We start from the raw sequence: 57671 nt of genomic DNA on the forward strand, positions 1-57671 counted from the left end.
TTAACGATTCTATCTTCGAGAGAATGAAACGAAATTACTTGTATTACACCTCCAAAACTTAAAAGATCCAAAAGTAGCTTGAGTCCCTTTTCGATATGAGCCAACTCTTGATTGACTTCAATCCGAAGCGCTTGAAAGATTCGAGTCGCTGGATGTCTTCCGGGCGGCCAAAATTTTCGAGGAATTATTTTAGAAATCAAATTTGCAAGTTCAGAAGTAGTTGAAATCGAATTTTGTTTTCTAGTTTCTACAATCACTTCTGCAATTTTTTTGGACCATCTCTCTTCTCCATACGTGTAAAATAAATTCATCAATCTGTCTTTAGGATATGTATTCAGAATTTCTTCCGCACTCTTTCCACTGTTTGGATTGAGTCTCATATCTAAAAGTTCTGATTCTCGAAAACTAAAACCTCTTCCCGAATGAAAAAGATGAAATGTGGAAATTCCAAGATCCAATAAAATTCCCTGTGGAGTTTGATCGATTCCATAGGAGTTTAAAAGATTTTGATCGATCTCGGAAAAGTTTGTCTGAATCGAAACAATTCTTTCTGAAAAATCGGAAAGTCTTGCAAGCGCCCTCGAAAGCATGACCGGATCTCTGTCACAAAGTATAATTCTGGACTTGGGAAATTCTTTTAAAAATAAAAAACTATGCCCGCCTTCTCCTGCGGTTCCATCTAAAAATAATACTGGATCTTCTTTTTGAAAATTCTCCCTAAAAATTTGAAGAATTTCCTTTCCTTGAACTGAATAATGAACCGGTTCCAAACTAGTTCCATTCTTTTCTAAAGTGATGACCCTGCAAGGAGATTCCTCTATGACTCTGGTTCATGAAAATTGTAGTCAGATTCAAATTTTGGGAATCTGTACAAATTCTCAAAAATTGAATCTGACAGTTTACTTTGTATGAGTTCCTACATTCTCAGAGTTCTACTTCAATCTTTTCGTTTTTGAAAGTTAAAAAGTATGAGTTCCCACATTTTCAGAGTTCTACTTCAATTTTTTCGTTTTTGAAAGTTAAAAAGTATGAGTTCCTACATTCTCAGAGTCCTATTTCAATCTTTTCGTTTTTGAAAGTTAAAAAGTATGAGTTCCTACATTCTCAGAGTCCTATTTCAATCTTTTCGTTTTTGAAAGTTAAAAAGTATGAGTTCCTACATTCTCAGAGTCCTATTTCAATTTTCTCGTTTTTGAAAGTTAAAAAGTATGAGTTCCTACATTCTCAGAGTTCTACTTCAATCTTTTCGTTTTTGAAAGTTAAAAAGTATGAGTTCCCACATTTTCAGAGTTCTACTTCAATCTTTTCGTTTTTGAAAGTTAAAAAGTATGAGTTCCTACATTTTTATTTTTTTCCGGAAAAGTAAACTTACACGTCAAATTTACAACGAAAACACTTGAATAGGTTTTAAAAACCTATTCAAGTTTTACGAACGTTCGCTAATCTTTTGACACAAAAGAAGATTCAAATAATTTAGTGTGTATGGAAGATTCAAATTCTACACAATGGGACGAACCAAGGAAAAATCTTTTTTCCATTCACAAACTAGATTATGCGAGAGGAAAAAGACCGGATGTAGATTGTATTCTTTGTGGAATCTGTAGAAAGGATCCGGAAGTTCCTAATCTAATCGTTGCAGAAACCGATTTTACGATCGTTTCGGTGAATCTTTATCCTTATAATCCCGGACATCTAATCGTTTTTCCAAAACGTCATATACTTTCCTACGAAGAACTAACCAGGGAAGAAGCAATCGAAATTCACGAAGGAACTGTAAAAGCAATTTCGATTTTAAAAAAACTTTGGAACGTTCAGGGTTTTAACTTAGGTTATAATCTAGGTAAAAATTCGGGAGGTTCGATTCCCCATATTCACGAACACATCGTTCCTAGATTCCCAAACGAAGCCGGATTTTTAGACGTATTAGCAAATTCAAGAATTGTAATTTACGAACCTTATGAAATGCAAAAGGAATGGATCCGAATCTGGAAAGAATTTTCATAGAAATTTTTTGCAAACGTTTCAATCATCGATAAGCTGAATTGTATAAAAAGAAATAAAAACGGGATGTGGATTGTTTTCTTCTTTTACTTAAAATATTGGATACGATGTTATAGATCTGAATAACACAAATCTAATTTTATAATAGAACTTTTAAAAGATCAGATTTTCGAACAAAAAGATCAAGTCCTCTTCATTTTAAAATCAGACCACAGGTTTTTTCTGATAAACCGTATGACCTAAAAATTTATAACTCTCCGAAATTCCAAATAAGGTCTCCGAATGCCCAATTATAAGTAGTCCTCGATCCTTTAAAACGGTTTCAAAATTTTCGAATATCTTTTTTTGAGTCGGTTTATCGAAGTAAATGATCACATTTCTACAAAACACACAATCCATCTTTTCAGGAATTGGATAAGGAGTTTCCAAAAGATTCACCTTTCTAAAATCGATCAGATTTTTAAGCTGTGGTTTTGCGTGATATGTCAATTCTCCTCTTTCTGGGTCTTTATGTTTGACAAAGTACTTATTTTTGAGTTTATCGTCCACAGGTTGGAGACGATCCTCTTTATAAATTCCTTCCTTGGCGGTATTGATCACATTCGTATCTATATCGGATGCATAAATTTTAATGTCCCATCCCGGTTTAAATGCAAAATATTCTAAACATGTAATTGCAATCGTATAGGGTTCTTCTCCCGTTGAACACGCGCTAGACCAAATTCTGAGAATTTTCTTTCCATTTTTTGCCGCCTTCTCTTCTATAGAAGGAAAAAAAGTATCTCTTAAAAACTCGAAATGATGATTCTCCCGAAAAAAATCCGTTTTGTTAGTAGTAATTCGATTGATGAGTTCAGTAAGTTCACTGTTAAAAAATCCGTGATCTGCCCTGAGTTTTCCTATATATTCAGAAACGTTTTTTAAACCGAAATGTTTTGCTCTTCCGTTGAGTCTGGATTGAACCATGATCTTTTTATGATCTGCAAGAAAGATCCCGGTTTCTTTGTACATGAGGGATTTGACGAATTGAAATTCCTCGTCCGAAATCGTAGTTATTCCGAATTGGCTTTCTGTCATATTCTGAAATGGTTTATAAAAAACCGAGTCCTCTGTCAAGAGTTAGAAATTTAGATTTTCAAGATATGAATTAAAAAATCGTTTTGTAACTTTTCTCAATTTTAACCCTATCATTTCGAATCGATAAAAACTTTCTAGTTGAAAACCGTTGATAAAATGAGACGGTATAAAAAATGGAATTCAAACGTTGCGTTTTTTGAAACTTTTTATGGAACCTTTTGAAAAAAACCAACAAGAAAATGAAGACGATTTTTCGGCTCGCTGGGAAACAGCAGACCCAATGTTACTTTCCATCGTAAAATCGTTTTTAGATTCGAGAGAAATTCATTATTTTGTAATCGGAGAAGAATTGTTTTTTTTAGAAGGAGCCGCTGTTCCAGCAGCCAATCACTGTGCAATTCTGTATTTGGCAAACTCAGATTATCCGATTTTATTGGAGTTTTTAGAAAGAGAAAACCGTTGAAGATTGGAATCGTTAAACATCTAAACGCAAGACCATTAACCTGGGGATTCGAAAAAAATAAGAAACACGAAATTGTTCCGGAAAATCCCGCTATTTTAAAAGATTATCTATTAAACGGAACCATTGATTTAGGATTGATTTCTTCGATCGAATGTATTCGAAACGATCGAGTCCTAAACACGTATTATGGCACCGGAGTCTGCGCTCGAGAAAAGGTAAGATCCATTCTTTTTTTTAAAAATAAAAGAGAAAACTTTCCTCCTAAACAAATTCTAACGGACAACGGATCTAAAACGAGCGTAGCCCTTATCCGAGTTTTAATTTATGAAGAAAGTGGTTTGATTCCCTACGTAGAACCTACCGATTCAAAACTGATTCAGAAAAAAATTTCAAATGGAATCGGTTCACACATGTTATTTGGAGACAATGCTCTTTTGGCAAAATGGAATCCAGAATTTTACGAGGTCAAAGACCTAGCTCAGTGGTGGAACGAACTCACAGGACTCGGTTTTATATTTGCTCTTTGGGCGAGTAAAAAATCCTTAAAATTAGACGATTCTATCTTCATTCAATCTTTAGAATATGGAATTTCTCAAATAGAAGAAATCATTTCTCATGAATCCAGACTTTCTTCGAGTTTAGTCCGGGAATATCTTACAAAAGAACTTCATTATAAAATTACGGAAGAAGATCAAAAAGGATTTTTACTTTTTAGAGAAAAATGCAGCCGATTAAATCTTTTATAAAAACTTGATTTAGAATTTTTTGAAGAATCAATTTCGAGACTCAGAGGAATCGATTTTGCAGAAACTTGTTTTAAATAACGTGAGCAGGACGTAAAAAAGCCAGGCATCCGGCTTGCCACAGGCAACCGAACCGCGTTCAATTGTATGCAAGAAACTCTATATAATGTATCGCTTCTAGTTTCAATTTGTTATAGAACGTGATTCGTCAAACGACCTAAAACGCGACCCGTAGGAAAGCGTTTTACTGAGTTTCAAACGCGATCCATAGAGAGCCATAACAAACCCCACAAGTATTTGGATCTCAATATAAATTTACGACAAATCCTCTGTAAAACTTACACCTACAAGTGATTTATAGAGAGCAATGCATGAGTTTTTCATAATTTTGGGAAGAAGAAAAAGGCTTGGGGACTTGTCTCTATTAGAAAAACATACTTTTTGCAAGTAAAAAATCTCATACTTGTCGGAACACTTGAAAAACGTGCGTTTTTGATCCCACAACGCGATCCGTAGAGAGCGTTGTGTTGAGTTATTTTGATTCTAAAATCCTATTCAACTTGTGGGGTTAGTTATGGTAGAGAGCGTTTTGCTGAGTTTCAAACGCGATCTGCAGAAGCGATGCATTGATTATTATTATGTTGAATTACTAAAAACTTGTCTTAAAACCTCAAAGAATTTTACGCGATAATTTTTAATAAAATGCAGTAGTTCCTACAAATTAGGTTTTATTTGGTAATTTGCGAACTTTCGAGCAATTCTAATGTAGTTAAATTTTCGTATGAGTTCCTACATTTCCAAAACTCATTTGTAAAATCACAATTGTAATAGTTCCCACATTTTTGTGAAACCACGACCCTATAGAATAGAATGTTACGAATTTTTAGATAAATCCGTTCAGAAGCAGGGTTATTGAAAAATGAATTCTCAATCAGCTTCCGTTACATTGAAGCAGTTTCACTAAACTCTACATGAAATTTTTCAACAAAACTCTATTCTATAACACGAGCTCGAAGTAAAAAATAAGGAGAATTTTTCCAAAAGTATGAGTTCCTACAATTTTAGAATTGATTCGTAAAATTGTGATTTGTGGTAGTTCCCACATTTAAGAATCGATCTGCAACTTCCAACTTTTTCAGAAAAATGAATCAAAAATTTCTTACATTGAACTCGTGCTAAATAAATATAATATAAAAATATACTTAATTATATGATCTCACAAAAAATCAATAAATTACAGTAATCCTATAATCCCAGGAATTATTTCCGGTTTTTTCGATCGTCTCTGTAAGAGGTAAACGATAACTGAGTTTTCCCAAATTTACGTCGCCTCTATTGGATCTACAGATAGAAGCTATCGGAAAATTTACCTTAAATAAAATAGAACTTGTACGCAATAAACGAAGGGTTTCCGAATAAATCTTTTTTTCTCCATCTTTTTTGAGAGTTTCAGGTGAACGACTAATCATAGGAATTTCCCTTTTAACATAAAGAGTATTTCCTTTTTTACGAACCTGAACCTTTCCAAGCATCGCGTCTTCAATTTGAGAAAGATCTTGAAATTCCACCTTATAATAAACTTTCGCCTTTTCTCGAAATAAACTCGGGTCCGTTTCCGGAATTACGATTTTTTGATACGTATAATCCTTTAACGAAACATTTCTAGAGAAAAAACCTTTATTCAATCTTCCTAAAATTTCATCCTTCTGAGTGGGAAGAAACTTGATGAGAGATTCATCCGAATTTCTACGAGTAGGAACTACATAAGCAACTTCTAATGTTCCAGAAAAATCATGATTGATGGTGAGTGTTTCCTCATAGTCGAAACAATTAGAAAGTAATAAAATCGTTACAAAAACAAAGAGCTTAAGAATTCGGCCTGCAAAATGGCTCATACATCTAATTTGTGACCGAAATGGAATCCGTCAACGTAAATCCCGAAATAGAATTTACTTCTCGACACTTTTGCCAACGCTTCCAAAATCAATAGAAGGATCAAATCCATGTAATATCAATCTTCGAACATGGAACGAAATTTGCAAATAGATCGTAATCATGAAGAAAATTTGTGGACTAGGTTTATTAAATTTGTTGGAGACAAGTCTGGTCTTCAATGAGTCGACTAGCAAAAAATTCTTAGAACGTTCGAAATTCAATTTATCGATCATTATTATCTGTACTCTAAAATTTCTCTGAAACAGATTCTTAAATACCCTGCATCTTATTTGGATCGCAAGATCAATTTATCAGAATTACGGCCGTACAACAAAACAACCTAAAAACCCAGTAAATTGCTCCTACAGTCAAAATTCAAAGAGTATTAAACTCAGTCGAAGAAAAGCTCCGGACTTTAGTCATTTCTATCAAATTGAGTATCTAGATATGTCGTTTCACGTAAGTTCAATAGAACCCAATACGAAAGCGATTGAAGCGTAGAAAAACTCAGCAGAACACTCTCCACGAATCGCGTTCTATAACAAATTGTAACTTAAGACTAAACACCGTATTACGTTTTTTTCATACAATTTATTGACTGAAGCTAAAAAGTGTGGTCCGACTACGCCAGATTCACCCTATTTTCTTTCTATAAATTAAAACGTAAATTATTAGATTAGAATTTTATTATATAGATCCGAGTAGTATAACATCTTTTCAAGGTATTTTTTGAAATAAAGAGTGAATTCAAGTAGTAATAAAACAGTTAGATTTCCTAAATCTTTTTTATCAAATTTCCATTTTTAGAACAGACAAAAATCTTATTAAAGTTATATGCAGTTCTTAAGTGAAGATCTAATTGCGAAACCTAAACAAAGCGGAAAGAATTCCCTCTTTGATCTTGATTCCGATCCCCGGTTGATCTCTGAGTCCGTGTTTTTTCAAAAAAGATTCCACGTATTGAAATACGTCGTCTTCCGCACGATCACCCATTACAAGACAAGCGTGACCGTAATCGTCGGAAGCTCCGTTTATCTTTGAAATCACCCTAAATTCTTTTTTCTTAGAACTTGAATTTTCATACACAGAACGAACGGATTCGGGAGTTGCAATCACGTCCTTTTCTCCGGCAATAAACAAAGAAGGTACGGAAATTTTTTTTTGAAGTTGAACGTAATCATAAAACCCATTGAGAGAATGCATCTGTTTCGTTTCTATCCAACGCATAAACTGTTCCGTAACTCCGTCCGAAACGTTTTCAATTGCGTTTTTCATAATTTTCTTAACTGTTTTGGAGGAAGTTGTCTTAGGGTTATATAAAATTTCGTCAATCGGCGTATAAAGTTCCCCGGCCAATGGTGCTAGAATGGAAGCCCCGAATTTAAGATCCAACATTTTTCTCGCACGCGGAAATCTGGAAAGTATTCCTATTAGAGTAATTCCAATATGATTTAGGTTTCCTGGTCCACCTAACGATACAAAGGCGGCAATGTCTTCTACGTCTTTTTTATGTTCGGATATGCAAAAATGCGAATATAAAATCATCGCCCCCATAGAATGGCCTACATACGAAATCCTATCGGAACCGGTAATTTTTTTCACCTTTTCAATCATAGCCGGAACATCGTATTTTACGATGTCATCGAACGTGAAATCCTCATAACGCGTAGGACTTTCATGATAAGACCTTCCACAACCTCGAAGAGAAACCGCAAATACGTCGTATCCCCTAAGTTTCAAATAATAAGGCAGGGAATGTCTTCGATCTAGATCTATCACGAACTTATTAGTAGCAATCCCATGAACCACCAACACAGGCGCTAATTGAGGATTCGGTTGAATCGGAACATGTCTGTGAAGAGCCAAATTCCATCCGTCCTTGGTTTTAGCAAAATGAACTTCGTCGGCGATGTCTTCTTGTCCGTATAATTTTCCGATCCAATTTAAAAGTAGAGGATGGATCAAAAGGATCAAGATCAAAACGCCCGTAAAAATAAAAGCGAGCGTAGAAGCAAACAATGCAAACAATAATAGAATTAAGAACGTAGTCGCCAAGTAGAACGGACTTCTACGATTCTTGAGTATTGCAATCACAGAATTAAAAATATTGGAAATTCTGAAATGTCAAGAAATAGAAGCTGCTTGCTTGAAAAATCCTGGAAAAGATTCTGGTAAAGGATTCTTCATGTCTAAAGCGCCAGAATACAAACTCTATAACTCACCCAACGGATGGTATTCTATGATAATCCCAGCGCATTGGGTTCATATGGTCATCGAAGGAATTCCAGCATTTTTCGAGGAAAACGGAACTGGTGCTCTTCAAGTTTACGCATTTGAAAACAAATCGGGAAATTACGATCTCAGAGAAGAACTAGAAAGATATTTAAAAACTCACGAAATCGATTTTGACGAAGATAAAGTCGCTTCGTTTGATAACGAAGAAGGCAGCAAGATCATGGCATGCGAATTTATGAAAGAAGATCGGTTCTGGATGGTATATATGATTGCAAATCGCAAAAGAATGATTCTTCTTACATATAACAGTGATGAAACGCCTCACAATTACTTAGTCAACGAGCTAACAACAATAATCAGCTCTATTCGATTTTCTTAATATTTATTTATATTTTCACTTATTACTATATACAAAACAAATTTTTAATATCCAATTCATCTCATTAAAAACTCAAGAAGAAATGGATCTATTCAAATATATAAGAAACGGCTGTAGTATTTTATAAGACTGAATCGAATTTTTGATAAAAGACTTTGAAAGTAATTCTTCGTCTTTTAGTTTTTTTTCAACAATATAACTCGTATATTGAATCCATTCTAGATCGGGATGATCCTTTGCAAATCCTTTCGGGTAAGTTTTTAACTTCATATCCGAAAGTCCGCCAAACTCTTTTAAGAATTCTTTGTCTTGAACGACCTTTTTTAAAAAATTAGAATTTTTTAATATATATTCTCGAACCTTTTTTAACGTAGGAGAATCGGGCATGTAGAGACCACCCGCTAGAAAAGATTCTCCTCTCGGTTGAACATGAAGGTAAAAAAGAGGTTTTCCTAAATCCTTTCCGACCTCTCCTATACTTGCGCCAAAATTAATTTTATAAGGTTCTTTGTTTTTGGAAAAACGAACGTCTCTGTAAATTCTAAAAATGCATTTTTTAGGATCCACTCCCGTAAGCAACGGATTTATTTTAGCAAGTCCTACGATCAATTCCGTAATTAAATTTTCAAAATCCTCTTTAGCTTTGACAAAAGATTCCTTATTTTTCTCCAGCCAAACCTTATTGTTATTCTTCGCTAACTTTTTAAGAAAATCAAGAGTGGTCAAGTGTAACATCAAAAAACCTTTCGCATAAGAATGATCATAGACATTTTTGCGATCAAGCTAAAAACGAATCAAAAGATTTTTCAGAGGCCAAATCTAATCGGATCCGAATGCACGTTTTATAGCAGTTTGATAACGTTCCATATATAAATTTTCAGGTGTGGCCTTTGGGTTTCCGATCGAATTCAGTCTTTTACGATTTTCTCCGATTCTTTCATCGTTCAATGGATGTGTGGACAAGAATTGAATCATTCGTTTATCTACGGTTCCACCTTCTTCTTTCTCCTTTTTTTCAATTAAAACAAAAAAGGATTCCAAAGCGCCCGGATAGTATTTTGTATTTTTCAAATATTCAAAACTCATAAAGTCTGCTTCCGCTTCCGCAGAACGACTGTTCGCCAAAGTAAGAATTTCCCCTCCCACTCTAGAACCTAAATTGATCAAACTCGCCGCGTCTGATCCTAAAAAAATAGTAAGCCCTATATAGATCGTAAAATAAATTCCTAAAGAACTAATGATCTGTTTTATGGAATGCCTTTTTTCTGCGTGTGCAATTTCATGCGCCAATATTGCGGCTAACGTTGCCTCATCTTGAATAAGTTTTAAAAGCCCAGTATATACAAAAATATAACCTCCCGGCGTACAAACCGCGTTGATCGTATCATCGTCGTCTAAAATCGTAATTTTATAAGGAAAATCTTTTTTATATCGGATTTGATCCGATTTGAGAATTTTATCTGCAACCGACTTTACATATTTTTCCAAAGCGGCATTTTTTAAGACGTGCATTCCCTCTTTGCCGTTTTTTGCATTTTCTAAAAACGACTTTCCAATCTGGATGTCCAATTCGATCGGGACCACGGAATCTATAACGGCTCCACATGTGGAAAACATTAAAAAAAACAAAACGATACTAAAACGTCTAAAAACTTTTTTCATCGGATGTATTTTTTTCAAGAGACCTAAGATTGATAGCAGATTTTTACGTTATTTCTTTTTAAAGGATCCGTTCCCGCATTCTTTTAAACAAATCCAATCGATAAGTTATAATTGACATCGATATAAATTCTCAAACGAGAATGTGTCAATGTTTAATTGAACCGTTTCAAGTTTCATCAATAGAAGAATAAAAATTTAAGATTCCAATTCGAAGAAAAAGTTATAACTTCATTTTTTTTCTGTAAACAATTTTAAAAAACTTTAGATTCACATTTTAGCAATAGAAAAGTTTTCGAAATTTCAGATTGTGAGTTCCCTCAAGATTGTGCGCCTTAGTTAATTTCAATGGGTTTTCAAGTCGTCTTCTCATTGTTAGTTGATAGAATTCCCAAATTTCAAACAACAAGAAATTGAATGTTCTGATTTTAGGAAAATAGCTACCTATTCAGAACTCAAAATAGATTCATAACCACCATACGCGCGTATGTTGATGACCCCGGATGAAAATAAAAGATATTGTCCTTTGATCCCAGTAAGAACGTCTTCGATCACAGGATGTTTTTCAGGAGCCAGAGATTGTATTTTTTTTGGATAAGACTGAATCGGATAACGAATGTAAGTTGGATTCTCTTGATCGGAAATTACATAATCCAGATCTAAATCCAGTTCTTCGATCGTTTTCAAAAATTCTTTCTTTTTAAAAACGAGATCTACCGGCTCTGGATCCCCCGATACCATCTTTTGCCAAGTGGTTCGATCCGACAAAATCTTAGAAAGTTCTTTTTCTATAATTCCCGCATCTCTTCTAGAAATAACTTCCACAAGTGGAATCCCTTGTACAGCTCCTTGATCCACCCAACGATTTGATACCGGATTTTCTTTTGTAATTCCCACTTTAATCGCGGAACTATTTGCAAGATAAACCGTATGAGAAATAAAACAATGTGTTTCTCCCCAATCTGGTTCCCTACAAGTTCCTAAATGAAAATGACAAGTATCCGGCCTTAAAATACATAGATCATTCTCAGCCAATGTCTGAAAACAAGTGAAACAATTTCCCTGATTGAAACTTTTTTTAGTGATCCTTCCGCAAGATACACAACGAATTTTTCCGGTAAATTCTAACCTTATTTTTTTACCTAAGTAGTTTAGAATATTAGGATTTTCTTGAATATTTGGTTTTTGTTTTTCAGAAGAATCGGAATCGTAGGTCGCAGTGACCCAAATATAAGAAACAGGATCGATTCCTTGATGATCCATCATTCGTAGGAAACCGGAAGCGATCGGTTTCATGGAAGTATGATTTCTCTTCCGGAAAGTGGCCTAAACATAGAATCCACTTTTATATCCAAAATGGCCTTTAATTTAGAACCGGACCAATCAAATACTATAATCCGGTCTCTAAACTCGTAGTGACTCAGTCGTCCATTATTTAGATAAAACGCACGAAGAGATTCGCCCGAATCTTCCTCAGAACTGATTTTTACTACATTTTTTCCGGAAATTGTAGTTCCTGAGTACAATTGAATATTCTTATATACCTTTATATTAGGGTTCAGTGCAAGCACCGGACTCACAGAACGTTTTTCCAGAGGCACCATTTCCGGAACGGAAACTTCCGGTTCTAATTCAGACGGAAACTGTTGTTTTAAAAGCCCACAAAAAAAAGGTCCAGGAAGCTCTGGAATAGGAACCACACAATCCCAATCTTCCCACATTTGTTCCTGATCGGTGAGATATTCTTTTCTCAGACTCTGAGCGACCTTTGCATACGTATAATACTTCAATCTTCCGATCAGTTCTCTCAGAGAATACTCTTTCCAATTTTGCGCCGATACGGAAACATTCAAAAATAAGAATACAATAAAATAGAAAAAGGTTCGCAGTAAAACGTTAAATCGAACTCTAATTTTAATAGAGGTAATACTTTTTAATTTTTTCATTGTATTCTTTCTCAATAGAACTTAAATATTCCGCATACTGATCGTATTTTTTTCCGGAGTCGATCGCTTTTCGAAACGATTCCGTTCCCCATAGAAAATCGATATTGTAGGTTCCATCCGGATACGATCTCCATTTAAATTCTTTATAATTCGATTTTAGAACGGAAATCAACTGGAACGCCATTTTCAAAGGATCGTATTTTCGATTTACCACCGTTAGTCGCAATCCTCTACAGATTTCATTTTTATAAGGACCAAACACCGGTTTAAAAAACACGGTCTGATAATAATACTCTCCACCAGAATTTTGATTCAATTCCTCCGCTAACTTTTCCGGTTCCATCATCCAAGGCGCTCCGAAATACACAAAAGGTGCGGTAGTACCTCTTCCTACAGAAACGTTCACTCCTTCTAACAAAACAAGCCCCAAATAATTGACCGCAGAATCCACAGTTGGTAAATTAGGAGAAGGTGTAGTCCAAGGAATTCCTTCTCTGTCCCAATCAAAAGATCGTTTTGCGTTTTTAGGAGATATTACTTCTAAACGAACCTTTTTATCTAAATATTCAGAGTTATAATAAACCGCCGATTCTCCCAAGGTCAAACCTCCGAAAAAAAGAGAAGGAAATTCTCCCGCAAAATTTAAAAAACGTTTATCGATCATTTCCCCTCTTCCTTTTAAATAAAGAGCGGGATTTACGTGATCCAATACGATCAGTCTCGTATTTGCAGGATCCGGAATTCCGTCCATAATTCTTTTTAAGACGGTTAGATAAGTATAACATCTCATCCCCATATCTTGCACATCAAAAAGAATCGCGTCGGCTCCTTTCAAAATCGTCGGAAGTTCTGCATTCTTGACTCGATAGATATGATAGATCGGAAGATTAAAAAATTCATCCACGGTAACCGGAGATTTACTGAAGTCCTCCTCGAGTCCTAAAAATCCGTGTTCCAATCCGATCAGATGTTTGATTTTTACATCGTGTTTTTTAAATTCTCTTAAAATCCTTTCGGGACTTCTTCCGATTCCGGATGGATTTGTAATTAGAATTACATTTTTTCCGGAAAGTCCAGGAAGAACGTTAGAATAAAATTCGATTTCGGAAGGAATGAGTTTTGAGTCCGCGATATGTTTACGAAAACTTTTTTCCGCACAAGCAATCGATGGTAGAAATAGAAAAAAAATAACTGAGAGAAAGAATTTCTTCTTTATTTTTGTGTTGAACATCCGAGAATTCCTATTTTGTTTAAAAAAATCCCTCAAACCTATTCTTCAAGGAGAAAAACGACACAATGAATCGTTTCCCTACCACCAGGCTCATCGCGGCCTTAGCAGTTATTTCCTTCGCAATCAGTTGCGGTTCTTCCGGTTCCACTCGTGGTAAAAAGAAAGAATTCTACGAAAAAGAAGGTAATAAAGTTACCGTAATCGGAGAAGCTCCTATTTATAACGGGGACAAACAAATCGCTAAACAAAGAGCATTAAAAGATGCAAAAATCAACGCGGTTCGCAAAGTAATCGGAGAAGAAATCAGCAATAAAAGTAAGGCTTCCGATGGGGAAAGTTTAGGTTCCAGTCTACTTTCTAAAACGGACGCATTTGTCAAAAGTTATGATATTATAGACGAAGCAGAAGGTAAGATCGATACCCAACCTATGTTGAAACTTACCGTTCGTTGTGAAGTAGAAGAATCTAAAATCTCAACTGCAGTAGACAACCTTCTTGCAGATGTTGGAAATCCTAGAGTGGCCGTTTTAGTTCTCGGTAAAGTGGGAGGCGCTCCCGTTTTTCCTGCAACTCCTGGAAATTTCGGTGAAGCTGAAATTATCAAGGCTCTGAAAAAGAACGGAAACAAAGTCATCGACCCTTCTCTCACCGCTAAAAAAGTAAATAAAACTCAAGTAGATTCTGAAAATGTAGAAGGTTCTCCTTTGATTAAAATTCTGGCAGAGGCTCTACAGGCGGAAGTTTTAGTTTTAGCTAACGTAGAAACGGAAGATCAACAACCTTTAGATTCTGTAAATGGAAAAGCTTTAGAAAGAACCATCTATAACACAGCAGCTACAGGAACTTATAAAGTAGTTCTTCTTTGGGGAGACGGAAAGATCGTAGATAGTGGAACCGCAGATGGTAGAGGCGCAGATATTACTCAAAAAGTTTCTAGAGAAAAAGCGATTTCGGAATGGGCGGCTTCTGTATCTAAAAAAGTAAACAATCAATTGAAAGAAGAATGGTTTAATTTAACTGAAAACAATCCTATCGTTCTGAAGTTTACTGGCCTAAACGCAGACGAAGCGACTAAGTTCAAAGACGATCTAACCGAGTTTACTGCGACAAAAGAAGTAAACGTAAGAACTTCCGATACGAATGGTTCCGAGTGGGAAGTAATTTATCCAGGTAAGGATTCTTTATTTCAAGAAGAACTGGTCTACAAAAAAGACAGAGGATTCTCTTTCTTAGCGACTAAATCCTTGGAAGTTAAATCCGCAACCCGAGGAGTGGTTACTCTGGAATTTAAACCTTTAAAATAAAGTTTTAGCTTAAACTTTACACTTTCCAAAAAAATACCCGGCAAAGTAAAACCCGCCGGGTATTTTTTTATATTCATTTCATAGAATCTGATTTTTAGAAAAAGTATAATTAGCATATAGAGAGTGTAAAGGTGGCTGCCTATTTTGTTTCAAAATGAGAAATCTATTTTTATAAATGAGAACTCTTACGTTTAAATTTTTGAGCTAAATCACTATTTTATAACTGCCATTTCCGTGAAAAATTGATTTTATAGAGATTTCTTTAAACTAAAATGTTTTGTAGGAACTATTACGAATTTAGATTTTACAGTGAAATCTTAAAATGTAGGAACTAAAACAAATTGATGTTTTTTGTTAGAAAACGATGCGGCTTTGCCTTTATAAAAGTAAGATTAACGTTTTGAAATCTTAATTTATAAATCGAATCGAATCATTCCGCTATTCACCATAACTTGAAGTTTCTAAATTTCCATTTTTAGATAGATTTCTTTTTTAGATCCTTCAACCTGCCCTTTACGATAAAGAGACGGTTCCATTTAGAAGTATCGATTCTTTATAAAATTCAATTGGGAAAATGTATGAAAAAAATTCATTCTTCAATTTTAATTCTGCTCTTTGCGATTCTAACTTTCATAAACTGTTCGAATCAAAATAACAAGTCAAATAGTTCTCGCATTGAACGAGGTAAAAAATTGGTAATGGTCGCCGGATGTACAGATTGTCATACCGCAAAAATAATGACTCCACAAGGCCCGGTGCCAGACGCTTCTAAATTTTTAGCTGGATATTTAGAAACAAATCAATTACCGGATTATAAGAACTATAAAAATTCTCCTTGGCTTTTGTTTACCGGAGATCTTACTGCCGTGGTTGGTCCTTGGGGAGTTAGTTTTGCAAAAAATATTACCCCCGATCCTGAAACCGGTATCGGCGGTTGGACCGAAGATATGTTTATCCAAACGGTTCGGACTCAAAAAAGATTAGGGGTAGGTAGACCAATTCTTCCTCCAATGAACGGTGTTTTTATCGGAAACATGAATCCTCTAAGTGATGATGAACTAAAAGATATTTTTGCTTATCTTAAATCTTTAAAGCCAGTCAGAAACAGAGTTCCTGAACCGATTTTAAATTAAAAGTGAATGAACGGATTGAAACGTATCAATCCGTTCTCGCAAAGTATATTCTAAGAAAAACATTTTTCAATTCAAAGGAATCATTTGTGTTAAAAAAAACATTACTTATCGCTTTAACAACGATCTTTTTTTTAAACTGCAATCGAGATTTAGATCAATTTAATCAGTTTCAGAAAGCAGAAATATCTACTCTCACTCAAAACATTCAAGAAATTCTAACTTCCATGAAATATGAAAAATATAAGATTCTTATCATCCCTCATGTAAATTTTTCAAAATCTCGAATCAGTGAAAAAAAAGTACTAGAAAATTTCAATGGCAAAGCTATAGAATCTGAAAACCCTCCCGAATATGGAAACACGAAAAATGATCGAAATGAATATTATAAAAGAGATTTAACGATAAATTATGATACTGCTAGTAAAGAATATATATACAACATTGATTATTTCTCTGTACTAATTATTTTTGATAAGATCGATGATAAAAAAAAGAATCAAGTAACAAAACTTATCGAGAAAGTCGTGTTGAATATGGATAAAGGAGATACCGTAGAGATAATTTCGCTGGAATGATTTTTAAAATTACTTTCAATAGATTCTCGTTTCGTTTATGTCAAATTCTTATCTTAGGAAAAGCACTAAACGCAAACGGGATTGAAAACAAATCCCATTTGCGTTTCTGTAAATTAAGAGTTCCTAATACTTCCTAGAAATTCTGTCTAATATTCAGTTGAACTACCATAACCAATAAGCTTCTAGAAAATCCGCATTCAATCCCAATGCAGAAGATTGTGGAATGACACATCTTCTATAAGGAGCAAACTCCCATTTATTGTAAGGTTTTCTATAGAAAAGCCCTACTATATCTGAAAAAGTTCGATCTTCTATACAATGATAATTGTAAAGTGGAAATCCACTTTTATCTTTTACGTGTATTTTGTTAGGATCCTGAAAGAAAAATATATCCATCGATTCCGCCAATTCGTGCCCCTGATCCTTGACCGCAGCGATTAAATTTTTCAATCCGGTTTGCAAAGGATAACCCATATGTACTAAAACGCCCACTCCTTTGAGAAGCATATAGTGATTAAAAAAGTTGGCATCCTCCGATTGAACGATCACTCCTACAAAAATAGAACCAAGTGTAATTAAATTTTGCCACTGCCCCAAAGGAGTTATCTGATTACGAGCAATGTATTTTAAGATTACCTCGTTGATCTTAGCCACAGGGTTGACATCAGCAGTATGATTCCCATATCTAAGATTCACATTATTAAAATCTTGAACTTGGTAATTTCGAGCTTCATAATATCTCAAAAGATCAGCACAAATTTTTACAACATCCTCTCTAAACTCTTCTACGTGTACAAAAGTCCAATAGAGTCCCACTAGAGAATGGATCGTTGCGTCTAAAGAAAAATCATATCTAAACTTATACTGTTGATCCTCAAACGAATAATCTGTATATCTCATAGTACCACAAGGTTTGTTATCTGGAGGAACACCTACGGTTCCATTTTGATTACAAGGCGGGAATTGATTGTATGCTTCTATATTGACAAAATCTCTACCAAACCCACCTCGATTGAGAGATTGCATTAATTTATAATATTCTAAATATCTTTTTATAAGAGCCAGGGTATCCGGGTCACGAGTATTTTTATATTTCCATGCCATCGCACCCAAAGTTACTCCTACGTTAAAAGTAGCATCTCCCGCTTCTTGCCAATTGTATCTTCCGACTCCATTTAAAGCTTGATTTTCAAAATGATCTAAACCTCTATATTCTACTTGTCCTAAAGGACCAGTTAAATATTTAACATTTGAGTAAACTTGCTTTTCCTTAAAAGAATTCATTTCCCCGACTAACCATGCAATAAGCATAATTTCTTTGTTAGAAGTCTTTTTTCCTGGAATACAAAACATCAAAGATGAAAAAATTAAAATGAGCGCAAAAGATCTCATTCCAACTTGAATCATTTTCAATAAACCTAATCTTAAAAAACCTACTTCTGGATCCTTTTGTTTCTCTTTCACTCTAACACTCCCTGTTAAATACAATCTCCGATACGTCATTCGCTTTCATTTCATAAAAAACCAACCAGAGACGATAAGCATCTTATAAAATTAAATTCCTTTTTCCCTAAACTCAATACGCCTAAAACAATGATACAAATTAATATTAAAGTTGTTTAAAAATGGGTTCTCCATCCGTTTACGTTGTATTGAAATGAACAATTGAAGCAGTTTTGCCAATCTCCACTATAAAATTTTTCAACAACCCTATTTTTTTAAAAAACATTAAATTTATTTTATATATAAAAAAACTAATGCAAAAATAAACTCATTTACCAAACTATACACAATGCGCCAACACTTAACCGAAATAAATCTTTTCAAGAAAGGCCCAAGGTATTTAATTCGCATAACGTATAACTTAAGGAAGTCACAAAAATATTAATCATTTTTCCAAAAACAGACTTCTTATATTAAATACCAAACAAACTGTCAAATAAAAAATATAAATACATTCAATTTTAATTATATTATAAAAATATTAATATATTACTAAAAGGTAGCATAACTTAAAATGATATAAATTCATATAACGCAAGTTATAGCATCTCTAGAGCAATGAAATTAAAAACAAAATCACGAAAAACGCAATAAAAGTGACATCGGAAGAGATTTAAGAATCAGTTCGTCAGAGTGATTGTTTAGAAATAAACTTTGCCTGATAGGCGGGAAAAAATTTGAGAAAATTGTAAAGGTATTACTCAGAAAAAAGAGAGTCAAATATTACTTTTAGTAAAACTTTATTACTTGAGATATGCGCCTAACGTATCAGATAAAAAAATCCACCGGGAAAAAATCTCCCGGTGGAACTTTTTTTTATCTACCTTCCCTCCTGGAAGGCTTCCTCTTAGATCTGCTGCAGAAGCTTGAGAACTGAATTCGGTTTCATGTTTGCCTGCGCCAACATTGCCGTACCACTCTGCACAAGTATTTGTTTTGTGGTCAGCGAGACAACTTCCTCCGCCATATCGGCGTCTCGAATTCTAGATTCAGATGCCTGCATATTTTCATACGCACCCATCAGACCTTTTGCGGTATATTCAAGCCTATTATAATAAGCTCCCATATCCGCTCTCTGCTTCATGATCTTCGTAAGAGCAGCATCTGCCAGCCCGATCACGTCATTAGCCTCTCCCGGAGAAGAGATTGCGATCGGCCTCCCATCCGCCTTTACAAGCTTCAGGGCTTTCGAAGTCATCGTACCGATGTAAAATCTTTCACGCTGATTTTGGTTTGGACCCATATGAAACCACATGGATGCAACCCTAGAACCTCTCGCGAATTGACCCTCAAACAGTTTGAACTTATTAAATTCAGCCTGAGAAGCAATTCGATCGACTTCATCCACCAGCGCAGATACTTCCACCTGCACGAGCTGCCTATCTTCGTTACTGTAGATACCATTCGAAGTCTGGATGGCGAGCACCCGGATTCTTTGAATGATGTTAGACGTCTGCTCCAGAAATCCCTCGGCAGTTTGAATGAAACTCATTCCGTCTTCGGTATTTCTTTCCGCCTGACGCAAACCATTTACTTGCGTTCTTAGCTTTTCGGAAACAGCAAGTCCGGAAGCGTCGTCCGCAGCGGAATTGATCCGCATACCGGAAGACAGAGCTTTCATCGTCTTGTCCACAGCAAGTTCGTTGAACTTTAGAGAACGGTGAGCATTCACCGCGCTCAGGTTGTGATTGATAATCATTCTACACTCCTTTGTAGAGATGAACCGGCAAATCTCCCTATCTGCCGGCCGGACATGGTCTGTCCGGTGCTCCGGGATGGACAGTATTCAGACCACCTGACAGACCAGGCGTCCTACCACGGAGTTATATTCGATTATCAATCGCTATCAATTCAACAAACCTCTTTGATCCCAAAAGGACCATGGAAAGCGAATATTTGAATTTTAGAATATTCTTTAGATGAACCTTCCATCGTTCTTCAGGGATTCTCAAACACGAATAGCCGCGTAGAGCGGCTTTCTTAAAAAGGTCGGAAAACGGACCGGATGGAATTTAGGAATCAATTCCGGAAGGAAACGCATCCTAGGGATGCGCTCCTCTTCCGGTCAGTTATTCTCCTGCCCTTACGGTCGCCGAAATATTTCGGCGACCGTAAGATCTTAACCGTTCAGGTTAAAATCTTATCTAAGAAGCTGCAGAACCGACTGAGGTCTTACGTTAGCCTGAGCAAGCATTGCTGTTCCCGACTGAACCAGAATCTGGTTTTTAGTGAACGCAACTGTTTCCTCCGCCATATCTGTATCCCTGATTCTCGACTCTGAAGCCTGGATGTTTTCGTAAGCAACCATCAGACCTTTGGAAGCGTGTTCCAATCTGTTAAAGTATGCTCCAAGATTCGCTCTTTGTTTGTTGATTTTCATCAGAGCGTCGTCCAGTACCCCGATAGAGTCATTAGCAAATTCAGCAGTAGACAACGTCAGGAGAGAACCATCCGCCTTGATCAAATTGAGAGATTTCGCCGTCATAGTTGCGATATACACTCTTTCTCTTTGGTGTTGGTTCGGTCCGATATGGAACCACATAGAAGAAGTTCTAGAACCTCTTGCAAAGTCCCCCTGAAGGAGAGCCATCTTGTTGAATTCTGCCTGAGAAGCGATACGATCAATCTCGTCTACAAGCTGAGAAACCTCTACCTGAATCATCTGGCGATCTTCTGCGCTGTAGATTCCGTTAGAAGACTGAATAGCAAGAACCCTGATTCTTTGGATGATATCATTAGTTTCCTGTAAATATCCTTCCGTAGTCTGGATCAAAGACATGCCGTCTTCAGTGTTTCTCTCAGCTTGTCTGAGACCTTTCACTTGCGTTCTCATTTTTTCAGAAACGGCAAGACCGGAAGCATCGTCTCCAGCGCGGTTGATACGCATACCGGAAGAAAGAGTTTCCATATTCTTCGCTACTTCGTTATTCTGAAACTTCAGAACGCGATGGGAATTGATCGCGGCTAAGTTGTGATTAATGATCATGGGTTTCCTCCTTGAAACTGATCATGACTCCGGCATCCGTGCCCGAGCCCCTTGTGAGTTTGGTTTTGGCCAAATATTTTTATTTATATCGAAAGGATTCAAAGAATCGAATTTGCATTCGAATCCATTTCCTTCCTTCACTATCTTCGGTGATTCGGTCTTCTGGATTAAGTTTAGGATAAGTGGGGATTTTCTTTAAAAATCGTCGTTTTTCGATAATTTAAATAGAAAACGGCAGTTTTTTAGGAATTCAAATTTTATACTTTTTTTTTGAAAAAATTGATTCTTTTTTGAGCTAATCTTAAATTCGATCGATTTCAAAATTTCCGTAAGTATTTTTTATTTTCGAATCGACTTTTTCTAAAAAGAGCAAGCTTTTAAGGAATCTATTTGTGAAATATTACTTCAAATTTAGACTTTACAGCTAAACTTTGAAACGATGGGAGTTCCCACATTTTAAAGGACATAATAAGCAAGAATTTTACGCAGACTGTGGTGACAAAAGTAGTAGTTAAGAAGTTCAAGATATGTTTTCTTTCGAGTGACAAATATTGTTGCAGAGAAAGTTCAATTGCAGTTTAATTCGACCTCAAAGCAGCAAATCTCTTTTTGATACAAAGAATAGAATGAAAGCATATTCCCGTTGTCGAATTTGTGGGTTTGACCCTGGGTATTTTCCTTGGGGTGCGGATGGGAAATCTCCGGATTTCACATTTTGTCCTTGCTGTGGATGCGAGTTTGGATATCAAGACAGCTCACTTGCAGGAATAAAGAACTGGCGAAAGAAATGGGAACAGCGGGGATACGCCTGGGATGAACCTGGCCAAAGGCCGGAGAATTGGGATCTCGAGCAACAACTAGCATCAATCGCAAATGAATTTCTCTGAATCGATCCCGCAAATTTAATCCTTAATAGAATGAGACAATGCAGGAACGATCGCCTTTCCGGCCTGAAAGTGCATTTTATATTGCTCCTCCTCGATCATAGCCTTCATCCAAATAGTTTTTCACCCAGCAGGGCTTGTCCAGAAACTTGAAAATGTAGGAACTCTTATGCTTTTAAACGATCAGAAAAAGCATATCAAAAGCCTAAAGAATCGCCAAAGAGACAAAATCTGTGGGAACTTCTGCAAATTTTCTTTCAGCTTTTGGAACAAACACTCAGCAAAAATTCTCGACTCGGATTGCCTCGAATCCTTCGGATGGATTCATGATTATAGACTATTCTCCTAGGAAAGTTAGGCCTTGGTTGTTATCGACGGCGTCTTTTACTACGGAATAAAATTCCTTCAAAATAAACATTCTACTTTCGTCTTTTTCGGAAGTCATCGCCTCCTTTATGAATCCACAAGAGGAATGAGTACACTGGCGAGTGGTTGTCTGTTTCGGTCGAGCAGTACAAAACTGCGCTTCACAATGGCCGTAGCGGCGACTGGTAGATCGTCCTCAATATAGAGTGGTCCTGGTTTGTGAGCTACAATGATTTCACCAATTTGCTTGCCTTCATAAGAAAATCGAGTCATAACGCTCGTTGATTTATAAACGGCGACTAACCACACATCACAAACAATGCCTGTTTTTCTGTCAATTTTTCTGAGCTTGTCGAACAGGTGCGCACATGGCGGACTCTGCGTACCGATATGTCCCAGTACGTCCCGCAACTCGACGTTATCCCATCCAGTCTCCAATCGTATATGCTCAAGAGCTTCCAATACCAAGTTTGAAACCCAAAGGTAGTCGTGAACTTTTAAACGAACTAGACTAATGTCGCAAGCTTCAGTGACCTCGCAGACGTTGAGCGCTACCGAGACGTCACCATGCCATTCTTGCGCTATGGAATGGTCAGCAATAGACACGGCTATCTTCCTAAAAGGTGCAGACACATTCCTTTCTCGAAGCCAGAGACGAATTGCTTCGAATACAGGAAAGAGAGCTTCATTGCAAGATTTTTGTTCAATTTGAGCCAGCCCCGCAGGTCGTACATATATTTGGAAGTCTATGAGGCGCATGCTCTGTAAATTTATTTCTAATTGATTGCAAAAGTCGGATTAGACAATCATAAAAAATAGTTTCTTGATCCAGTTTTTATCTCTTTTTTAGAACCTTGAAAACTTCAGAGATTCAAATCCAATAGAAAAAAGCCCTACTCTTTCGAGTTAGGGCTACAAACAAAAAACATAAAATTAATCTTACTTTTCTAATTTCATTTTTAAGAAGATTTGATCTCCCCCTGAGATCCAAAAGAATACCAATTGATCTTTCGGGTAAAATGCATTAAAAGCGCTAAAAACACAAATACCACAACGGAACCTATGAGCAAGGCGTAGTCTTCGGAAGATAAAATTATATACAAGAAAGAATATAAACCGAAATAAAATCCTCCAGCAATAAATCCCCTCTTTTTACTTTGTAAAATGGAAGTCGCATAATAAAATATGAGACCGGAAACCGCAAGAGATGCAATCGCGTAAGATATTATAAAACCTAAATGTTCCGACAAAGATAAGTTTAAAATGTAAAATACAACCATCACAAACCCAATCATCAGATATTGAAATGGATGAAGAATCTTTCCTCCAAAAATTTCTAATAAAAAGAAAAGAGCAAAACTAGCCGCAATCAATAAAATCGCGTATTTAATAGATCTTTCTAATTTTAGATAATGGTCCACAGGAACGATCAACCGAACTCCAAGCCCAGAAGATAAAATAGTACCCAAAGTTGAATGTTCCTCGGAAGAAATTACTTGTGGATAATTTCTAGAAAAATAAGAAGATTCCCAAGTTGCTTGAAATCCATTTTCAGAAATACTTCTTTCTTTTGGTAAAAAACTTCCCTCAAAGGACGGATCTTTCCAATTCGAAGAAATTTGAATCTTAGTTTCTTTACCCAGAGGAATTAAACCCATAGAATCAGAACCTTGAGTTGGAATTTGAATTTGAAACGTAAGTGGAAACTTAAAATCCAAAAGATTCATTTTAGAATGTAATCCAGATGTAAAATGTTCGGAAGAAGAACCCGGTTGAAACGTTTTTTCTTTTTCAGCTAAAAACAATTTAACGTCATTTCCAATTCCTTTTGCGTCATTGACAACAACGATCATTTTTGATTCCGCCCAGAAAATTTTTTTTGTATTCATTGGAAAATCAGAAACAGACGGTTGTTTAAAATTTCCTTGGAACTTTACATTTCCATGATATAAAACCGCTTCATAAATTCCTCTCTTTCTCTTTTCTGCTTTTAAATCCGTTTCTAAGTTGAGTTTTTCCGGAAGAAAATACATTTCTTCAACTACTTCTACTTGAGTACGAATTTGCTTTCTATTTCGATCTTGATTTACTCCTTCCCAAATTGCTGGATCTTCCTTTACTTCTTCTCGGATTATTTGATAAGGAATTACTAAAAAAGGGCCGGCCATCTCCTGCTTACCACCCCATTTGGAACTCATTTCTCCTACCGCTTCTCCAGCTCTTTCCTGTCTTTCAAAAACTAACGAACCGACCAAGTTGATCGGAATTAATAACAAACCAAGCATTATTCCTAAAATTAAAATCCTAAGACTTACGGACGATTGAATTTTAAACATATTATTTTCTCCAATAATTAATCCGCGCATCCGTCTTCGTGCGTTCGGTATAATTGTTCCCACCATTTCATCTTTTCTTCCTTGTTCAAAATATTACTCTTACTCAAACGCACTTTTTCTACTAAGACTCTTTCTCGACCTTCCCAGGCCATATAAGTCGGGATTAAAAGTCCGATCAAAAGTATGAAAAAGAACAACACTTTAGCACTTACAAAAGATTGAATATTCAACATATACTACATACTCCTTGTTCTAAGAGTATGTAACATAAAAGTGAGAAACTTATGTGCGAATTGTGAGGATTGTGTGAGGATTTTAGAACTTATACTTACTGATCTTTATGATAAAATGGTCTGGATTTTAAGAGAAATCCAATGTTTAGACAAAAAATTTGCCGTAAAATCCGTAGTTAAAGTAAATTCGGTATAACGCGAAAGGGATCGATGCGAGGGAACTTTAACAAAACGCTTTCCTGAATGCTGATCCTTAGAGAGGCATTCGCTGAGTTTCTAAGAATCGCATTTTATATTGAAATTTAAGACAAAAAATCGTATTACGTTTTCTTTATACAATTTATTGACCAGAACTAAAGAGCCCAGTTCGGCTTGTCTGTGGCAAGTCGGATTCGCCCCCGGTTTTCTTCGCCCTCACGTTAGTTAAAACCTGTTTTATTATTGTAAAATTGTTTTGAAACAAATCCGAGCGACTACACCTATTGAAGTTCCGTTTTTTACTTCCAAGTCTGCATCGTGTAATTTTGCAATCTCTCTTACAAATGCCAAACCCAATCCAGAACTTTTACGACCAGTATCAGGACGAGGCAAAGAATAGAACTTCTCAAAAATTCTTTCTAAAGCATAGGACGGAATTCCTGGACCGGAATCTTCTACTTCTAAAAAAGGAAATCCGTTTTCTCTACCACAACGAACCGTAATTTCAGAATCTGAGTTTGAAAAATCCAATGCGTTCTGAATTAAATTTCTAAGAGCCATTCCTAAAAAGAAAAAATTCCCTTCCACATATACAGTTTCGGTTAACTCTTTCAGTTTTATTTTTTTCCGAACTGCTTCCGAAATAAAAGAAACAATCGTTTCTCGAACCACGTCTTGTAAATTGAGATTCGGAGTTTTTTCTAACTGAGATTGATTTTCCAAAGAACTGAGTTCTAAAAGTTTTTCTAAAATGATTTGGATCCTTTTTCCTTCTAATTGAATATTAGAAATTAAAGATTCTAAACGATTCGGATTTTCGATAATCAACTCGGAAGAAGCGAGCAAAGAAGAAAGTGGACTTTTAATTTCATGTGTCATAGATTGTACATAATTTTCCACGTATTCTTTTCCCGCAAGTTCCCGAAACAATCGGTCCATTTCTTCTCCCAATCCTCTAATTTCGGGCACACTAATTTTTGGAAAAGGGACCCGTTTTTGCAATCTTAGAGCCGAAACATATTCGGATAGTTTTCGAATTGGTGAAAACAAAAAATATAAAATGCTAATAAACAAAATGATTATAGAAAGTGCTACATACAAACTTAAATTCCAAAATTTTTTTCGAGTGGATTCTATAAAAGGGATCAAACTTTTTTTGGGTTTGATCACAGTAAGTACACCGATTATTTTTCCAGAATTTCGAATTGGTGCGGCTATAAATAATCCTTTTTCGGAACCAAATAACAAACTCGATCTGGCTCCGTATTTTCCTTGTAAGGTGAGATATACGTCGTTCTTTTTAGAATAGTCCTGTCCTTTTTTTAGTTTTTCCGAATCATAGATCACAATTCCACGTTCATCTGTGACATACAGTTGCAAATCCATTTTCTTTTTAGTAATTTCAAAAATTTTAGAATTCAAATCCCTCTTCGTTGCAGTTTGCATCATAGTAGAAAGAATCCGTTCGCTTACTTTTTCTAAAGATTCATTTTTTTGGGAAAGTTCCCTTTCTAATAAAGAAGCCAAAAGATGAGCAATATCGTTCAAAGATTCTTCCACTGCTTCCATATAACGCGGTCGAATCGAATCTTCGATTTTATCTACAAAATAATAATAACCGAGTAAGAAGGCAAAAAAAAACCGATTACAATTCTAACCCAAAGACTCATAACGTTTCCTTCAATCCGTATCCTTGACCCCGTTTCGTTTCAATCGGATCTAAGTCAGGTCGAATTTCCTTTAATCGAAAACGAATGTTTTTAATCACCGTGTCTACGGCACGGTCGAAACTTTCTTCCGGTTCCGTCCAAACTCGATCCATAATTTCTTCCCTTGTAAAAATTTTTCCAGGTCGTTTTAAAAATAACAATAACGTTCTATACTCATACGGAGTAAGAGATAAAGACTTACCGTAATAATAGATAACTTTACGATCTTCATCCATGAGAAACTCTGTTTTTTTCTCTTCGGAGTTTCCATCGTATCTTCTTAAAACCGCTTTGATCCTTGCGACTAATTCTCTAGGACTAAACGGTTTTACCATATAATCGTCTGCGCCTAATTCTAAACCAAGAACCCGGTCTAGTTCCGATTCTCTGGCGGTAAGTAAAATGACTGGAATAGAATTTTTTTTTCTAAGCTCTTTCAAAATTTCAAAACCACTTGCATCCGGAAGTCCCACATCCAATACCAATAAATCTGGAGATTCCTTCAAAAAAGAAATACATTCTTTACCAGTCATCGCGTAGATCATCTTAAAACCTTCCGATTCTAAAACGATTTGAATCGTATCTCGAATTCCAGGTTCGTCTTCTGTGAGTAGAATTGTACGCATCCATGAAAATAAAAAACCAATCTCATTTTTAGGAAAAGAATATTTTTACTGGATCCAAAACTTTGGAATTTTTTTCAGTTAGAAACGAAATCGGTTTGCATAAGTCGCTTCTCGAAAGATACTTTGCGATTGTTTTCAAAATTTAATTTTATGATGAATCATACTAAAACCAAACAAGAAACCCAAGACCTTTTCGAACTCTACAGACAAATGCTACTCATTCGTCGTTTTGAAGAAGGAGCCGCAAAATCTTATAGCACCGGAAAAATAGGTGGATTCTGCCATCTTTATATCGGCCAAGAAGCGGTAGGAGTTGGTTCGATCGCAGCCCTAAAAGAACAAGACTATATCGTTTCGACTTACAGAGATCACGGTCACGCTCTGGCAAGAGGTTTGGATCCAAAGGCACTTATGGCGGAACTTTTCGGTAAAAGAACCGGAATCTCTCAAGGTTACGGAGGTTCAATGCACTTCTTTGATAAGAACAAACGATTTATGGGAGGACACGGAATTGTAGGAGGTCATATCTCTCTCGCAGCAGGAATCGCTTATGCTTCTAAATACAAAAACGAAAACTCCGTCACAATTTGTTTTTTCGGAGAAGGAGCTGCAAACATAGGCTCTTTTCATGAAGGAATGAATTTGGCTGCAATCTGGAAACTTCCTCTTGTTATGATCTGTGAGAACAATCACTACGCAATGGGAACTCCCGAATATCGCGCGTTATCCGTAAAAGACGTTTCGGTTCGTGCAACTGCATACGACATTGCAAGAGATCATATCGAAGGAGACGAAGTTCGGAAAGTGAGAGATCATGTAAGCGTCGCAGTAGAACGCGCTCGAAGAGGAGAAGGTCCTACTCTGATGGAAATTTCCACGTATCGTTTCCGTGGACATTCTATGTCCGATCCAGCAAAGTATAGAACCAAGGAAGAATTAGATCGTTATAAAAAAAGTGATCCACTTTTAAAGGCAAAGGAAGACCTTCTTCATTCCGAGTGGAAAGAAGAAGAATTAGAAAAACTAGATATAGACATTCAAACTCAAGTAGAAGAATCGATCGTATTTGCAGATAAAAGCGAAGAACCACCTTTAGGTTGCTTGTATAAACACGTCTATGCGGAGGATGTCTAATGGCAATTCTTACTTATAGAGAAGCTCTGAATCGGGCCATGTGCGAAGAAATGGACAAAGATCCCAATATATTTCTCATGGGAGAAGAAGTGGGGCACTACGATGGAGCGTATAAAGTCTCCCAAGGAATGCTTTCTAAATACGGAGAAAAAAGAGTCATAGACACTCCCATTTCTGAAAACGGTTTTGCGGGAGTTGGAATCGGTGCCGCTATGGTGGGCTTACGCCCTATCATAGAATTTATGACTTGGAATTTTTCTTTAGTCGCTATCGATCAGATCATCAACTCCGCTGCCAAGATGAATTATATGAGCGCGGGACAGTTTCCGATTCCGATTGTGTTTAGGGGCGCGGGGGGTGCGGGCGGAAGGCTCGCTGCTCAACATTCTCAGTCTTTTGAAAGTTGGTATGCACACATTCCAGGTCTAAAAGTAATCGCTCCTTATACTCCCGCAGACGCCTGTGGACTTTTAAAAACCGCCATTCGAGACAATAATCCTACCATCTTTATCGAAAGTGAAGTGTTATACGGAGCCAAAGGGGAAGTTCCCGATCAGGAATTTTGGATTCCTTTTGGTAAAGCAGACATCAAAAGAAAAGGATCTGATATAACGATTGTTAGTTGGTCTAGAGCCTTGATGTATGTTTTACCGGCGGCCGAAAAACTTTCTCAAGAAGGAATTTCCGTAGAGGTTTTGGATCTTCGTTCCATCCGACCTTTGGACGAAGAGACGATCTATTCTTCCATTCGTAAAACGAACCGTGCATTGATAGTAGAAGAAGGTTGGGAAGTAGCCGGATTCGGTTCTCAAATCGCTTATTTAATCCAGAAAAATTCTTTTGACGATCTAGACGCTCCTGTAGAAAGAATCACTCAAGAAGACGTTCCTATGCCTTATGCGGCGAACTTGGAAAAAGCTTCTTTACCCAGCGAAGAAAAAATTATTTCTAAGGTTCGAGAAATGCTCGAATAACACAAACAAGGAATATTCAAAATGGCTAAAATTGCAGAAATGACTCAACTCAGTCCTACGATGGCAGAAGGCAAAATAGTCCGTTGGATCAAACAAAAAGGAGATCCGGTTTCTCCGGGCGAAATCATAGCGGAAGTGGAAACAGATAAGGCAGTGATGGAAATGGAGGCCTTTGAAACCGGAACACTTTTGGAAATTTTAGCTCCGGAAGGGACACTCCTTCCAGTAGGAGCACCGGTTGCAATCATAGGAAAACAAGGAGAAGACATTTCTACGTTAGTTGAAACTGCAAAAAAATCCATTCCAGCGAAAAAAGAAAGTTCGACTGCACAAGGCCAGGCCCCAACTTCCGCACAAAGCGCAACCTCGCAGTCTTCCACAACTTCACAAAGTGATACGACAAAATCTTCCTCCTCTTCTTCTAAATTTACAATTGAAGAACAAAGTGAAGTATCTACACAGAGTCCTGCTTTTTCAAAAGAACAAACTATTTCTTATAAACATGGATCTCAAGAAACACAAACCAACAGGTCCGGTCCGATTAAGATATCTCCTTTAGCAAAAAACCTGGCGCTTCAAAAAGGAGTGGATCTAGGCGAAGTAACCGGCTCCGGTCCGGGAGGAAGAATTATCAAAAGAGACGTTCTTTCTTATCAAGAATCCGGAGGTGGTAAAAAAAGCTCTTTTGTTAAGCGACAAGATCGTAAGTTGGAATTGACTGGAATGCGAAAAACGATTGCGTCTCGTCTTTCACACTCTACTTCCACGATTCCTCATTTTTACCTTACTTTAGAACTGGACGCAAATCCGTTAGACTCTCTTAGAAATTCGTACAATCAAGATCTAAAGTTAGAAGGTTCTTCAAAGATCAGTCTAAACGATCTCATTATCAAAGCCTGTTCGCTTTCCTTAAAGGAGGTTCCTGAAGTAAATTCTTCCTGGAGGGAAGATCATATCTTAGAACATGGTAGAATCGACATAGGAATTGCAGTTTCCATAGAAGGAGGTCTCATTACGCCCTATGTTCGAAATGCGGATCAAAAATCGGTGAGTGAAATCAGTCTTGAAATAAAAGAACTTGCTTCCCGCGCAAGAGAAAGAAAACTCAAACCCGGAGAATACACCGACGGAACGTTTACAGTCTCTAATTTAGGAATGTTTGGAATTTCTTCTTTTACGGCAGTTATCAATGAACCAGAAGCAGCAATTCTTGCCGTAGGTGCCCTAGTACAAAAACCAGTCATCAAAGAAGGAAACATAGTAGCAGGAAAAACATTAAACGTTACTCTTTCTTGCGATCATAGAATTGTGGACGGCGCGACTGGGGCCAGATTTCTTTCTTCCTTTCGGGAATTTACGGAACATCCAATTCGCCTACTTACAGGCTAAGGATTTTATTTTTGTGGAAAAAAAATCAGAACCCACTTCCAGAAAAGAAAAAATTAGAAAATCGGCACTACTACTTCTCTCTTTAAATAAAGAAGACGCCGCCAAAGTATTATCTAAGTTAGACGATTCTATGATCGAAGAAATCGTTCTGGAAATGGCTCAGATCAAATCGATTTCTAAAAAAGAAAAAGAAGAAGTTCTTTTAGAATTTAAAAACTCAGTCCTTCCAGACGAAGGAGAAATCAAAGGTGGAATAGACGCAGCCAGAGAAATTCTTAGACAGTCTTTGGGAAAAGAAAAAGCCGAAAATATATTGGGAAAGCTTTCTCGCAAGGACATAGAGGATGATTTTTCATTTTTAAGCGAAGCAGAACCGGGAGTTCTCGCAAGTCTTTTACAACACGAATCTCCACAAACAATCGCCGTCACACTTGCTTTTATGACTCCTAAAAAAGCGGCTGACATCCTAAAATTTTTTCCAGGGGAATTACAAGCCGGTGTCGCCTATCGTTTGGCGAACACTACAAAAACACATCCAGACGCAATTAAAGAAATCGCAAGAGTACTTAAGAAAAAATACGAACAAAGAGATCGTTCCGAATACAGCGAAGCCGGAGGTGCGGAAGCGCTCGCAAACATACTCAACCACATGGATAAATCGCAGGAGGAAAATATCCTCAAAGAGTTGGAAGCAAATTCTCCAGAACTAGCAAAACAAGTCAAAGAAAAGTTATACACCTTTGAAGACGTCCTAGGTTTGGACCAAAAAGAAATGAGAATTTTAATCAATCGTATAGGTGACGACAATTGTTTAAGTATGGCTTTGCGAGGAGCCGGAGACGAACTCAGAAACCATTTCTTGAGCGCGATGTCTCGTAATCGTGCTACGGAAATTCTGGATATGATGGAAATTAGAGGAAAACTAACGTTACGCGAAATAGGAGACGCAAGAAACATTATAGTCAATTTAGTGCGCGAGTTGGAAGAAGAAGGAACCATCTTTGTCAAAAAAGACGGTGAGGAATATATTTAGATGATTATATTTTACTAGGAGTTTGTCCCCAGACCTTAAAATAAATCATTTTTGAACCTTCAATAAAATGTAATAATTCCTACAAAAACCGCGAATGAATGATTTACAGTTTTTTTACTAATCTCATAAAATTTAAAAATCCTTTATTTATCTCAAAATAAATTTAGTAAATTTTCGGAAGAAATTTTACAATTGCAAAATTTAGAATGGTTAGATTTGAACGAAAATCAACTTAAAGAGCTACCTGAAAGTTTAGGACAACTTCAAAATTTGAATATTCTTTATTTATTAGGTAACGAATTGAAAGTTCTACCTTCCAGTTTTTCAAAACTTCAATCCTTAAAATCTTTAAATTTAAATTACAATCGTTTCCAAGTTTTTCCCAAAGAACTAATTTCCTTGAAGAATCTGGAAACTTTAGAACTGACCGGAAATCAACTTACATTTCTTCCAAAAGAAATTGGAGAGCTTCAAAATCTAAAAGAATTACATTTGCAAGGCACTAACTCTTTTTCTGAAAAAGAGAAAGAAAAAATTCAAGAACTTCTACCAAAATGCAAAATTTATTTTGAATGACTCTTTCGTATTTCTTACAACTTTTATTTTTTAGAATATTTACTTTTATGAATAAACCTTACATTCTTCTAAAGCCGTAATCGAATTTAAGTAAATTTTATAAAGCCGATCTATTTGTTTTAAATCTTAAAGTAATATGAGTTTAATGAAACTAATCTAACGTGCCGTCTTCTTCACGACTTATCGTCTGGAATTTGCGTCGCATTTTTATACCTCTTAAAAAAGTCCAAATGATTTGGGTCGAAAACTTCGAGCCCTAATTTAACGTGAATTCCGTAGGGATCAATTCGGGGGAAACTACAGCAAAACGCTCTCTCAAACTAAAGCAGTCTCGCTTTTTAAACTCAATGGATCACGTTCTAAATTGAATCTAAAAACGATTGTTGTATTATGTTTCCTGTATGCAATTTATTCGGAGCTAAAGAGCCCGGTCTATGGCAAGCCGGATTTGCTCCGGTTTTCTTACGTTAATTTATGTTAGTTGTAGATTGATTTTAAAAAAAGAAAATTTTCGGAGCTGACGGGACTCGAACCCGCGACATCCTGCGTGACAGGCAGGCACTCTAACCAGCTGAGCTACAGCTCCTTATGCTTAGTTACTTTTTCAAAAGAGCTTCTCCGGTCAATCGATTTTGATTTAACGGATTCGAAAAATTCTATTCTGAAAATCCATTCTTTCATTTACTGGAATACAAAATTTCACATTTAAAAATATTGGAACCCAATCCAGATGATCGTTCAGGAAAAAAAACCTCAAGAACTCTTAGAAGATCGTATCTTTACAGTTTCCAATTTTCTTTCCGTTAGTAGAGTTTTTCTTTTACCCTTTTTTATTACCTTCACTAAAACGTATATATCCTCTCCAAATAAAACCGAGTTTTTATTATATGCAATTTTAACTTGTATCTTAGCTGTTTTAACTGATTATTTGGATGGTTTTCTAGCAAGACTACTTCATCAAGAATCCGTATTAGGCAGATATTTAGATCCTATATGTGATAAAATCGTTACAATCGGTGGACTTTCTGTCATCGTCCACTATTTCCGATTTCCAATTTGGATACTGATCGCCTATATCATAAGAGAAATTTTAGGAGTTTGGTTGGGAAGTTTTCTTTATCTCAAACGAGGAATACAAGGAAAACCGAATTGGTGGGGAAAGTTCGGAGTCGGACTCGTAGCAATCACCGTCCTTTGGTACATGTGCATCCCACTCATAGAATTTAGAATTCGAAGTGAAAGTATTCTAAAACATCCTGAAATTTCCGGTTATATCTTAGTCTTAATTCTTTGTATTGGAATTTTTGCTTATTCCAAACGTTATTGGAATATTGTATTTCATCCGGAAAAAATCCAGATTGATCCGGATGATAAAAAGACTCGCAAGAAATACGAACTAGTCTGAATGTAAGTTCCTTGACTCCTAGGCTTTCTCTCCCATTCTGTCATTGCAAACCCGCTCGGGTGGTGGAATTGGTAGACACGCAAGCTTGAGGTGCTTGTGCCGTTTAGGTGTAGGGGTTCGAGTCCCCTCTCGAGCAAAATCCAATCATTTAAATAAAAAATTAGGACTCGAAGCGAAGCTTTGGTAAAGCATTTCGAACGACCTTATAAGCGAAGTAAATGCTTCCAAGACTTTTTCTACGAATTCAAATCTATTCAATTTTTCTATAAAAATAAAATGTGGGAACTCTTACAAATTTAGATCTTATAGTAAACTCTGACTTTCCCTCAGTTGATCCGTGAAATAATATTTAGTCGTGAATTCGGTATAACGTGAAAGGGATCGATGCAGAAAAACTTTAGCAGAACGCTCTCTATCATAACCAACCCCACAAGTATTTGGATCTCAATAGAGTTGTTGAAAAATGAATTCTCCATCTGTTTCTATTTCATGGAAACGAGCAATTGAAGTAGTTTTGTTAAACTGAACTATGGAATTTTTCAGCAACTCTAATATAAATCTGTGGGAATTACGACAAATCCTCTGTAAAATTTAGTTCCCACAACGCGATCCGTAGAGAGCGTTGTGCTTTAGTTTTCCCTATTTTTGGGTGGGGGTAACTCAATGAATTGCTTCCCATGGGTCGCAATTCAGGTGGAGAAGTTCGGAAGACTTTTTCTCTATCAGAAAAACATACTTTTTGCAAGTAAAAAGACTCATTCTTGTCGGAACACTTGAAAAATGTGCGTTTTTGAGCCCACAACGCGATCCGTAGAGAGCGTTGTGTTGAGTTTCCAACGCTTTCGCAAAAAGCGTTTTGCTGAGTTCAATTTTGATTCTAAAATCCTATTCAACTTGTGGGGTTGGTTATGGCTCTCTATGGATCGCGTTAACTCAGTAAAACTCTCTCTATGGATCGCGTTTTAGGTCGTTCGACGGATTTTGGACAAACTCTTAGATTCAATTTACTTTCTTGGAAAAATTCTATCATAAGAAAAGCCTTTCAAAAAAATGAAAAAAACGCTGATTCTAAAAAAAAGGAAACAAAACGTATGCTTTTCGAAATCACAATCCAACAATTTACTAAAATGCTCCATCAACTAAAACTACTTTTAGAAAAAGGAGTCTCCTACTCTGAAACTAAAAAATTCGACGTGGAAGTTCTTTTAAATTCCAGACTAGCACCAGACCAATTTCATTTCATTAAACAAATTCAAATCGTATGTGATACTGCAAAATTAGGAGTTTCTCGCCTAACAGGAAAAGACGCGCCGAAACATGAAGACCAAGAAAAAACGTTATCAGAATTACAAACAAGAATCGATTCCACGTTAAATTACCTTTCAACGTTCACGGAAAAAGATTTCTCAGAAGCAAACGATAGAAAAGTCTCCAATCCTCGCTGGGAAGGGAAATATTTAACTGGAAAAGAATTTGCAATTCAACATTTGATTCCTAATTTCTATTTTCATATTACCACCGCTTATTCGATTCTGCGTCATAATGGCGTAGATATAGGAAAGAAAAACTATCTAGGTGAAATGCCTTTCAAAAGTTAAAACAATCGCGGAGGAGTTTTCTGAAATTTCTTTTTAATAAAATATTTAAAAATCAAAATTTTTGGATCGGAATTCTATTGTTTTCATTGAATGTTTGCGGTTCGTCCTCTCAAGAATCGCAAACTACTACTCCCAAACAAAAAACAAATCAGAATGGTATTCCCGTTTTAATTTATCATGAAATTGTAATTCATTCCGCAAAAGAACCCGGGGAAACTGTAATTACATTAGAAAAATTTGAAGAACAAATGAAGTATCTTTTTTCCCAAGGATACAATCCGATCACCATGAAAGATCTTCTACTTTATATTGAACAAGGAAAGGTTTTACCCGATAAATCTATAGTTTTAAATTTTGACGACGGCTGGAAGAACGTTTTAAATGCAGTTCCGGTACTCAATCGATATTCCTTTCCGGCTTCTTTTTGGATCATAGCCGGACCGAAAGGAATCGGTAACGGAGAATATTTAGAATGGTCTGATATTCAAGAACTTGCAAAAAATCCAAGATTTGAAATCGGTTCTCATACATACAGTCATCCCTGGAATCCAAAAGATAACTTGGTGACCTGGGTGGACAATCGTGTTCCTGGAAAGAGCGAAAAAGATGCACTCTTTGAACTGAAGGAATCCAAAAAAATCTTAGAATCTAAATTAGGCATTTCCATAGATTATCTAGCTTGGCCCTGCGGTTGGTATAATGATAAACTCATCCAACTAGCACAACAATCAGGTTATAAATTAATACTCACAACCGAAGACGGAGCCAATCTACCAGGAGAAAATCCATTTAAAATCAAACGAGTTTTTATAGACGGGAAATGCGGCCTAACGTCATTTATAGAACAATTGAAAAATCCTAGATCTATCGTCTGCCAGAAATCCCAAAAGCCTACACGAGGAAACTCCCCCTATTCGTATTAAAATTTTTCACGTTTTTTTTTATTAAAATTCTATTTTCATTCGGAAATATCGAACCGTTTTGGAAGATCTACTTTCCAACTAAGGCAAAATAGTTTATCAACGTGACACTTACTTTCAGATACTTTGAAATCAATTTTTCCCTATAGAATCAAGTATTATGATTCCATTAAGAAAGTATAGTTCCGTTTATAGTAAAGTTTAAGTATATCTAAATGAAAACCAATCCAGCTTCCGTAACGGAATCGACACATTTAAAGAACAAACAGTATTGTCAGAACCAAATTCGAATTACAAAAATTTTTCTTTTTTTAACGATCATAGCCTGCGCTTTTGCGTGTTTAGAGATGTTCAAAGTTTTTTGGGAACAACTTCTCGATCACAGATCCTTCGCGGCGATAGGACAAATTGCATTTTTTATTATCATAGTTTTATTGACCTACGGCAACTTCGTTTATCAATTTACTCGTTTAGGTTATTTCCAAAGACTTTTGAAACATTCCTCTCCGGATCAAGAGGAATTGGAAAAAATCTATAAACAAGACTGTCCTCCTTTAGCAATTCTAATTCCTTCCTACAAAGAAGAATTAGATATAGTTCGAGAAACACTTCTTTCTGCGGCTCTTCAAGATTATCCGAACCGAAGAGTTGTATTACTGATTGATGATCCACCCGAGCCTAAAAGTTATGCGGCCTTTGAGTCCCTCCAAAAGATGAGAAATTTACCAAATTCTCTTCAAAAAGAATTTAACGAAGCTGCTTATCCTTTTCTTCAGGCAAAAAAAGAATATTTAGAACGTAAAAATTCAAATAAATCCAAACCTCAGAAAGAAACAAAACTTCTAATTCAACTCTATAAAAACGCATCTCTTTGGTTTCAAAATCGTATGAACGAATATGACGATTCTACAACCCGAAAGGAACTTCCGAAACATACTCGAACTTTTATGAGAAATTCTTTTTTTAAAGAATGGTGTAATCTACATTCAGAAAGAATTTCCGAATTAGAATTTCTTTTAACAAAAGGTGGAGCAGATTCTTATAGGATCGAAAAGGAATTCAATCGTCTAGTTTCCCTATTTAACGTGAACTTTTCCACCTTTGAAAGAAAAAAATACGTAAACCTTTCTCATCTTCCCAACAAAGCAATGAACCTCAACAGTTATATCTATCTTTTAGGAAAAAGATGGGTAGAAAGAAAGGATTCTAAAGGAATTTTTTTAGAAGAGTCTCAAAATGATTCTTCATTTGAAATTCCTAATGCGGATTTTTTAATTACCTTAGACGCAGACAGTGTGCTTCTTCCAGATTATATTCTAAAATTATCATATGTTATGGAAACTCCCGGAAACGAAAGAATCGCAGTAGCACAAACTCCTTACAGTTCTTTTCCGGGAACGTCTAACGTGTTGGAAAAAATAGCCGGGGCGACCACAGACATTCAATATCAGATCCATCAAGGATTTACCAGTTTTGGAGCGACGTTTTGGGTAGGTGCAAACGCAATGCTTCGTTACAAAGCGCTTCTGGATATTCAAACCTTCCACGAAGAAAGAGGTTTTCAAATTCATAAGTACATCCAAGACAACACCGTCATAGAAGACACCGAATCTAGTATCGATCTTTTAGATGTGGATTGGAATCTTTATAATTATCCAGAAAGACTCGCCTACAGCGCAACCCCACCCGATTTCGGTTCCCTCTTAATTCAAAGAAGAAGATGGGCCAATGGGGGACTGATCATTCTTCCTAAATTATTGCGTCATGTATTTAAATGGCCGTGGAGTTTTGCAAAGTTTATAGAAGCGTTCTTTAGAGTTCACTATCTTGGTTCGATTGCGGCGGTGAACATTGGTCTTGTCATTCTTATGGGAAGTCCCTTAGGCGAAGGAGTGGAAACGTATTGGATCGCAATTTCCTCTTTACCGTATTTTATTTTATACGGAATGGATTTGGTAAGAATGGGATATAAATGGATCGATCTGATTCAAATCTATTCTCTCAATCTGCTTTTGATTCCTGTAAACTTAGCAGGAGTTTTTATGTCGATCAATCAGGCGATTACTGGAAAACAAATTCCATTCAGCAGAACCCCAAAAGTAATCGGCAGAACTTCTATGCCTTCTCTTTATATAGTGGCAGAGTTTTCTCTTTTAGCTCAGTTGTTATTTGGATTTATCACAAATTATATGTATCACAACTGGATCTATTCGATCTACAACTTAGGAAACGCCATTCTTTTAGGTTATGCGATTTTTAAATTTATAGGACTGAGATCGTGTTGGGAAGACATTCTTCTTTCTATAAACAGACCTCCGACGGAAACGGTGACTCATTGGGTAGAACAAAGAGTTGCGATCGATCTGGAAGGGACCAAGGATCTACAAGAAAGATAATATCCTAATTTCCTCTTGTAATTTCGTTCCTGGAAAAAACTCTCGTTCTATGTCTGTAAATCCAGGACCGGTATCCGTACAAGAAGTTTTATACAAGGCGCGGCTATTTTTTTCCGGATTTTTTCTGGCTTTGATTTCAATCCTAGGATTGATTTTTTCAAGTCCTCTCTTTTTAATCCAAGACCGCCCTTTTCCCAAAAGTGACGCTTTAATCTTAGAAGCGAAAGAAACGATTCCTCAAGACGTGCTTAAAAACGCAGCGGACGGATTCAAAAAAGGATATGCTGGAATTTTAATCGTTCTTTATTCTCCTGCAACTGCCCACTCCAACTTAGGTGTAATTCAAGATTTAACTTCTGAAATACAAAATTCTCTCGTTTCTTTAGGAGTAGACGAATCTAAAATTCTAATTTATAAACTTGAACCGTATCCTACGGGTGCTAAAAATTTTTCTAAATCTCTTTTAAAAATCTGTTTAGATAGACAACTTAAGAATATTCTAATTCTCTCCAAAAGATTCGAATCTTCTTTCAACCAAAGATTATACGAATCCGTTTTAGGTCCGGCCGGTTTGAAGGTTCACGTGGTTCCTTTGTCGGATAAAATTGGAATTGGAAATTGGTTTTTAAGCGAAGAAGGATTCGAAATTGTATTTTTAAATTTAGCCAGAACGTTTTATCAAATACTTCCAGGAAAATAAAATCGAAAATGTCAGAATCAAATGAACTCATTGAACAAAGAATTCAAAAAATCGAAGAATTAAAAAAACAGGGAATCAATCCCTATCCGGCTCGTTTTTTTCCGGATTCCAAATCGAAAGACATCGCCGAAAAGTTCGAAAAAAATCCGACTGGTCCGGAAACCAAATTTAAGTTAGGTGGAAGACTACATTCTAAAAGAGTAATGGGAAAAGCGAGCTTTGCTCATCTCAAAGACAACTCCGGAATCATACAACTTTACGCTACTCGAGACGATCTAGGCGAAACTCAATATACAATCTTTAAGTCTCTTGATTTAGGAGACATTATCGGTTTGGAAGGTTATCTTTTTAAAACCCAAAAAGGAGAAATTACGTTACACGTCACATCGGTAGAGTTACTTGCAAAATGTATCCGTCCTCTTCCCGTAGTAAAAGAAAAAGACGGGGTTATCTATGACGCGTTTTCAGACGTAGAACAAAGATATAGAATGCGTTATGTGGATTTGGTAGTGAACGATCACGTCAGAGATACATTTATTACGAGAAGTAAAATCGTTTCTGAAATTAGAAGTTTTTTGACTCAAGAAGGATTTTTAGAAGTGGAAACTCCTATGATGCAACCGATCGCCGGTGGAGCAGCCGCAAGACCGTTTGTTACTCATCACAATACTTTAGATATGCAGTTATTCTTAAGAATCGCTCCAGAACTTTATCTCAAACGTTTGATCGTTGGCGGAATGGATCGAGTTTTTGAACTCAATCGAAATTTTAGAAACGAAGGGATTTCTACAAAACACAACCCTGAATTTACGATGATGGAAGCTTATATGGCCTTTGGAGATATGAGTACGATGCTCGATCTTACGGAAAGACTCATGATTCATTTGGCCCAAAAGATTTGCGGAACTTTAAAAATTCAATACGGCAAGGATTTAATCGATCTTTCTCCTCCTTGGAAAAGAACCTCTTACGTAGATATCATCAAAGAATATAGTGGAATTGATTTTAGCCAGATTGTTTCTCTAGAAGAAGCCAAGCAAAAAGCATCGGAATTAAAAGTAGACGTTTCCAAATGCCAAACGATTTGGAAAGTAGCGGATGAAGTGTTTTCCGAAAAAGCGGAGCCGAATTTGATTCAACCGATCTTTATCACCGATTACCCGAAAGAACTTTCTCCTCTTGCAAAATCCAATCCAGATAAACCTGACTATGTGGAAAGATTCGAACCATACGTAGCTGGAAGAGAAATTGGAAACGCCTTTACAGAGTTAAACGATCCTTTTGATCAAAAAGAAAGATTTGAAGACCAGGTAAAACAAAGAGAGGCTGGAGACGACGAAGCGTTTATGATGGACGAAGACTATATTCGTGCTTTGGAATATGGAATGCCCCCTACCGGCGGGCTTGGAATCGGAATCGATCGCCTAGTAATGCTTTTAACTAATTCTCATTCGATCCGAGATACCATTTTATTTCCGTTGATGAGACCGGAATAAAATTGATTCTAATCGTGATCTTTAGTCATTGAATTAATTTTAGCCTGGAATTCTTTTCTTTTTACGTGGAATATCGTTTATAAATCGAATTGCTAAACTATCTATTAGAACATCGATTCTATTTCTAAGAGTAGAATGAGAAACATCAAAACAGTTTTCTAATTTATGAAAGTCTTTTTTGACTTCGGAACGTAAGTTACCTATTTCCGTCTTTATACTTTGAACTTCCGATCTTAATTCTTGAATTTCAGACTTCGTTTCCTGTCTCGAATCTTGAAGTTGAGAAGATAAATGTTTCCAAATTGTATGAAGAAAACCGAAAATAGATCCAAAACCCAAAAAGGTTGTGACCATCAACGTCAAAAAAGAAAAATCTATCATGTATATAAATTTACATTTTTAGAAATCCAAGATAAGTAATTTTTTAAGTTTATTATATTCAAAAAAAATAAATATTCTCTAAAAGTTTTCCAGACAAACAAACGGAGAAAGTTGGGTTGTACATATTACTCATAACTATAACGTGAGCAGGGCATAACAAATGCGAATATAGGTCGCGTTGAAAACTCAACACAACGCTCTCTATGAATCGCGTTGGAAACTCAGTAAAACGCTTTTTACGAAAGCGTTTTAGGATCAATTTATTGGTATTTTACAAAAATTGAATCTGATTCTAAAATTTCACAATAACTTGACCAGAGCAAAGAGCCCGGTTCGGCTGCCTATGGCAAAGCCGGATTCGCCCAGATTTTCTTACGCCCTGCTCACGTTAAGTAAAGTCGGTTACAAAAATTGAATTTTTTTCTAAAAGTAGTAGTTATCACATTCTTCAAAAAATCGAAATCCTTGTTCTCAAATTTTGATCTAACGGATTTAAGATAAATTTTTCTTCAAATTCAAAACTTCTCGGATTTGATCCGAAATGGTCTTTGCGGCTGCATTTCGATAAAATTTTCGAATGTCCACTTTTTTTCCAGGATACGGTTTTTTAGAAAAATCCAAAAGCGCCGAAGTCCATAGGTTTTCCTCTAATTCCAGATATTGAATTTTGTTTCCTCCAATTTCTCGAAATACGGAAAGATCGGTTACGATTGCAGGTTTTTCAAGACTCAACGCTTCTAAAAGAGGAATTCCAAATCCTTCATACAAAGAAGAAAACAGAAACAATGAACATTTTTTATACATATGAGCCAATTCAACGTTAGTTGGGCTTTCAATCCAAATAATTCCTGCAGCCTTGCTTTCGGAACTCCTCAAAGTTTCAATGAAGTTTGGATCTTCCCAACCCTCCTTACCTCCGATCACCCAGGAAAACTTTTGATTATACTTTACTTTTTTTGAATATTCAATATATGCGTTATATAAAAATCGATAGTTTTTTCTAGGCTCTACAGTGGAAACCGAAAGGAAAAACTTTTTTGGCAATAAATCCACCCTTTCCCCCGGTTTTTCTTTAAACATATTCTTAAATTCAGAAAGTTCGATACCCGGATAGACAACTTTCATTTTTTCGAATGGTATATGAAAGAATTCGGCAACCTCGTTTCGAGTAGATTCAGAAATCGGTAACAATTTATCCGCTCGTTTGATAGAACGGGAAAGATAGAATTTTTGCTGAATTCTAGCCAGATTTCTCATTGTATCTGGAAAACGATACGCTACCAGATCGTTATATGTTAAAACAGTTGCGGTCTTTTTAGAAAGAAAAGGAGGAAGGACCTGCTGAGTTCCCCAAAATAGGTCTAGATTGATTTTTCTAAGTTGAAGCGGAAGAGCGATAGCAAAGTAAAGTCCTCCTTTTTTGGAAAAAAAACCTTCTCCTTTAATAAAACGAATTCCGGGAAGATTTAGAAGATTAGAATAACTGGAATGTAAATCTTTATGAGAAAAAAGATAAAACTCAAAACTGGAATCCTTTCCCAAATCCAATAAGGCGCTATGGATCATTTTACCTACCCCGGAAACGGGTGTGGAAAAAGGTCTTGCATCTACGCCGATTTTAATTTTAGGAATTATTTTTTTTGAATATTCTGTTTTTCTCATATATAAAATTGATAAAAAAGTGTTAACAAATATCTTAAAAAAACAAGAAAATAAATTCAAATGACAAGGTCGGATTTAACACAAAATACATTAACTCCAATCCCGTAAACTAGATTGAAAATACGATTTAGAACTTTCCCAGACTTGGGCAAGAGAACGAGTATGTCCCGCAATAAGCCCCTCTCCTCTTCCACTTAAAGTTTGAAATTTATAGGGTTCACCGGTTCTAATTTCCAGATCAGAGCCTCCCGAAGAATTTATAAGTGCAATTCCCGCACAAATGTCCCAATCATTTTTTGGTTTTAAAGAAATAGAAAGAGCCGCTTTTCCCGCCGCCACCAAACCGAGTTTATACGCGATCGAACCCATTGCCGCAAATTCCCAACCTAAAGGAATCATAGAAGAAGAAAAAAGACCTTCTTTTTCTTCGGTTCTGGAAATAAGAACTTTTTGAATAGGTTTGAAATCACTTAATATTTTTGTAAAATTCTGGAGTTCAACCGAAAAAGAATCGGGGATCTTTTCTAACTTTTGATAAACTACTCCTAAATCCTCTGCTCCATAGATCAATTCTAAGGTAACCGGGTTAAAAACCACTCCTAAAACCGCTCTTCCAAGAACAGACAGACCAAGACTGATTGCAAATTCCGGATTTTTATGTACAAATTCTCTGGTTCCATCAATTGGATCCAAAATCCAAACTGTTTGTAGTTGAGAGACGTCCTTCTTTTCAGAATCCTCTTCGGAAAGAATTGGAATATTCAAAAAACGTAAACTTTCCGAGATATGAGAACTTGCTTTCAGATCCGCCTCGGTCACTGGATCGTTTTTTCCTTTATCCTTGACCTTAAAATCAGAATGATAAATTTCTAATACAATTTTGCCAGCCTCTAAGACGGAATCTACGGCAGATTGAAGATACTGAATCGAATTCAAAAAAGAAAATACTCGAAATAAAAATTACTTTCCGCTCTTACCATCCGGTGCCGAAGTACTTTCTTTATGAGGATCATCTAAATTCTCGGGACGAAGATAAAACACTTCGTTTTCTGGAGTTTGGAGATAAATTTCCGGGTCCATTTTAAAACTATAGAAAAACAGATACTTTTTAAATTTTACGTAAACCGTGTAAGTTCCCTTTTGCGGTTCGTAAAGCATGGTATCTGTATTTAAATCTTTGGTAATTTCTTTGTATTCTAGATACCTGTGGTGAAGAGTATATTTTACCGCGGAAAGAAGATTCTTTTCGAGAGTCGCTTTTTTAGTCGCATCCGAAAGTTTTACGTTCTTATTGTACTCTTCTACTTTATTGAATTCTTCCACAACACCTTGCGATTTTCCGGCCTGAAGGCTAAAAAGTGCAAAGAAAAATAAAAGACAAATTGCGAGTATTTTCTTCATCTTGAGTTTCCTGTTTTTCGTTATTATTATCGGATTTTAAAACGACAAACTTTCCACTTTCTTATAATTTCTCAAGGGGGGTATAGGCAACAAAAAAGTTCTTTTCGACGTTTCCAAAACGGATGGCGACCTTTGTATTCTTTTCCCTACCGGAAACGGTTAAAATTGTTCCGACCCCGAATTGTTTGTGTTTTATCCGATCTCCCGGTTTTAGATAGAGATTATTTGGATCGGGTGTATGCGGCTCCAATTCCTTCTTCGTTTGTTTAATTTTAGAAGCTACCGGAGGGCCTTGAGGTTTTCTAGCGGTTCGTTCTCTACTTCCATAACCTCTATTTCCAAAACATTCTCTTGGAATTTCAGATAAAAATCGAGAAGGAATTCTATCTTCCACCTTACCGAACTTTCTGGAAGTCCTACAATAACTTAAGAATAATTCTTCCCGGGCTCTAGTAAGAGCAACGTAAAAAAGCCTTCTTTCTTCTTCATCCCCAAAATGGGATTCTTCTAAACTCATACTATGTGGGAAGGTGCCCTCTTCCAATCCGGAAAGAAAAACGATTTCAAATTCAAGTCCTTTCGCGTTATGCACAGTCATTAGATTTACATAATCGGTGAGTTCTTTAGAATCTTCTTCGCTTGTGATTAAACTGATCTGATTTAAATACTCTTCTAAAGAGGGAGAATCCGAATTTTTTTCGTATTCCTCTATCGAATTGACCAACTCTTGAAGGTTTTCTAAACGAGCTATGGATTCTTCCGTCCCTTCGTCCTTGAGATGAGACATGAGACCGGAACGATTCAAAAGTTCTAATGCGATTTCAGAAGGTGATAAACCTTTTTCCGATTTTTCAATCAAATCGTAAAATAAACTATAAAGTTCCTTTCCTTTAGATTTAGCTGCTTTTTTGAGAGGAATGTCTTCTTGACCCAAAACTTCTAAAAGAGAAATTCCTTTTTCGAGTGAAAATTCTCGAATTTTTTCAATTCCAGAATCTCCAATCCCTCTCGGTGGATAATTTATAATTCTAAGCAGAGAAACGCTATCCAGAGGATTAGAAACCACGTTTAGATATGCGATCAAATCCTTGATTTCCGCTCTGTCAAAAAAGCGAAAACCTCCGAAAATTTTATACGGAATCCCCGCGTTTCTTAAAGCTTCTTCAAAATATCTAGATTGAGAATTTGTCCTATAGAATATTGAAATATTCTTATATTCTGTTCCACCGGAATACGCGGAACGTATTCTAGTAATCACTCCGTGGGCTTCCTCGGATTCATTCTCAAATTCGTTCAACACAACCGGAGCCCCTTCCGGGTTATTCGTAAATATTTCTTTCTCTTTTCTCTGGGTGTTATTTGAGATTACATTAGAAGCCGCTAATATAATATTTGACGTAGAACGGTAGTTTTCTTCCAGTTTTATCACCGCTGATTCTGGAAAATCTTTTTCGAAGTTTAGAATGTTTCCTATGTCGGCTCCTCTCCAAGAATAGATGGACTGATCGTCATCCCCAACGACACATAGGTTTCTTTTTTCTCCTGCAAGAAGAAGTACAAGTTCGTATTGAACTTTATTCGTATCTTGATATTCGTCTACCATTACGTATTCCCATTTGTGACGGTATTTGGAAATTACATCCGAAGATTTTTGAAAAAGTTGAACCGTTTTCCATATTAGATCTCCGAAATCGAAAGCATAGTTTGCATCCTTTCTTTTTTCGTATTCCTTATAGATCGCGAATACTGCCTTAGAAAAATCGTGACGACCTTCTTTTTCCAAATAACTTTCAGGAGACAACATCTTATCTTTCAAACCGCTAATATAGTTTCCAAGTGTGGAGGGTTTGTAAAATTTAGGATCTAGAGAAAGATCCTTAATCACTTGTTTTAAAAGTGATTCTTGAAGAGTGGTATCATAAATTGTAAAACCGTTATCAAATCCGAAAAAAGAAGCTTCCCTTCTTAAAATATATAAACAAAGAGAATGGAAAGTTTTGATCTGAACGTTTGCAGGTAAAAAAGGGACTATTTTTTTTACCCTTTCTACCATTTCCGCAGCCGCCTTATTGGTAAAGGTTACTGCACAGATACGATCGATCCCATGATTGATTAGAAGATTTGCAATTCTATGAGTGATGACTCTTGTTTTACCGGAACCTGCGCCCGCCAAAATTAAAACCGGACCGCCTACTTGTAAGACAGCTTTTTTTTGTTCTTCGTTTAAATCGGATAAAAATGAGAAGTCCACGGACTAAAACCTATAGTCCCCGATTCCAAACACAAACTGAAATGCATTATCGGATTCAAATTTAGTGAAAGGATGATCCGCAACTCCAGTATACTTTAATTTTTGTGCAAAATAAATTCTAAGTGGAAGAACCGGAATTTGAATTCTAAGTCCTATTCCCCAAGAAAATCGAAACTTATCCAAGGCAATATTATTTCCGGAAAGCACCAGATTAGCCGGGTTGTTAAGCTCTTCGAAAGTATAATCTGATTTTCTAAGAGCGGTTAAATTATAATTATTAGCAAGGTAATAACCTACAGGATCTTTCATTTGAGCTTCTTTGACTCTTTGGTCGTAACTTTCAAAAAGATCCTTTCTTACGCCAGTAGCACGGTTTACTTCTTCATACAAAGCGCCCGCATCAAAAAAAGCGACTAACCAAAGTAAGGTGGGCTCAATCGGAAAACGAAGTTCCGAGCCGAACATCATCCTAGTCGCGGCACCGTCTCTCCATTCGGTAGGATACTTTGCATCGTTATAAAACCATCCGCGTAGAGATTCATATCCACCTAAGAACTGTAAGTCTTGTAACTGAATATAAGGTTTTTGAATTGGATCTTGTTTTCCATAGTAAGGAACTCTTTGATAGGTAAAAAGAGAAGAACTTCTAAATTCCTGAACGACTCTCCAACGTCTGAGAGCGTTATTTCTAAAAAGTCCAAAAAGACTATAATCAAACCAAGTGTGATAGTATTCCGCAAGAACCCGATACTGATCAAAATGAGATTGTCCTCCGAGCGCCTGACCTACATTATCTATCTGAAAGAGTAAGTCATAACCTTGTGTAGGATTAAATACGTTATCTCTAATATCATACGCAATTCCATTTGAAATTTGAGAACGGAACTGCCATCCTCTGCGAACCTCCGCAAGAACCTGATCCGATACAAGAGAAGAAGGATTTGTAGAAGCGTAAATACTGGGAGAATATCTATGAAAATGAGTCCAGTTGATAAAAATCCTATGACCGATTCCTACTGTAAAACCTACACCATCTCTGGAATAGATGGCTTGTTCTTTGATGGATTGTTGATTATTGTTTTCGGTAATCGAAACAGCTCCTACGTTATAGATTCTAGAAGAATAAAAAAGAGAAAGTGAAAGAGACCAAGGTTTATTATAAAGCCAAGGCTCCGTCCAAGTAATCTGAAAGAGCCTTCTAAAAGGACCAAACTCCAAACGGCCTGAAATTTTTTGACCAGTTCCGTTTAAATTGTTTTCGCCTACTTCGGTAAAGATGGAAAATCCTGTGATCGTGCCATAACCACCTCCCATAGAAACGGTTCCGGTCGGTTGTTCCACAACTTCTATAATCAGATTCATTTTGGTCTGATCGGAACCTGGTCTCATGTTAAAGTTCACTTCTTTAAAATAACCTAGATTAAAAATTCTTTCACGGGAACGATTGACTAAAATGGAATTGAACAAATCTCCTTGTTTAAATAGAAGTTCTCTTCGAATCACACGATCTTGAGTTTTTTTATTTCCCTTGATGACTACGTTTTCCACGTAGGCAAGATTGTTTTCTCGTATATTAAAGTCTACGTGAACGAATTTTTTACCGTGTAACTCAGGTTTAGTGTTGTAAAGCTGTCTCAGGCGTTTAACATGAAGTTGAGAATATTCATTTTCACAGATTCTTCTTTCTTCTTCGGATTTACGGCTATAACAATTTTCATAATATTCTAAATTTTCACGATCTAAAGATACTATCTTTCTACGAGGAATTACCTGAGCAAAAAGATAACCTCTCGAACTGTAAAGTTCGTTCATCGTTCCACGATCTCTCATAAAACGAGTCTCGTCGAAAATAACTCCTACGTCACCATCATTGTAATCTAAACTCTTTTCGATTTCTTTAGGAGTAAATAGAGGTTTTAATTCTTCTTTTGTGGTTTCAGGAGGATTTTTTTCTTTGTTTAAAAAAAGAGGTCTGCCTTCTCCATCTAAAGACATGTCGTGATTTAAAGTATAACCGTTGAAAAAATAAACCTGGCCTTCAGAAATTTTAATGTTTACGATAATAACTCTTCTATCTTTTTTTTCTGGGTTTTCCCAGTGGATTTCCCAATTCGTTCCCTCTCGGATCAATTCAGCGTCCAGATAACCCTTACTTTTGAGATAAGCGACAATCATATCCTTGTCCTTTTCAAAGGAAGATTCTTTAAAATTTCCACCTTCAAAAACTCCTTCCTCTTTCATCTCCATAATAGAAAGAATTTCGGAAGTTTCAATGGATTCGTTTCCGTAAACGTTGATTTTAGAAACCGGAATCTCTTCTCCTTCATCTATGATAAAACGAACTCGAACCAGATTTGTTTTAGGATCTGGTTTACCCAGTTCCACTTTTACATAAGCGAGGAAAAATCCTTCGTCTCTATATTTTTGAAGAATTAAATCTCTAGATTTTGTGATTTTTTGAGGTGTGATCACCTCATTGTCTTTGAGAGGAAGTTTATCTCTTAGATCCGCAGGAAAAACTTCGTCTGCTCCTACAAATTCAATTTCTCTAACTCTAGGTCTTTCTTTAAGATCAAATATGATCCGAACACCGTCCTGGAAATCTTCCGCTTGAATATCTACAAAATAAAAAAAACCGGAGTTAAAGAGATTTTTTAAGTCTCGATCTAAAATTCTCTTTGTAAGTATTTTACCAACTTTTATCTCGATCATAGATTCGAGATCCGCGTCGGGAGTATTTTTATTTCCTTTGAATTTAACTTCTTTGATTGTCTTTCCTAAGAAGTCACTTCGTTTGGAAAGGATTTGAGTCAATTCGCCTGAATAGAATAGAAGTCCTACAAGGATCGCAAATAGAGTTCCTTTTAAAATTGGGGAGAATATTCGCTTCAACGTAAAATCTAAAACCACCCGGATATTTGCAATGAATCAAAACCGCTCAAACCAGAATTTATTTTTCTCCGGAACCAGTTTGTCTTACCATAGCTAGGTTAAATTTGCTTACTCCTGCTTCATTTACCTTATCGATTACTTTAATCACGGTTTGATAACTTGCAGTTCCATCCCCTCGGATGATCACTCGATTTTTGCCTGGTTCTCTCTTTTCCAAAGGACCTAGAAAGACATTGATTTTTTCGGTCAGCTTTTCCAAAGGAACCGGTTCTGTATCCTTATCCAAAAAAACCTTTCCGTCTTTATTTACAGTAATTACAAGTTCGTCTTTTTTCTTTTCCTGTGCAGTGGAAGAAGACCTAGGAAGTTCAATTTTCATTACGGTTGATTTTTCCAAAGTCGCATTCATCAAAAAATAAATAACGATAAATGAAATTACGTCGATCAAAGGAGCCAATTCAATTTGGCCAGTTCTACTTGCAGAAGATCGAAACTTTCTAAATTTCATATTTATTTCATATATTTGAGAGCCTGACCGGAAAGATTTTCCATTTCAGCAATCGTGTCTTCTTTTTTCTTTTGAAAATAGTTATAAGCTACGTAAGCAGGAATCGCAATTGCAAGTCCCATTGCAGTAGTAATCAGCGCTTCACTAATTCCAACCTCGGCCCCTCTGGTTCCAGAACCTTCTTCAAAAGAACGAATGATTCCAAGTACAGTTCCCAAAACTCCTAAAAGAGGAGAAATCGTAGCGATCGTACCAAGTCCGGAAAGAAATCTTTCCATTTTTAAGATCTGTGCAAAACCAGCCGAAAGCATTTCTTCTTCAGCCGCTTCTAAGTTTTTAAGAGAAGATTCAATACCTGCCTGGAGTACTAGAACAGAAGGCCCGCCCTTCATTCCTTTTAGAAAATCAATTGCGGTATTCCAATTTCTTTGGCGAAACAATTCTTTTAAAGAACGCCAGTCTTCTTGAGAAATCGGTTTCCATTTGGAAAAGTAAATCAGTCTTTCTATGATAATTGTAAAACCGATAATGGAAACTAAAACGATAACAATCGGTACAGATTCCGGAGGAATTGCAGAAATTAGAGAATCAGATTTAGCTAAAAACATTTGAGTAAAATTCTCCTATAAGTAGAGTTTAAAACTCTCTTGTAGCTGCCAAACAGTTTTCTAATCCGCATACCTCCTTTTTATAGAGATTCTAAATCGAGAAATCTGCAACTAAACCGCCTGTTTTTTCAGCAGTTCTTTTGCGTGTTCAAGAGCGCCTTTCGATACTCTCTGACCCGAAATCATTCTCGCAAGTTCCAAAGTTCTTTCTTCTAAACTTAGAAATTCCGCTTTGGAAAATGTACGTCCTCCTTCCACCGATTTAGTAATTTTTAAATGATCGTTGGCAGCCGAAGCGATCTGCTGTAAGTGAGTAATCAAAATCAGCTGATGATTTTCGGCTAAATTCTTCAGTTTGCGAGCCACATCCATAGCGATCTCTCCACCTAAACCAGAATCGATTTCATCAAAAATCAAAACTCGTAAATTCGATTGTCTACCTAAAATGGAACGAATCGCCAACATGACTCTAGAAACTTCTCCGCCTGAAGCAATCTTACGAAGTGGCCTAGGTTTTTCTCCTGGATTGGGACTAAAATAAAATTCGAGTTGATCGAGCCCGGATTCATTTACGATATAACTTTTACCAGAAGCGGAAACTTCTCCTTCCGGATTAGGTTCCCAACGTAATACAACCTGAACCGCAGCCCCAGGCATTCCGAGTTGCTCTAATTCCAATTTCAAAGAAGATTCAAAACGAACCAAAGATTCTCTTCTAGACTTGGAAAGTTGAATCGATAAAGAAGCAAGTCTAGAAGCGACCTTTTCTATCTCTACTTCCATAGATTCCTTATTTTTGGAATTTTTTTCCATCGCCTCTAATTCCTGTTCTGCTTTATTTTTGCAGTCTAGGATCTCTGCTAAATCGGAACCATATTTCTTTTTCATCCTAGAAATCAGATCTAACCTAGATTGAACGAACTGAAGTCTATCCGGTAAAAAGAAAATCTCTTCCTTTTCATCTAAAATGGAAGAATTGATTTCTTTCAGTTGTATATAAATTTCCTGTAAAGAATCTAAAGTTTTCGAAAAATCGGGTTGAATGGATTTGATTTTTTCTGCCGCGCTCAGAAGTTTCGGAAATAAAGGAAGAATGGCAGATTCGCTATCCGCCAGATGAGAAGATAAAATTTCATAATTCTCCGCCAGCAATTCTCCATGTGCAAGAAGATGTTCTTCTTGATTGAGTCCTTCTTCTTCTCCTTCTTTCAGATCCACCTCTTTAATTTCCCGAATTTGAAAGGTAAGAAATTCAATTCGTTTGGATTTTTCTTCTTCACTTCTACGCAATTCTTCCAGACGTTTTTTCAAACTTCTATAGGTAAGAAAACATTCCTTCACTTCGTTTCTCAAAGGGACAAGACCCGCGTGCAAATCGATGATGTCTAACTGTTCTCCCCGATCCAAAAGAAGAATCTGATCGTTTTGATTGTGAACTTCAGCGAGTAGTTCTCCTAACCCCCGAAGTGTAGTAGAAGAAGCCAGAGACTGGTTGATCAAAATTCTGGATTTCCCATCCCGGCCACATTCTCGATGTAAGGTGAGTTCTTGGGATTCAAAGGGAAAACCTTTCTCTTTGAGCCATTCCACAGCAGCTAGGTTTTTAGAAAGATCAAACACACCTTCTAACACATATCTAGGGGCGCTCGTTCGAATTTCCATAGGACTGCTTTTTCCGCCTAACAGAGAAGAAATGGCGTCCAAAATGAGAGATTTTCCGGCTCCAGTCTCTCCAGTAATTACGGTCATTCCTTTTTGAAAATCGATACAGGCTTCTTCAATCAGAGCAAAATCTCTTATATTCAGGGTCTTTAGCATACTTACCTCGAAATACTAAACAAATTATACCCTTCATTTAATTACTATACAAATGATTGCAATCATTTTTTCTTAGAAAAAAATTTTTGTATCTCTTTTAGAATAATTCATTCTCACTCACTCATCTTTGAAAATCTTTACGTTTCTCTTGAAATCGACACTCACTTCGTTTTCACAACTGAAAATAGGATTCTTTGAGTAGTGCACTTTTTACAAAAAATAAAATAGGTTACTCTATCTTTAACCTTTAGAAATCAGAAGACTAGTCATAAAGTCTTATTCCGGTAATTTGAGAACGAATCCTTTTAGAAATTTTTTCTCGTAAAATCATCGGTAGATCTTATATAAAACAAAAATTTGTAATACTTTAGTTTGATAAGGACTTCAACCTTATAACAAACTCCAATTTCTTTTTGGGAAATATTTTAAAACTTACCGATTCAAAAATTAGAATTCTCAAAAGAAAAAAGATTCCCTTCTTATAAGATTCAATCCGATAAATCTTTAAAAGAAAATATGAAGGATTCAGAATACAAACTTTTCTGAAACTTTGAAAAAAATCGACCTACTATAGGTTATCAATCCAATAACCTTAGATTTTTTAAAGAATGGAATTTTTAATTTCGTGTTTTAGAACCGAGAAGATTTTAGAAGATTTATCCGATTTTTAGAATATCTTAATTCTGGAATTTGATTGATTCCATCTCTTTATAATCGAAACTGACAGGGAAATTTTGTAGCGTCCGGGTTTACTTATACTACTAGGATTTTAAGAAATATGGCAAAAAGTTTTCAAGACTTAGATCAAAAACTAACCGAACTCATCCAAACTCGTTCTCAAATTACGTTACAATCCTCTCGAATGAATTCCAAACTGGAACATTATGTACTCAAGGTCATTACGGAAATCTTAACCAAAGTAGGCCAAACTCGTTATATAGAAATGTTATATACGATTACAAAAGAGATGTCGATCAACGGAGTGAAAGCTAATCAAAAAAGGGTCTTTTTCGAAGATGAAGGTTTAGACATTCGAAATCCGGAACATTACGAAAAAGGAATTACCGCTTTTAAAGCCAAGTTCTCTGAAAAAATGGTGGATGAATATGGCAAAAGATGTCTTGCCCGTGGAATTTCAGTAAAACTAAATATCACGTATACAAACGAAGGACTTGTAGTCGAAGTAACGAACAATACTCCCGTAATACAAGAAGAAGAAGAAAGAATGCGGGAAAAGATGAAAAAGGCAATGTCATACAACGACATTGCCGAATTTTATATGGATAACATGGATAATACTGAAGGAGCAGGTTTAGGAATCGCACTAATTATGATTTTATTAAAAAGTGAGAATATAGATCCTCAACTCTTCCGAATTATGACCCGGGAACACGAAACGGTCTCTAGGGTAGAAATTCCGTTTTCTGAAAATTATATCAGCATTAGAAGCAAAGAATTAAAGGAAAATAATCTTGGATATTAAAGGTAAAACAATACTCGTTACCGGTTCCGCAAGCGGTCTCGGAAAGGCGATGGCCGAATATTTCGCCAAAAAAGGGGCAAAAATCGTTCTTTCGGACATATCTGAAGAAAAACTGAAAGAAGCTGAAAAAGATATTAAAACTTTAGGAGCCGAAGTATTTTCGTTCAAGGCTGACGTATCCAAAGAAGAAGATGCAGAAAAGCTTATGCAGTCTGCAGTAAAACAGTTTGGAAGTTTGGACGTAGCCATATTGAATGCAGGAATTTTAAGAGACGGTTTGCTTGTAAAAACGGATAAAGAAACTGGTAAAGTGATTTCTAAAATGTCTTTGTCTAATTGGCAATCGGTCATAGACGTCAATCTCACCGGAGTATTTTTGACCGGAAGAGAAGCCGCAATTCAAATGATAGAAAGTAAAAGTAAAGGTGTTATTATCCCGATTGCATCTGTAGCGATGCACGGAAATCCAGGCCAGACAAATTACTCGGCTGCAAAGGCAGGAGTTGCCTCAATGACAAAACTATGGGCAAAAGAGTTAAGTAGATACGGCATTCGTGTGGCAGGGATTGCACCTGGATTTATAAAAACAGAAATGGTTATGAAAGACATGAACCCTGAGGCGTTAAAAAAATGGGAGGCTCTTATACCAATTGGTAGATTAGGAGAACCTTATGAAATTGCCCTCTCTGCAGACTTCATTGTTAGCAACGATTTAGTGTCAGGTGTTATATTAGAAATATCAGGTGGAGTAAAAATTTAATCGGAAATCATTTTTTTAAGAAAAGAACTTTACATTAAGATAAAATTGTAATAAAATAGTCCATAATTTACTGAATTGAGATTTAGTAGTTTACTAAAATTGAATAAACTTAATTTAGTATTTTTGTCTAAAAAGAGAAAGCATCCTCTTTTAGAAATATAAATAAGAGTAAAACAATGTCTAAAGAAAAATCAGCATTAAAGAAAAACCAGTTAGAATCGGCAATTCGTGGAATCAAGGGGATCGCTCACCCTGATCGTTTGCAGATTCTTTTCTTCTTGTCTCAAAAAGAACACAGTGTAGGCGAACTTGTGGATTTACTGGGAATTAGCCAGTCAGCGGCATCTCAGCATCTCAGCAAAATGAAAATCAATGGAATTCTATCTAGCAGAAAGGAATCCAACCAAGTTTTCTATTACCTAAAAGACGGGAAGTATAAGGATCTAATTCGTACGATTGTTAAGATCTACGGTTAATCTTTAAACGATTACTTTAAAAATCAATTATGTACCCTCTTCTTGATCGAGGAGGGTTACATATTCCCTGACCGCTTCTTTCAATTGAGTAAAACCTTCCGAATAACCGGTTTTTAAAAGTTTTGTGGTATCTGCACAGGTATAATACTGATATTTTGATTTAAGAGTTTCAGGCATTTCAACATATTCTATATTGATAGGAAGTTTCAAAGTATCAAAAATTGCAAATACTAGGTCGTTCCAGGTCTCTGCGATTCCTCTTCCTAAGTTGTAGATTCCATTATGATCGCCAAATGCCAAATAGGTGGTGATTTTTGCAGCATCCTTTGCATATAAAAAATCTCTTTTTTGTTCTCCATCCTTATATTCCGGTTTATACGATTTAAAAAGACGGATTTTACCTTCATTTTTGATCTGTTCGTACCCTTTAAGAACTACACTTCTCATATCCCCCTTATGTCCTTCCCCGTATCCGAATACGTTGAAGTATTTGATTCCAGTAATTCGATTTAAAAACCCTCTCCTTTGAGCGTATAAATCGAACATGTGTTTCGAATATCCGTACATATTCAAAGGTTTGAGTAAGTCAATGGGAGTTTTATCGTCGTACCCGTTGGCTCCGTCTCCATAAGTAGCGGCGGAAGAAGCATATACAAATCGAACTCCGTTTTTTAAAGATTCTTCGGCAAGAAGTTTTGTATATTCGAAGTTGTTTTCCACTAAATAAGAAGCATCTGTCTCCGTAGTAGAAGAACAGGCTCCCAAATGAAACAAAATATCATAATCTTTTAATAAAGAAAACCGAATCGTATGATCCAAAAAACTTTTTTTCTCCAAATAATCGGAATATCTTTTTCCGACTAAATTCTTCCACTTGGAAGAAGTTCCCAAATGATCCACGACTAGAATATCATCGATCCCTAGTCTATTGAGTTCTTGAACTAGATTAGAACCGATAAGCCCCGCACCACCGGTAACGATACATTTTTTTTTTGCCATAGAATTCAAATCTACTAAAGTGAGTCTATCAGTCTACCAAATCTATCATCTACTTTTCGAATCGTTTTGGAATCCGCTTCGGTCAACGGAGGATACCAAGTTTTTATTCTACAATCCACCACGATTGGAGAATAGAAAGCGGGATGATTTCGGATCAACTGAGTATTTGCGTATATATCTCCAGCTGGCTCAAAACGTGTAAAGATGGACCAGATAAAATCATGATCGGAACGGATAACGTCTTCGGAATCGTCCACCAGAAACACGAACAAAAAGTCCCGAATCGATTTTTCCTTTAAGAGTTTAGTAGGAACTCCGTCTTTTAATTTGTATTTAGGTCCGGATATCACCAGAACTCCTGGATAAGGCACTTTCGGATTTTTAAATAAAGAATTACTAAACTTACCTCTAAACTGAGTTTTGAGATCGTTTTTCTTTTTGCCAGAACCTAAAAAGATCGTTTTACTTCCCTGATTTACGGCAGGCCCGGTATAATCGAGAGTATCCTGGGAGATATTTGCAAAAATATGAAGATCCGTAATTGGATTCATTCTTTCTAATACTGTAATAAACGTTTCTCTAAAATTCTTCAGGTCCACGTCTTGGTCGGTCACGAGCAATACTTTAGTAAGAGAAAGTTGTCCCTCCCCTAAAATTCTAAGAGCGCCCGTAAAAGCCTCTCCTTGGTATCTTTCCTTTACTACAGCGGCTGCAAGAGAATGTACTCCGGATTCTTCATAAGCCCATACTTTTTTCACAGCAGGCATCACAACCGGAAACAAAGGAGACAAAAGGTCTTGTAAATATTCCGCAATCCAATGATCCTCCTGAGGGGGGCGACCCACTACCGTAGCAGGCCAAATCGCGTCTTTACGATGATAAATCCGTTTTACTTGAACAATCGGATAATCATGTTTTAAAGCATAGTATCCGTAGTGATCTCCAAAGGGACCTTCCGGTTTGCGAATTTTAGGAGGAATCACTCCTTGAATTAGAAAATCTGCATCCGCAACGATTGGTAATGGAGAAACGTTTGTGTTTTTCTGAATCTTTAACTTTTCACCTAACAATAAAGAAGCGAGAATCAATTCGCTGATTTCCTCTGGAAGAGGAGCGACCGCGGCAATGGTCAGAGCAGGAGGACCTCCCGTATAAATATGTACTGGAAGAGAACGACCTTCTTTTTCCGCTTCGTAATAATGGTTTCCTCCTCCTCTATGAATCTGTATATGCATCCCAGTTTCCATAGGTCCGTGGATCTGAATTCGATACATTCCCAAATTGCCCTT

At 36.4% G+C, this 57671-nt stretch carries 48 protein-coding genes, 2 tRNA genes and 2 pseudogenes (2 of these 52 only partly in view); 22 read left to right on the forward strand and 30 right to left on the reverse strand.

What is annotated here, in order from left to right; genetic code table 11:
* Positions 1 to 770, reverse strand: the 5' portion of a protein-coding gene (rsmH, locus tag LEP1GSC049_RS220675; RefSeq protein WP_004751949.1) for a 16S rRNA (cytosine(1402)-N(4))-methyltransferase RsmH. Its footprint begins 187 nt before the window's first position; only the first 770 of its 957 coding nucleotides appear in the window; its start codon is at positions 768 to 770; its stop codon lies off the left edge, out of view.
* Positions 771 to 1482: 712 nt separating this feature from the next.
* Here rsmH and LEP1GSC049_RS220670 point away from each other — a divergent pair.
* Positions 1483 to 2004 (forward strand): HIT family protein, encoded by a 522-nt coding sequence (locus LEP1GSC049_RS220670; RefSeq protein WP_004751757.1) that lies wholly within the window; start codon positions 1483 to 1485, stop codon positions 2002 to 2004.
* A 201-nt stretch (positions 2005 to 2205) separates the two neighbouring features.
* Here the strand turns inward: LEP1GSC049_RS220670 and LEP1GSC049_RS220665 are convergent, their stop codons facing one another.
* On the reverse strand, positions 2206 to 3078 hold the full coding sequence (locus tag LEP1GSC049_RS220665; protein ID WP_004752600.1) for a CheR family methyltransferase: 873 nt from the start codon (positions 3076 to 3078) through the stop codon (positions 2206 to 2208).
* A gap of 187 nt (positions 3079 to 3265) precedes the next feature.
* Between LEP1GSC049_RS220665 and LEP1GSC049_RS220660 the strand changes: the two genes are divergently transcribed.
* Both LEP1GSC049_RS220660 and LEP1GSC049_RS220655 read left to right on the forward strand, forming a co-directional pair.
* A complete protein-coding gene (locus LEP1GSC049_RS220660; protein WP_004752388.1) occupies positions 3266 to 3541 on the forward strand; it encodes a hypothetical protein in 276 nt (91 codons plus the stop codon).
* Complete coding sequence (locus LEP1GSC049_RS220655) at positions 3538 to 4287, forward strand: menaquinone biosynthetic enzyme MqnA/MqnD family protein (protein ID WP_004752660.1); 750 nt, start codon at positions 3538 to 3540, stop codon at positions 4285 to 4287. The genes LEP1GSC049_RS220660 and LEP1GSC049_RS220655 overlap by 4 nt, the downstream gene beginning before the upstream one ends.
* A 1223-nt stretch (positions 4288 to 5510) precedes the next feature.
* Here LEP1GSC049_RS220655 and LEP1GSC049_RS220650 read toward each other — a convergent pair.
* Positions 5511 to 6179 (reverse strand): LIC11874 family lipoprotein, encoded by a 669-nt coding sequence (locus LEP1GSC049_RS220650; RefSeq protein WP_004752200.1) that lies wholly within the window; start codon positions 6177 to 6179, stop codon positions 5511 to 5513.
* An 895-nt stretch (positions 6180 to 7074) separates the two neighbouring features.
* Positions 7075 to 8313 carry an alpha/beta fold hydrolase gene (locus tag LEP1GSC049_RS220645; protein ID WP_025178551.1) on the reverse strand — a complete coding sequence of 413 codons (1239 nt, stop codon included), beginning with the start codon at positions 8311 to 8313 and terminating at the stop codon, positions 7075 to 7077.
* Between LEP1GSC049_RS220645 and LEP1GSC049_RS220640 the strand changes: the two genes are divergently transcribed.
* The gene (locus tag LEP1GSC049_RS220640) at positions 8297 to 8833 is read left to right on the forward strand and encodes a hypothetical protein (RefSeq protein ID WP_004751869.1); all 537 of its coding nucleotides are present in this window, start codon (positions 8297 to 8299) and stop codon (positions 8831 to 8833) included. The genes LEP1GSC049_RS220645 and LEP1GSC049_RS220640 overlap by 17 nt on opposite strands.
* Positions 8834 to 8905: 72 nt before the next feature.
* Here the strand turns inward: LEP1GSC049_RS220640 and LEP1GSC049_RS220635 are convergent, their stop codons facing one another.
* From LEP1GSC049_RS220635 to LEP1GSC049_RS220615, 5 genes are all read right to left on the reverse strand, one after another.
* On the reverse strand, positions 8906 to 9568 hold the full coding sequence (locus LEP1GSC049_RS220635; protein ID WP_004767359.1) for a DUF2461 domain-containing protein: 663 nt from the start codon (positions 9566 to 9568) through the stop codon (positions 8906 to 8908).
* A gap of 84 nt (positions 9569 to 9652) precedes the next feature.
* On the reverse strand, positions 9653 to 10495 hold the full coding sequence (locus LEP1GSC049_RS220630; RefSeq protein ID WP_004758877.1) for a M48 family metalloprotease: 843 nt from the start codon (positions 10493 to 10495) through the stop codon (positions 9653 to 9655).
* A gap of 441 nt (positions 10496 to 10936) precedes the next feature.
* Positions 10937 to 11788: a DUF2797 domain-containing protein gene (locus LEP1GSC049_RS220625; RefSeq protein ID WP_004752376.1), complete on the reverse strand. Its 852-nt coding sequence runs from the start codon at positions 11786 to 11788 to the stop codon at positions 10937 to 10939.
* Positions 11785 to 12438, reverse strand: a complete 654-nt coding sequence (locus LEP1GSC049_RS220620; protein ID WP_004752502.1) for an LIC_11883 family protein — start codon at positions 12436 to 12438, stop codon at positions 11785 to 11787. Before LEP1GSC049_RS220620 ends, LEP1GSC049_RS220625 begins: the two co-directional genes overlap by 4 nt.
* Complete coding sequence (locus LEP1GSC049_RS220615; RefSeq protein WP_004752174.1) at positions 12407 to 13669, reverse strand: exo-beta-N-acetylmuramidase NamZ family protein; 1263 nt, start codon at positions 13667 to 13669, stop codon at positions 12407 to 12409. Before LEP1GSC049_RS220615 ends, LEP1GSC049_RS220620 begins: the two co-directional genes overlap by 32 nt.
* Positions 13670 to 13734: 65 nt before the next feature.
* Here LEP1GSC049_RS220615 and LEP1GSC049_RS220610 point away from each other — a divergent pair, with 65 nt between their 5' ends.
* From LEP1GSC049_RS220610 to LEP1GSC049_RS220605, 3 genes are all read left to right on the forward strand, one after another.
* Positions 13735 to 14973, forward strand: coding sequence for a lipoprotein LipL46 (locus LEP1GSC049_RS220610; RefSeq protein ID WP_004752320.1), 1239 nt, complete (start codon positions 13735 to 13737; stop codon positions 14971 to 14973).
* Positions 14974 to 15551: 578 nt separating this feature from the next.
* Positions 15552 to 16106, forward strand: a complete 555-nt coding sequence (locus LEP1GSC049_RS0205040) for a c-type cytochrome (RefSeq protein WP_016748750.1) — start codon at positions 15552 to 15554, stop codon at positions 16104 to 16106.
* 86 nt (positions 16107 to 16192) lie between these two features.
* Positions 16193 to 16681 carry a hypothetical protein gene (locus LEP1GSC049_RS220605; protein WP_004760686.1) on the forward strand — a complete coding sequence of 163 codons (489 nt, stop codon included), beginning with the start codon at positions 16193 to 16195 and terminating at the stop codon, positions 16679 to 16681.
* Between the two features lie 162 nt (positions 16682 to 16843).
* Here LEP1GSC049_RS220605 and LEP1GSC049_RS220600 read toward each other — a convergent pair whose 3' ends face one another.
* The 8 genes and pseudogenes from LEP1GSC049_RS220600 to LEP1GSC049_RS220565 all read right to left on the reverse strand — a co-directional run bounded on the left by LEP1GSC049_RS220600 (position 16844) and on the right by LEP1GSC049_RS220565 (position 27522).
* Entirely contained in the window at positions 16844 to 18145 is a 1302-nt protein-coding gene (locus LEP1GSC049_RS220600; RefSeq protein ID WP_004763155.1) for a hypothetical protein, read from the reverse strand.
* A gap of 886 nt (positions 18146 to 19031) precedes the next feature.
* Positions 19032 to 19883, reverse strand: a complete 852-nt coding sequence (locus tag LEP1GSC049_RS220595) for a flagellin N-terminal helical domain-containing protein (RefSeq protein WP_000586170.1) — start codon at positions 19881 to 19883, stop codon at positions 19032 to 19034.
* 441 nt (positions 19884 to 20324) lie between these two features.
* Positions 20325 to 21170 carry a flagellin N-terminal helical domain-containing protein gene (locus LEP1GSC049_RS220590; RefSeq protein ID WP_000586165.1) on the reverse strand — a complete coding sequence of 282 codons (846 nt, stop codon included), beginning with the start codon at positions 21168 to 21170 and terminating at the stop codon, positions 20325 to 20327.
* Between the two features lie 1337 nt (positions 21171 to 22507).
* Positions 22508 to 23179, reverse strand: a complete 672-nt coding sequence (locus tag LEP1GSC049_RS220585) for a hypothetical protein (RefSeq protein WP_004763186.1) — start codon at positions 23177 to 23179, stop codon at positions 22508 to 22510.
* Between the two features lie 200 nt (positions 23180 to 23379).
* Positions 23380 to 24786 carry a cell envelope integrity protein CreD gene (gene creD / locus LEP1GSC049_RS220580; RefSeq protein WP_016748757.1) on the reverse strand — a complete coding sequence of 469 codons (1407 nt, stop codon included), beginning with the start codon at positions 24784 to 24786 and terminating at the stop codon, positions 23380 to 23382.
* Positions 24774 to 24989, reverse strand: coding sequence for a hypothetical protein (locus tag LEP1GSC049_RS220575; RefSeq protein ID WP_004752612.1), 216 nt, complete (start codon positions 24987 to 24989; stop codon positions 24774 to 24776). Before LEP1GSC049_RS220575 ends, creD begins: the two co-directional genes overlap by 13 nt.
* Before the next feature lie 438 nt (positions 24990 to 25427).
* A pseudogene (creC, locus tag LEP1GSC049_RS220570) lies at positions 25428 to 26840 on the reverse strand (two-component system sensor histidine kinase CreC); the annotation flags it as partial.
* Positions 26841 to 26853: 13 nt separating this feature from the next.
* Positions 26854 to 27522 carry a response regulator gene (locus tag LEP1GSC049_RS220565; RefSeq protein WP_004752178.1) on the reverse strand — a complete coding sequence of 223 codons (669 nt, stop codon included), beginning with the start codon at positions 27520 to 27522 and terminating at the stop codon, positions 26854 to 26856.
* A 150-nt stretch (positions 27523 to 27672) separates the two neighbouring features.
* Here LEP1GSC049_RS220565 and pdhA point away from each other — a divergent pair, with 150 nt between their 5' ends.
* The 5 genes and pseudogenes from pdhA to LEP1GSC049_RS220540 all read left to right on the forward strand — a co-directional run.
* A complete protein-coding gene (pdhA, locus tag LEP1GSC049_RS220560; RefSeq protein ID WP_016748758.1) occupies positions 27673 to 28656 on the forward strand; it encodes a pyruvate dehydrogenase (acetyl-transferring) E1 component subunit alpha in 984 nt (327 codons plus the stop codon).
* Entirely contained in the window at positions 28656 to 29630 is a 975-nt protein-coding gene (locus LEP1GSC049_RS220555) for a pyruvate dehydrogenase complex E1 component subunit beta (RefSeq protein ID WP_004752420.1), read from the forward strand. Before pdhA ends, LEP1GSC049_RS220555 begins: the two co-directional genes overlap by 1 nt.
* Positions 29631 to 29651: 21 nt before the next feature.
* A complete protein-coding gene (locus LEP1GSC049_RS220550) occupies positions 29652 to 31019 on the forward strand; it encodes a dihydrolipoamide acetyltransferase family protein (protein ID WP_004752014.1) in 1368 nt (455 codons plus the stop codon).
* 13 nt (positions 31020 to 31032) lie between these two features.
* Positions 31033 to 32052 carry a flagellar motor switch protein FliG gene (gene fliG, locus LEP1GSC049_RS220545; RefSeq protein WP_004752345.1) on the forward strand — a complete coding sequence of 340 codons (1020 nt, stop codon included), beginning with the start codon at positions 31033 to 31035 and terminating at the stop codon, positions 32050 to 32052.
* 129 nt (positions 32053 to 32181) lie between these two features.
* Positions 32182 to 32628 (forward strand): annotated as a pseudogene (locus LEP1GSC049_RS220540) (leucine-rich repeat domain-containing protein); the annotation flags it as partial.
* Between the two features lie 512 nt (positions 32629 to 33140).
* Here LEP1GSC049_RS220540 and LEP1GSC049_RS220535 read toward each other — a convergent pair.
* Positions 33141 to 33214: transfer RNA gene (locus LEP1GSC049_RS220535), tRNA-Asp, on the reverse strand.
* A gap of 144 nt (positions 33215 to 33358) precedes the next feature.
* On the opposite strand from LEP1GSC049_RS220535, the gene LEP1GSC049_RS220530 reads away from it, so the two are divergent.
* The 5 genes from LEP1GSC049_RS220530 (at position 33359) to LEP1GSC049_RS220515 (ending at position 38947) form a co-directional block, all read left to right on the forward strand.
* On the forward strand, positions 33359 to 34033 hold the full coding sequence (locus LEP1GSC049_RS220530) for a CDP-alcohol phosphatidyltransferase family protein (RefSeq protein ID WP_004777588.1): 675 nt from the start codon (positions 33359 to 33361) through the stop codon (positions 34031 to 34033).
* Positions 34034 to 34086: 53 nt separating this feature from the next.
* Positions 34087 to 34169 (forward strand) — tRNA-Leu (locus tag LEP1GSC049_RS220525).
* Positions 34170 to 35124: 955 nt separating this feature from the next.
* Positions 35125 to 35631, forward strand: a complete 507-nt coding sequence (locus tag LEP1GSC049_RS0205080; protein WP_025175861.1) for a DUF1993 domain-containing protein — start codon at positions 35125 to 35127, stop codon at positions 35629 to 35631.
* A gap of 20 nt (positions 35632 to 35651) precedes the next feature.
* Positions 35652 to 36554 carry a polysaccharide deacetylase family protein gene (locus LEP1GSC049_RS220520; protein ID WP_025175860.1) on the forward strand — a complete coding sequence of 301 codons (903 nt, stop codon included), beginning with the start codon at positions 35652 to 35654 and terminating at the stop codon, positions 36552 to 36554.
* 212 nt (positions 36555 to 36766) lie between these two features.
* Positions 36767 to 38947: a glycosyltransferase family 2 protein gene (locus LEP1GSC049_RS220515; RefSeq protein WP_016560397.1), complete on the forward strand. Its 2181-nt coding sequence runs from the start codon at positions 36767 to 36769 to the stop codon at positions 38945 to 38947.
* Here the strand turns inward: LEP1GSC049_RS220515 and LEP1GSC049_RS2000000229015 are convergent.
* Complete coding sequence (locus LEP1GSC049_RS2000000229015; protein ID WP_004767753.1) at positions 38933 to 39145, reverse strand: hypothetical protein; 213 nt, start codon at positions 39143 to 39145, stop codon at positions 38933 to 38935. The two genes, LEP1GSC049_RS220515 and LEP1GSC049_RS2000000229015, sit on opposite strands and share 15 nt — an antisense overlap.
* Here LEP1GSC049_RS2000000229015 and LEP1GSC049_RS220510 point away from each other — a divergent pair.
* On the forward strand, positions 39096 to 39647 hold the full coding sequence (locus LEP1GSC049_RS220510; RefSeq protein WP_020779137.1) for a hypothetical protein: 552 nt from the start codon (positions 39096 to 39098) through the stop codon (positions 39645 to 39647). The genes LEP1GSC049_RS2000000229015 and LEP1GSC049_RS220510 overlap by 50 nt on opposite strands.
* 8 nt (positions 39648 to 39655) lie before the next feature.
* Positions 39656 to 41143, forward strand: a complete 1488-nt coding sequence (gene lysS, locus LEP1GSC049_RS220505) for a lysine--tRNA ligase (RefSeq protein ID WP_004751860.1) — start codon at positions 39656 to 39658, stop codon at positions 41141 to 41143.
* Between the two features lie 39 nt (positions 41144 to 41182).
* Here lysS and LEP1GSC049_RS13080 read toward each other — a convergent pair whose 3' ends face one another.
* From LEP1GSC049_RS13080 to recN, 9 genes are all read right to left on the reverse strand, one after another.
* Positions 41183 to 41524, reverse strand: a complete 342-nt coding sequence (locus LEP1GSC049_RS13080) for a hypothetical protein (RefSeq protein WP_004751699.1) — start codon at positions 41522 to 41524, stop codon at positions 41183 to 41185.
* 492 nt (positions 41525 to 42016) lie between these two features.
* On the reverse strand, positions 42017 to 43186 hold the full coding sequence (locus LEP1GSC049_RS220500; protein ID WP_016750081.1) for a glycosyltransferase family 4 protein: 1170 nt from the start codon (positions 43184 to 43186) through the stop codon (positions 42017 to 42019).
* Positions 43187 to 43276: 90 nt separating this feature from the next.
* On the reverse strand, positions 43277 to 44122 hold the full coding sequence (locus LEP1GSC049_RS220495) for a 3'(2'),5'-bisphosphate nucleotidase CysQ (RefSeq protein ID WP_004752499.1): 846 nt from the start codon (positions 44120 to 44122) through the stop codon (positions 43277 to 43279).
* A 24-nt stretch (positions 44123 to 44146) separates the two neighbouring features.
* On the reverse strand, positions 44147 to 44587 hold the full coding sequence (locus tag LEP1GSC049_RS220490) for an LIC11625 family surface-exposed protein (protein WP_004752383.1): 441 nt from the start codon (positions 44585 to 44587) through the stop codon (positions 44147 to 44149).
* Positions 44588 to 44648: 61 nt separating this feature from the next.
* Positions 44649 to 46838, reverse strand: a complete 2190-nt coding sequence (locus tag LEP1GSC049_RS220485) for an ATP-dependent helicase (protein WP_004751746.1) — start codon at positions 46836 to 46838, stop codon at positions 44649 to 44651.
* Positions 46839 to 46841: 3 nt separating this feature from the next.
* The gene (locus LEP1GSC049_RS220480; protein WP_016748762.1) at positions 46842 to 49730 is read right to left on the reverse strand and encodes a BamA/OMP85 family outer membrane protein; all 2889 of its coding nucleotides are present in this window, start codon (positions 49728 to 49730) and stop codon (positions 46842 to 46844) included.
* Positions 49731 to 49788: 58 nt separating this feature from the next.
* Positions 49789 to 50238 (reverse strand): ExbD/TolR family protein, encoded by a 450-nt coding sequence (locus LEP1GSC049_RS220475; RefSeq protein ID WP_004751792.1) that lies wholly within the window; start codon positions 50236 to 50238, stop codon positions 49789 to 49791.
* Positions 50239 to 50240: 2 nt separating this feature from the next.
* Entirely contained in the window at positions 50241 to 50846 is a 606-nt protein-coding gene (locus LEP1GSC049_RS220470) for a MotA/TolQ/ExbB proton channel family protein (protein WP_004758805.1), read from the reverse strand.
* 111 nt (positions 50847 to 50957) lie between these two features.
* Positions 50958 to 52664, reverse strand: a complete 1707-nt coding sequence (gene recN, locus LEP1GSC049_RS220465) for a DNA repair protein RecN (protein WP_016560373.1) — start codon at positions 52662 to 52664, stop codon at positions 50958 to 50960.
* A 778-nt stretch (positions 52665 to 53442) separates the two neighbouring features.
* Between recN and LEP1GSC049_RS220460 the strand changes: the two genes are divergently transcribed.
* From LEP1GSC049_RS220460 to LEP1GSC049_RS220450, 3 genes are all read left to right on the forward strand, one after another.
* On the forward strand, positions 53443 to 54147 hold the full coding sequence (locus LEP1GSC049_RS220460) for a hypothetical protein (protein WP_004752434.1): 705 nt from the start codon (positions 53443 to 53445) through the stop codon (positions 54145 to 54147).
* Positions 54137 to 54907 (forward strand): SDR family oxidoreductase, encoded by a 771-nt coding sequence (locus LEP1GSC049_RS220455; RefSeq protein WP_004762530.1) that lies wholly within the window; start codon positions 54137 to 54139, stop codon positions 54905 to 54907. Before LEP1GSC049_RS220460 ends, LEP1GSC049_RS220455 begins: the two co-directional genes overlap by 11 nt.
* 176 nt (positions 54908 to 55083) lie before the next feature.
* Complete coding sequence (locus LEP1GSC049_RS220450; RefSeq protein WP_000031888.1) at positions 55084 to 55383, forward strand: ArsR/SmtB family transcription factor; 300 nt, start codon at positions 55084 to 55086, stop codon at positions 55381 to 55383.
* Positions 55384 to 55410: 27 nt separating this feature from the next.
* On the opposite strand, the gene rfaD is transcribed toward LEP1GSC049_RS220450, so the two are convergent.
* Together rfaD and LEP1GSC049_RS220440 are read right to left on the reverse strand one after the other, a co-directional pair.
* Positions 55411 to 56382 carry an ADP-glyceromanno-heptose 6-epimerase gene (rfaD, locus tag LEP1GSC049_RS220445; protein ID WP_004751780.1) on the reverse strand — a complete coding sequence of 324 codons (972 nt, stop codon included), beginning with the start codon at positions 56380 to 56382 and terminating at the stop codon, positions 55411 to 55413.
* Between the two features lie 14 nt (positions 56383 to 56396).
* On the reverse strand, positions 56397 to 57671 hold the 3' portion of the coding sequence (locus tag LEP1GSC049_RS220440; RefSeq protein ID WP_016560369.1) for a UbiD family decarboxylase. It continues 483 nt past the right edge of the window; only the last 1275 of its 1758 coding nucleotides appear in the window; its start codon lies off the right edge, out of view; it ends in the stop codon at positions 56397 to 56399.

The organism is Leptospira kirschneri serovar Cynopteri str. 3522 CT (genome assembly GCF_000243695.2).
GTDB lineage: Bacteria > Spirochaetota > Leptospiria > Leptospirales > Leptospiraceae > Leptospira > Leptospira kirschneri.

Excerpts from the sequence above, each read along its gene's own strand:
- LEP1GSC049_RS220670 (WP_004751757.1), top strand. The coding sequence starts at position 1,483 with ATGGAAGATTCAAATTCTACACAATGGGACGAACCAAGGAAAAATCTT.
- LEP1GSC049_RS220665 (WP_004752600.1), bottom strand. The coding sequence starts at position 3,078 with ATGACAGAAAGCCAATTCGGAATAACTACGATTTCGGACGAGGAATTT.
- LEP1GSC049_RS220650 (WP_004752200.1), bottom strand. The coding sequence starts at position 6,179 with ATGAGCCATTTTGCAGGCCGAATTCTTAAGCTCTTTGTTTTTGTAACG.
- LEP1GSC049_RS220635 (WP_004767359.1), bottom strand. The coding sequence starts at position 9,568 with ATGTTACACTTGACCACTCTTGATTTTCTTAAAAAGTTAGCGAAGAAT.
- LEP1GSC049_RS220630 (WP_004758877.1), bottom strand. The coding sequence starts at position 10,495 with ATGAAAAAAGTTTTTAGACGTTTTAGTATCGTTTTGTTTTTTTTAATG.
- LEP1GSC049_RS220625 (WP_004752376.1), bottom strand. The coding sequence starts at position 11,788 with ATGAAACCGATCGCTTCCGGTTTCCTACGAATGATGGATCATCAAGGA.
- LEP1GSC049_RS220620 (WP_004752502.1), bottom strand. The coding sequence starts at position 12,438 with ATGAAAAAATTAAAAAGTATTACCTCTATTAAAATTAGAGTTCGATTT.
- LEP1GSC049_RS220615 (WP_004752174.1), bottom strand. The coding sequence starts at position 13,669 with ATGTTCAACACAAAAATAAAGAAGAAATTCTTTCTCTCAGTTATTTTT.
- LEP1GSC049_RS220610 (WP_004752320.1), top strand. The coding sequence starts at position 13,735 with ATGAATCGTTTCCCTACCACCAGGCTCATCGCGGCCTTAGCAGTTATT.
- LEP1GSC049_RS0205040 (WP_016748750.1), top strand. The coding sequence starts at position 15,552 with ATGAAAAAAATTCATTCTTCAATTTTAATTCTGCTCTTTGCGATTCTA.
- LEP1GSC049_RS220595 (WP_000586170.1), bottom strand. The coding sequence starts at position 19,883 with ATGATTATCAATCACAACCTGAGCGCGGTGAATGCTCACCGTTCTCTA.
- LEP1GSC049_RS220590 (WP_000586165.1), bottom strand. The coding sequence starts at position 21,170 with ATGATCATTAATCACAACTTAGCCGCGATCAATTCCCATCGCGTTCTG.
- LEP1GSC049_RS220585 (WP_004763186.1), bottom strand. The coding sequence starts at position 23,179 with ATGCGCCTCATAGACTTCCAAATATATGTACGACCTGCGGGGCTGGCT.
- creD (WP_016748757.1), bottom strand. The coding sequence starts at position 24,786 with ATGCGCGGATTAATTATTGGAGAAAATAATATGTTTAAAATTCAATCG.
- LEP1GSC049_RS220575 (WP_004752612.1), bottom strand. The coding sequence starts at position 24,989 with ATGTTGAATATTCAATCTTTTGTAAGTGCTAAAGTGTTGTTCTTTTTC.
- LEP1GSC049_RS220565 (WP_004752178.1), bottom strand. The coding sequence starts at position 27,522 with ATGCGTACAATTCTACTCACAGAAGACGAACCTGGAATTCGAGATACG.
- pdhA (WP_016748758.1), top strand. The coding sequence starts at position 27,673 with ATGATGAATCATACTAAAACCAAACAAGAAACCCAAGACCTTTTCGAA.
- LEP1GSC049_RS220555 (WP_004752420.1), top strand. The coding sequence starts at position 28,656 with ATGGCAATTCTTACTTATAGAGAAGCTCTGAATCGGGCCATGTGCGAA.
- LEP1GSC049_RS220550 (WP_004752014.1), top strand. The coding sequence starts at position 29,652 with ATGGCTAAAATTGCAGAAATGACTCAACTCAGTCCTACGATGGCAGAA.
- LEP1GSC049_RS220530 (WP_004777588.1), top strand. The coding sequence starts at position 33,359 with ATGATCGTTCAGGAAAAAAAACCTCAAGAACTCTTAGAAGATCGTATC.
- LEP1GSC049_RS0205080 (WP_025175861.1), top strand. The coding sequence starts at position 35,125 with ATGCTTTTCGAAATCACAATCCAACAATTTACTAAAATGCTCCATCAA.
- LEP1GSC049_RS220515 (WP_016560397.1), top strand. The coding sequence starts at position 36,767 with ATGAAAACCAATCCAGCTTCCGTAACGGAATCGACACATTTAAAGAAC.
- lysS (WP_004751860.1), top strand. The coding sequence starts at position 39,656 with ATGTCAGAATCAAATGAACTCATTGAACAAAGAATTCAAAAAATCGAA.
- LEP1GSC049_RS13080 (WP_004751699.1), bottom strand. The coding sequence starts at position 41,524 with ATGATAGATTTTTCTTTTTTGACGTTGATGGTCACAACCTTTTTGGGT.
- LEP1GSC049_RS220500 (WP_016750081.1), bottom strand. The coding sequence starts at position 43,186 with ATGAGAAAAACAGAATATTCAAAAAAAATAATTCCTAAAATTAAAATC.
- LEP1GSC049_RS220490 (WP_004752383.1), bottom strand. The coding sequence starts at position 44,587 with ATGAAGAAAATACTCGCAATTTGTCTTTTATTTTTCTTTGCACTTTTT.
- LEP1GSC049_RS220475 (WP_004751792.1), bottom strand. The coding sequence starts at position 50,238 with ATGAAATTTAGAAAGTTTCGATCTTCTGCAAGTAGAACTGGCCAAATT.
- LEP1GSC049_RS220470 (WP_004758805.1), bottom strand. The coding sequence starts at position 50,846 with ATGTTTTTAGCTAAATCTGATTCTCTAATTTCTGCAATTCCTCCGGAA.
- recN (WP_016560373.1), bottom strand. The coding sequence starts at position 52,664 with ATGCTAAAGACCCTGAATATAAGAGATTTTGCTCTGATTGAAGAAGCC.
- LEP1GSC049_RS220460 (WP_004752434.1), top strand. The coding sequence starts at position 53,443 with ATGGCAAAAAGTTTTCAAGACTTAGATCAAAAACTAACCGAACTCATC.
- LEP1GSC049_RS220450 (WP_000031888.1), top strand. The coding sequence starts at position 55,084 with ATGTCTAAAGAAAAATCAGCATTAAAGAAAAACCAGTTAGAATCGGCA.
- rfaD (WP_004751780.1), bottom strand. The coding sequence starts at position 56,382 with ATGGCAAAAAAAAAATGTATCGTTACCGGTGGTGCGGGGCTTATCGGT.